Genomic DNA, 55,272 nt, shown 5'->3' with positions numbered 1-55,272 from the left:
CTCCTACTACTGGTACGCCCTGCTGGTGATCGCGCTGGTCGCCCTCGACGGCCGCTGGGAATGGCTCGCCGTCCCCCTCGCGGGCACCGTGCTCTACATCGGCAACGCCATGGGAGCCCACGGCAGTTGGCTCCAGTCCTGGTCCTACGGGACCGCAGCGGTGACGGTGCTGGCCGGGGCGGCGCTGCGGGCCCGCGCGGCGGGGCGGGGGAGCGGGCGTCGCGCCCCGTCCCTGCCGGGGCAGGCCGGGGCGGATGCGTTCGAGGCCGAGCCGGCCGAAGCCGGCGCCGGGGTCACTCCCCGGTGACGCCGTCCGTCAGTTCGCGCAGGAGGTCGGCGTGGCCGTTGTGCCGTGCGTACTCCTCGATCATGTGGACGTAGACCCACCGCAGATCGATCGGTTCACCGCGGCGCGGGTGGGCGAACGTCTCGTCGAGCGAACGGCCCGCGGCGGCCCGGTCCGCGAGTTCGCACTCGGTCGCGAACACCGCGAAGTCGGCCTCGGCGGCGGCGCCGTCGGCGCGGTCGAAGTCACCGTCCGGATCGTCGTCGGGACAGTAGAGGACGCCGAGGTCCGACCGGCCGTCGAAATTCGTCCGGAACCACCAGCGTTCCACTTCCGCCATGTGCCGGACGAGCCCGAGCAGCGACAGCGCCGACGGCTTCGCCGGGCGCAGCGCCAGCTGCTCGCCGGTGAGCCCGGCGCACTTCGTGAGGAGGGTCGCGCGGTGATAGGTGAGCCAGCTCTCCAGCGAGGCGCGCTCATCGGCGACCATGGGGGGATCGGTACGCGGTACTTCGGGTGCGGTCCAAGTCATCCGCACATGATGACGGCGGGAGGCGCCGTCCGCACCCCGTTATCGCTCCTTGACCTGCTCGGAGGGGGTCGGAGCCGGTTCTCGGCGCTATCCTCCGCGCGGAGGTAAAAGTGAACGATGAACTAAATCCGAGCCGTCCGCTGGCGGTCTTCGACCTGGACGGCACCCTCTGCGACACCCGGCACCGGCTGATCCACCTGGAGCGGCAGCCGAAGGACTGGGCCGCCTTCTTCGCGGCCGCGGTGGACGACCCCCCGCTCGCGGAGGGCGTGGCACTGGCGCTGGAAACCGCCGTCGCATGCGATATCGAGTACGTCACCGGCCGGCCGGAACGCTGCCGCCGTGACACGGCGGCCTGGCTCGAACGCCATGGGCTGCCGCCGGGCCGGGTGTGGATGCGGACCGACAACGACCGCCGGCCGGCCCGCGTCACCAAGCTGGAACTCCTGCGGCGGCTGGCGCGCAAGGGCGAGATCCGCCTGGTCGTCGACGACGACAAGCAGGTCTGCGACGCGTACAAGGGCGCCGGATTCACCGTACGGCGGGCCCGCTGGATGGAGTCCGCACCGTTGCTGGAGCAGGCCCAGGACGGCGAAGGGCGCACCTGACGGAGCCGGCCGCGGGGCCGGAGCGGCGCCTCCCCCCACCCCCGCGGCTCTGCCTGCTACTGGCAGGGACAGGCTCCGAACGCGCGGGCGGGGGAGACTGATCCGTATGGACACTCCCGCGGAACTCGGCGAATTCCTGCGCACCCGCCGCGCCCGGCTGCGGCCGGAGGACGTCGGACTGATCTCCTACGGCGCCCGGCGCCGGGTACCGGGCCTGCGCCGCGAAGAGCTGTCGCAGCTCGCCGGCGTGAGCGTCGCGTACTACACCCGGCTGGAACAGGGACAGAGCAACAACGCCTCGGAAGGGGTGCTCGACGCCCTCGCCGCCGCGCTGCGCCTCACCGAGGACGAGCACACGCACCTGCGCAATCTGGCCCGCCCCGGCCGCACCAAGCGCCGCCCGGCCGAGCGTCCCGACAGCGCCAGGCCGGGGACGCGGCAGCTGATCGCGGCGATGAGTGATGTGCCCGTCGTCGTCGTGGACCGGCGGTTCGAGGTGCTGGCGTGGAATCCGCTGGGACACGCGCTGACCGCGGGGCACCTGGACGCGCGGAGCCCCGAGCGCCCCGCCGACCGCCCCAACCTGCAGCGGCTGCTCTTCCTCGACCCGCACACCCGCGAGCTGTACCCGCGCTGGGACGAGGAGGCACGGCGCGCGGTCGCCTCGCTGCGGCTGGCAGCCGGGCAGTACTCCGAGGACCGGCGGCTGGCCGAGCTGATCGGCGAATTGTCGATGAAGAGCCCCGAGTTCGCCGCCCTGTGGTCACGCCACCCGGTGAACAGCTGCACCTACGGTGCGAAGGCGTTCCACCACCCGACGATCGGCCCGCTCGAGCTCTCCTTCGAGATGCTGCAGGTCCCGGACGACTCGGGGCACCGGATGCTGATGTACAGCGCCGAGCCGGGTTCCTCCTCCGAGGCGGCGCTGCGCCTGCTCGGCACCGTCACTCGAACGGAGCAGCCGACCGCCCCCCGGGACCCGAAGACCGCGATGCTGAACACAGGGGGTGACAGTCGACCGGAAAGCAGGTGACCCACGGTGAGTGCCGACAAGTCGACGTCCAGCAGGAAGTCCGGCCGGGAGTTGGTCACGCCGGGCCGGATCGTGGTCGCCGCACTGGCGGTGCTCGGCCTCGTGTTCATCTTCGAGAACACCCGGCAGGTCAAGATCCGGCTGATCGTTCCCGAGGTGACGATGCCGCTGTGGCTCGCCCTGCTCGCGATGGCCGTCATCGGCGGAATCTGCGGCGCCTACTTCTCCCGCCGCAAGAAGTGATCCGGGGGACGGGAGCGGCTCAGGACGACCGGGGACCGGCTCAGGCCCCGTCGGCCGACGTACGCCCCTGGAGCGTCTTGCCGAGGCACACGCTGAGCTCCTCGTACCGGTAGAGCCCGAACTTCGTGACCGGGGTGTATCCGCACGACTCGTACAGCGCGATGGCCTCCGGCTGCTTCGTACCGGTCTCCAGGACCATCCGGGACCGCCCGGCCGCCGCCGCGCTCGCCTCCAGCTCGGCGAGTATCCGCCGCGCCAGCCCCCGGCCCCGGGCCTCGTCCACCACGTACATCCGCTTGAGCTCGGCGTCGCCGTCCGAGTGCCCTTCCGGGGACTCGTCCTGCGCCCGCCAGCCGCCGCTGGCGACCGCCTCCCCGTCCACGTACCCCACCAGGTACAGGCCCCGGGGCGGGTCGAACTGGGCGGCGTCCATCGGGGTCAGATCGCCGTCGCCGTACCGCTCGACGTACTCCAGCTGCACCCGGTCGTTGAGCTTCACCGCGTCGGGGTGGTCGTAGCGCCTGATTCGAATCTCCACCACGGCATCGTACGTGCGTACGCCTGCGGGCCCGCCCCGTGCCCGCCGCCCCGTGCCCGATCCGCGCACGTCACGGTCGCGTAGGCTGCCCTGCGCCGATATCCGCAATACGGGAGCATGCTGTGCTGACTGTGACGACCGTGAATGTCAACGGGCTCCGCGCCGCCGCCAAGAAAGGGTTCCTGCCCTGGCTGGCGGCCACCACCGCCGACGTGGTCTGTCTGCAGGAAGTACGTGCCGAGGCCGACCAGCTCCCGGACGAGGTCCGCGAGCCGGACGGCTGGTCCGCCTTCCACGCCCCGGCCGCCGCCAAGGGCCGTGCCGGTGTCTCGATCTACAGCCGCAGCGAGCCCACCCGCGTCCAGATCGGCTTCGGCTCCGCCGAATTCGACAGCTCGGGCCGTTACCTCGAGATCGATCTCCCGGGGATCACCGTCGCCAGCCTCTATCTGCCCTCCGGTGAGGTCGGCACCGAGCGCCAGACGGAGAAGGAGCGGTTCATGGCCGAATTCTTCGTCCATCTCTCGGAGCTCCGGACCCGTGCCGCCGCCGAGGGCCGGGAAGTGCTCGTCTGCGGCGACTGGAACATCGCCCACCGCGAGGCCGACCTCAAGAACTGGAAGGCCAACCAGAAGAGCTCCGGCTTCCTCCCCGAGGAACGCGCCTGGCTCAGCAAGGTCTTCGAGCAGGGCGGCTACACCGACGTGGTCCGCCGGCTCCACCCCGAGGCCACCGGCCCCTACTCCTGGTGGTCCTACCGCGGCCGGGCCTTCGACAACGACGCGGGCTGGCGGATCGACTACCACGTCTCCACCGCGGGCCTCGCGGAAAAGGCCACGTCAGCCGTGGTGGAGCGGGCCGAGACGCACCCCGAGCGCTGGAGCGACCACGCGCCCGTGACGGTGGTCTTCGACCACTGAGCTTCGACCACCGAGCTCCGACCACCGAGCTCCGACCACTGAGCTCCGACCACTGAGCGGATCAGCCGGCCTGTCGGGTCAGCCGGACGCCAGGACGCTCGCGAGGTCGTAGCGGACCGGCTCGTCGAGCTGGGCGTACGTACAGCTGTCGGGATCCCGGTCCGGACGCCAGCGGCGGAACTGCGTCGTGTGCCGGAAGCGGTCGCCCTGCATGTGGTCGTAGGCGACCTCGCACACCCGCTCGGGCCGCAGCGGTGTCCACTCCAGGTTCTTGGCGCCGCTCCACCGGCTGGGAGCGCCCGGCATCCGGTCGGTCGCGTGCGCCTCCTGGTCCTTCCACGCCGCCCAGGGGTGCTCGTCCGGATCGGCCATCCGCAGCGGGGCCAGCTCCGCCATCAGCTCCTCGCGGCGGCGCATGGGGAAGGACGCGCACGCGCCCACGTGCTGCAGCCGGCCGTCCGTGTCGTAGAGCCCGAGCAGGAGCGAGCCGATGACGGGCCCGCTCTTGTGCTCGCGGTAACCGGCCAGGACGCAGTCGGCGGTGCGCTCGTGCTTGACCTTCACCATCAGCCGCTGGTCCGGGCGGTAGAGCAGCTCCGGCGACTTGGCCACGATGCCGTCGAGGCCGGCGCCCTCGAAGCGGCTGAACCACTCCTCGGCCACCGCCAGGTCCATCGTCACCGGGGCGACGTGCACAGGCGCGGTCACCCCCGCCAGGGCCTCCTCCAGGGCGGTACGGCGCTCCCGCAGCGGGGTGTCCAGCAGTGCGCTGTCGCCGAGGGCGAGCAGGTCGAAGGCGACGAAGGAGGCGGGGGTGCGTTCGGCGAGCAGCCGGATCCGTGACTCGGCGGGATGGATGCGCTCCTGCAGGGCGTCGAAGTCCAGCCGGTCGCCGGAGACGATGATGATCTCGCCGTCCACGACGCAGCGGTCCGGCAGCTGCTCCAGCAGCACGCTCGCCAGCTCGGGGAAGTACCGGGTGAGCGGTTTGCCGTTGCGGCTGCCGATCACGATCTCGGGACCGTCGCGGTGCACGATCGCGCGGAATCCGTCCCACTTGGCCTCGTACTGCATCCCGGCCGGAATGCGCGCTGCCGCCTTCGCCAGCATCGGCTTGACCGGCGGCATCACGGGAAGCTCCATGGTCCGAGTGTGCGGCCGCCCACGCCCCGGCGCCTCTCCGGCCACCGCGCGGGCGCCGTGCCGGCCCCGGAGGCGCGCGCCCGGAAGCGGTCCTAGCGTGGAGGCATGGCAGAAGCGCTGGAGCTGCGGATCGGCGAGCGGACGGTGCGGCTGACGCACCCGGACAAGGTGTACTTCCCCGAGCGGAACCTCACCAAGCTGGACCTCGCCAACTACTACCTGGCCGTCGGCGAGGGCGCCCTGCGGGCGCTGCGCGACCGCCCGACGACGCTGCAGCGCTTCCCCGAGGGCATCGCCGGGGAGTCGTTCTTCCAGAAGCGCGCCCCGAAGGACCTCCCCGACTGGACCCCGACCGCCCGTATCGCCTTCCCCAGCGGACGCTTCGCCGACGAGACCTGCCCGACGGAGGTCGGCGCACTGCTCTGGGCCGCCAACCGCGGCTGTCTGACCTTCCACCCGTGGCCCGTGCGCCGCGCGGACACCGATCACCCCGACGAACTGCGCATCGACCTCGACCCGCAGCCGGGCACCGACTACGCCGACGCGGTGCGCGCCGCGCACGAGCTCCGCGATGTGCTGGAGGGGATGGGCCTGCGCGGCTGGCCCAAGACCTCCGGCGGGCGCGGCATGCACGTCTTCATCCCGATCGCCCCTCGGTGGACCTTCGTCGAGGTCCGCCGGGCGACCATCGCCATCGCGCGCGAGCTGGAGCGCCGGATGCCGGAGCAGGTCACCACCGCGTGGTGGAAGGAGGAGCGCGGCGAGAAGATCTTCGTCGACTACAACCAGATGGCCCGCGACCGCACGATCGCCTCCGCCTACTCCGTCCGCCCCTTCCCGCACGCGCCGGTCTCCGCGCCACTGCTCTGGGACGAACTGGACACCGCCGTGCCGCGGGACTTCGACCTCGTCTCGATGCCGGCCCGCTACGCGGAGGTCGGTGACCTCCACGCGGACATGGACGACCACGCCTTCGACATCACCCCCGCCCTGGACCTCGCCGCCCGAGACGAACGGGACCACGGCGCGGGCGACCTCCCCTACCCGCCCGAGCACCCGAAAATGGCCGGCGAACCGAAACGGGTACAGCCGAGCCGCGCCAAACACTGAGCCGCGGGCGCCGAGCTCCCGATACGGCGCTCAGTGCTCCCGATACGGCGCTCAGTCGTGGTCGTACACCGTCACCGCGACCCCGCGGTCCGCGAGCCGCGCCTGGACCAGCGGTTCCACCCGCTCCCAACGCCCGCCCGCCAGCCCGCAGCCGATCCGCGGCATATGAACCGAGGCCCCGAGCCCGGCCGCCTCGCCGGCGAGTTTCTCCAGCGCCGCGTCGATGGCCTCATAGCGCACCGGAACACCCTTGCTGCCGGTGCGCATCCCGCGCTGGCCCACCATGTTGGCGACCCACACCAGCCGGTCGACCTGCACCAGCTGCACGGCTCCGAGCCCGAAGTCGTTGGCCGCGCGCTCCCGGTGCCAGCGCCGGTACTGGCGCTCCGGCTCCGGCCAGCGCCGTGAGACGGCCAGCACGAAACCCTTGCCCCAACCGCCCAGGTCGTTGCAGATATGCGCGATCACCTTGGGCCCCTTGCCCAGCGGCGTTGTCGCGTCTCCCCGTACGTACTCGATCCCCGTCCCCATACCGATCACCGTAGGCGATGCCTCCGACAACGGGCCGTGGTGCTCAGTTGTGGTGCTCCTTCGTGCGGGTCGGGGGTCAGCGGTGGAGGTTGAGGCGGTGGACGCCGCCGTCGGTGGTGCCGACGTAGAGCGTGCGGCCGTCGGGGGTCGCGGCCAGATGCGTGGTGTCGGTGTTCTGCAGGCCGGTGGAGATGTTGTGCCAGCTCAGACCGTGGTCGGTGCTGCGCAGTACGCCGCGGCCGCCCTGCAGGAGGCCACTGGCCCCGGAGCGGTTGGTGGCCGCGTAGAGCGTGTCGCCGACCCGCAGCAGGTCGGAGACGTGGATCGCGAGGGCGCCGGTGTCCGCGGTGCGGAAGGTGCGGCCGCCGTCGGTGCTGACGCGGACGTTCTCGCCGCCGATGACGAGCCGCTTCCCGTCGAGGTCGATCGCGGTCACCGGGCCGTCGGCGACCTTGGTGACGGTGACCCCGCCGTCGTCCGACCGGTACAGCCCGGCGGAGTTGCCGAGCCACAGCCGCAGCGGATTGGCGGGATCGCCCACGATGGTGTCGAAGGAACGCTCGTGGAAGAGGTTCTTCCACGTCGCGCCGCCGTCAGTGGTGGCGAACAGCCCCTGGCCCAGCAGGCTCCGGAAGCTGACCATCACCCGCTTCGGGTCGGCGGGGTCGACCAGGAGCGCGGTCGGCACCTCCGACGACGTGCCGCGCACCTCCCAGGTGGCGCCCGCGTCGGCGCTGCGCTCGACGACGAACGTTCCGACCGCGGTGCGCCGGACCTTCCAGATCACGTTCGGCTCCTTGGCCGAGAGCGCGAGCTGCGAGACCCTGACGCCGACCCTGCCCTCGCCGCCGGACTGGCCCCATTCGGGGCTCGCGACGGGAAGAGCGGTGCGGTAGATCGCGCTGTCGGTGGCGGCGAGCAGATGGCCGCCGGTGATCGCGAGATCGTTGACGGTCAGTCCCTGGACGCCGATCCGCCGGTATCCGGTGCCGTTCGCGGCACCCCGGTAGAGGCCGTCCTGCTCCATGGAGACGGTGACGGATCCGTCACTCCAGCGGTCGTAGTCCATCGGTACCGCCGCGCGCGCCGGCGCCGCGACCGTGGTCCACGTCCGTCCCTGGTCGTGGCTGAGCCGGCCGCTGCCGGTCAGCGTGCTCAGGTACAGGTCGCCGCCCGAGACGGTCAGGCCGAGACCGCCGAGCGGCATGGGCAGCAGGGTGGACCAGGTCTTCCCGCCGTCGTGGGAACCGACGACTCCGGTGCCCAGGACGTACACCGCCACGACCGAGGAGTCGGCGGCCAGCCCGCCGACGTTCTTGTTGACCGCGTCGAACAGCCGGCGTGCCGCGCCGGGGTTGCCCGAGCCGATGCCGGAACGGGTCCAGACGCCGCGGGGCGTCGTCATGTAGAGGGTGTCACCGGTGACGGTGGCGCCGGTGATGTCGCCGGTGACGCCGGTCGGGTACGTGGTCCAGTGCTCGCCCGCGTCGGTGCTGACCAGCAGTGAGCCGGAGGCGACCGCGACCAGCGTGCGGGTCTGCTCATCGGCGGTGAACGCCGTGATGCGGGCGTCAGGGACACCGAGCTTGCGCCAGGTCCGCCCGTTGTCATCGGTGCGCAGGATGGCGCCCTGGCGGCTGAAGTCGTGAACGCTGTTCACGGCGTACCACCAGCGGTCGGGATTCTTCGCGTCGACCAGGAGCGGTCCGGTGCCGTCCGCGACCGGCAGCCGGCTCAACTGGCGCCAGGTGGCGCCGTTGTCGGTGGTCAGCCAGGGAGCGGCCTTCTGGTACTGGGTGAGCACGGCCTGTCCCGGCCGGTTCGGCGAGAGGGCGACCCAGCCGGCCTCGCTGTTGGGACCGACCGGCTCCCAGCGGTTCTTGCGGGTGTCGACCGGGGTCACCTCGAAGGCGCTGGAGCCGATGAGGCGCTGCCCGGAGCCGGCGGTGCCGCGCACCGAGACCCGGTAGGCGCCGGCCACGCTGCCGGTCACCTCGGCCTGGTAGTAGCCGGTGGCGGGGTCGAGGTGGGAGGTGACGTCGAAGGCCTTGCCGCGCGGCGGAGTGACGGTGACGACCGGCGGTGCGGCCAGCCGGGTCGGCGGGGCGATGTGCACGGTCGAGTGACCGTCGCTCGGGTCGGGCGCGGCCTGGACGGCCAGGTACCGGACGGCGAGCAGATAGGGCACCCCGATCGCCGGTCCCCGGTCCGGGGTCGCCGTGAGGCGGCCGCTGATCTCGGTGTTGCCGGACGGGCGGTCGACGCGCAGCGAGACCGTGACGGTCGCGGTCCCCCTGGCCGGTACGGTGACCCGCTGCGGCGAGACCGTGGCCGGCCCGTCGGTCCTGAGCATGGTCGTGACCGGCCGGTTGCCGGAGTTCCGCAGCGTCACCTTCGCGGTGCCGCCGACGTCACGCCGGGACAGATCGGCGAGTCCGAAGGACACGGACGCCGGTGAGGCGCTGACCGTGGCCGAGGCGGCCGCGGCCACATCGAGCCGGCCCGAGCCCTGCGCCGTGGCTCCGCTGTCGCGCAGCGGCTTCGCGGTGCCGACCAGTGCGGCCTTCACCTCGGCGGGCGCCTGGCCCGGGTGCAGCTGGCGCAGCAGGGCCGCCGCGCCGGCGACGTGCGGGGTCGCCATCGACGTGCCCGACATGCGGTACTGGCCGGGCTTGTACAGCGACTTGGGGATGGTGGAACGGATCTCCACACCGGGCGCGACCAGATCGGGCTTGAGGCCGAAGCTCTGCGTGGGGCCGCGTGACGAGAACGAGGCGATCTGGTCGGTGGTGTCGGTGCCCTGCAGCGTCACCGAGACCTTCCCGGCGGCGAGCCGGGAGCTCAACTCCGTGTACTGGGTCGCGTCGATGCCCATGACCACCAGGTGGTCCATGCGCAACGAGTCACCGGAGGCGTCGATCCGCGCGGGCGAGGACGGCACCTGGACCACACCCGCTCCGGGCGTTCCGGCGGCGAACACCGGGCCGTCGTTGGTGGGCAGGCCGGCCAGCACGGCGAGCGCGCCGCGCTTCTCCGCTTCCTGCGCCCACTCCACGGCGCTGCCCGACAGGTCCTGGACGTCGGAGGCGACGAGGAACTGGGCCCGCACGATCTTCCCGCGGACGTCGCCGACCCGCTCCCAGTCCTCCGCGGTGCCCTCACCGACGTCGACGAGCTGCGCGGTGACGGGGCGCTGGGGCGGATTCGCGGACAGGATGCCGCGGTAGGTCTGGATCAACTCGGGCTTCTTGCCGGCCAGATACGCGCTGGGCAGCCGGAGATTGCTGGTCGACGCGCCGACCGAGATCACCCCGTCGGCCGTGCCGGGGCTGCTGACCGTACCCAGGCCCGGGCCGTCGTTGCCGGCCGCGGCCACCACGACCACACCGGCCCGTACGGCCGCGGTCGCGGCAAGGCCCAGCGGGTCGGTGCCGTCGCCGGGGCCGCCGAGGCTCATGTTGATGACATCGGCGCGGTGCGGGTTGGCCGGATCGGACGCCGCCTCGATACCGGCGATGATGTCCGACGTGTAGCCGGATCCTTCGGCGTCCATCACCTTGTAGGCCAGCAGGTTCGCGTCGGGCGCCACGCCGGTGATGCCGCCCTTCCCGGCGGCCTTCCCCGCGATGATGCCGGCGACGTGGGTGCCGTGGCCGTTGTCGTCCATCGGGTCCTCGTCACCGTTGACGAAGTCGTGCCCGCCGACGACCTTGTGGCCCTTGCCGAGTCCGCCGCCCAGATCGGGGTGGGTGTAGTCCACCCCGCTGTCCAGGATCGCGACGGTGGTCCCCTTGCCCGTGACGCGGCTGCCGGCGGCGTCCTTGCGCTGCCACACGTCAGGCGCGCCGATCAGCGGCACGCTCACGTCCGTCTTCGCCAGCACCCGGGTGTCGGGCAGGACGGCGGTGACGCCCGGCAGCTTCGCCAGCCGCGCCACCTCGGACCCCGGCACCGTCATCGCGACCGCGTCGATGAGCAGACCGAGCTTGCGGGTCGAGGAGGGGTGCAGCCCGGCGTTCTTCGCCGAGCCGAGGAAGGTCTCCTGCCGGGCGTCCAGCGCGCGGCGGGCGGCGCCGACGCCGGGGGCGGCCTCGGCGGACAGCAGCGAGCCACCGGGCGCGGCGGTGACCGCGGCGTTCCCGGACAGTTCGACGATCACTCGTTGCGACGGGTCGGGCGTGGACGCGGTGGCGGCACCCGGTATCGCCGCCAACGTGCCGGCGAGCACGACGGCGGCGAGACCGGCATGACGAGATCTTCGTGAGTTCATTGCCATACGTAAAGGTCCTAGTGGTATGGGCACTTGCCGCACAATGAATCTTCGTGGCCCATTGCTGCCGCTGGCACAACTGGGCCACCATCCGTTCATGACTCCCGAGACGCCGGAACTGACGGCGGCAGGCATCGATCCGTTCGACGAGAGCGTCTACCGCGCCGTCCTGACCCGGCGTACGGCGGCGCCGGCCGAACTCGCCGCTGACCTCGGCTGTTCGGCCGAGCGGGTCGCCAGAGCGCTGGACCGGCTCCGCGACCACGGGCTGGTCGGCCGGCTCGCCGGCGCCCGTCGCCGGTACGCCGCGATCGAGCCGGGGGCCGCGGTCGAGGCGCTGGTGCGGGCCAGGAGCAACGACCTGGAACGGGTCCGCTCGGCCGCCGCCGAGCTGTCCCGGCTCTTCGCCGCCGCGCGCACCGGCGCGACCGACGAGGACGAGGTGGAGATCACCACCGGCAGCGAGGCCCTCGGCCGCTGGTTCGTCCGCCTCCAACAGGAGGCCCGCGAGGACGTCATGACGCTGGACCGGCCGCCGTACGCCCTGACCACCTCCAACCCGGTGGAGGCCACGGCGCTCGGCCGCGGTGTCCGGTACCGCGCGGTCTACGCCCCCGAGGCGCTGGAGTGGCCGGGCGTCCTCGACGACATCCGCGAGCTGGTCCGGCACGGTGAACAGGCCCGGGTCCTGCCCGGCCTGCGCATCAAACTCGCCATCGCGGACCGCAGGCTCGCCCTGATGCCGCTCTCCCTCGACCTGAACGACGTCCGCGCCGCGGTGATCCGGCCGTCCACCCTGCTCGACGCCCTCACCGACTACTGGGAGATGTGCTGGAAGCAGGCCCTGCCCCTCAACGCCCCCGCCGACGACCCCCTCGACGAGGAGGACCGGCTGGTCCTGACCCTCCTGGTGAGCGGTCTCAAGGACGAGGCGATAGCCCGGCAGCTCGGCTGGTCCGTCCGCACCATGCGCCGCCGCATCAGCCGTCTCCACGACCTCCTGGGCGCCGCCAACCGCTTCCAGGCCGGCGCGATAGCCGCCCGCCGCGGCTGGCTGTGAGGGTGCGCCGTCCGTCCTAGGCTGTCGGGCCGGCGAGTTTGCCGGTGAACCAGGTCAGGGCGCGGGGGATGAGCTTCTTGAAGTCGGAGGTGTAGTGCCGGCCGCCGGGGAGCTCGTAGTACTCGATCTTGACGGGGGCGACGGCCTTCTTCACCCAGGTCTTGACCAGGTTGGTCTCGTACGCCTCGCCGCTGCCCGCCGTGGCGAGGATGCTGACGTCGGCCCTGCCCTGCTTGACGAGGGTGTTGGGGCTGTTGGCGAGGCGGTCCGCCTCGTGACCCCTCCAGAGCCGGGAGTCCGGGTCGAAGTAGGCGTCCATCGGGATGGCGGCCTTGAAGACGTCGGGGTGCTGCAGGGCGAGTTTCGCGCTGCAGAAGCCGCCCGTGGAGGCGCCCATGACGCCCCAGCCGTCACGGCTGCGCAGAGTGCGGAAGTTCGCCTTCACGAAGTCGGGGACGTCCTTGGCCATCCAGGTGCCCATCCTGGGCTGGCCGGGGATGTCGCTGCAGTCCAGAGCGGCGTTCTCGTGGGAATTGAAGTTCTGGACCGGCATGATCATGATGAACGGATGGGCCTTGCCCTGCTTGCTCAGCTTGGCGTCGGCCTCCTGGATCGGGAGCTGGGGATCGGTCCAGGTGTTGTAGCCGTTGCTCTGGCCGCCCGCGTACATCATCACGACGGGGAAGCCGTAGGTCGCGTACTGGGGGTCGCTGTACTCCGGGGGCAGCCAGACCCAGACCTTCCCGGTGACGCCGGACTTCGCCCCGCGCACCGAGGTGACCATGATCGGGCCGGCCTTCGTCGACCGCGCCAGCTTCAGCTCCGCCTTCGGTCCGGTCGGCAGCAGCACCTTCGACGGCGTCGGCGCGGGGCCCGGCGTCCGCGGGCCGCCCTTGCCGTCGCCTTTCCCCGCGCCGGTCGAGAGGTGGTCGTTCGCCGGGGCGGATCCCCCGTCGCCGGAGGAGCCGCAGCCCGCGAGAGCGGCGAGCGCGAGCAGCACGGCGGCTACGGGCAGGACCAGGGGGCGGTGACGCCGGGGACGCGCATCCATCGTGGAAATGCTCCGAACGCGAGATCGAGGACGAAAGGCACCTTCTAGGAGAGCAGCTCGCACGCTTTGGTTCCCGCGCGACGCGCGCGCTGCGCGCGCGGTCTACGCGCGAGGCTTCCCGCGCCACTCCGAGGGACACCGTGGAAGCCCCCATACGGGCAGCAGCCGTGCTACCTTGATCCCAGTTGCAGTTTTGGTACCCATGAACTTTGTGTGCGCCTGACGGGATGTAACCCTCAGGCGCACTCTTGTTTTTACCGGTCATCTCCGGATGGGCACAATGCGGCGACGAGGAATCTGCGCAGTGCAGATTTCCGGCTCTGCACCTATTGAGGAGATTGACATGGCTTCTGGCACCGTGAAGTGGTTCAACGCGGAAAAGGGTTTCGGCTTCATCGAGCAGGACGGTGGCGGCGCTGACGTCTTCGCCCACTACTCGAACATCGCCACCCAGGGCTTCCGTGAGCTCCAGGAAGGCCAGAAGGTGACCTTCGACGTCACGCAGGGCCAGAAGGGCCCGCAGGCCGAGAACATCGTTCCCGCCTGACGTTTGACGCGCACCACGTAGTTGGGGCCCGCACCTGAGGGTGCGGGCCCCAATTCGTTTTTTCCGGTATTGCTTTGGCTCGTTTTTGCGATTCTTCGCCCGGTTTTCATTTTGCGGAGTCTTCCCGGACACGTGCCGTTCCGAGGAAGGCTTTCTTTTGTACCGCTCCTCAGGCTCCGTTCCCGCGCGCAATCGCCCGTCGTATTCCCGCAGCCAGTCCGCGCCGCGCCGCCGCCCCATGGCGACACCGGGTGAGTTCGCCCTCCCCGTCAGCACCACGCCGTCCCTTCCCCCGGTCGAGTCGTTCGCAGATCTGGACATGCCGTCCGAGCTGCTTGACACGCTCACCCACGAAGGGGTGACGGTCCCGTTCCCCATCCAGGGCGCGACGCTGCCGAACTCGCTGGCCGGCCGGGACCTGCTGGGCCGTGGACGCACCGGCTCCGGCAAGACCCTCGCCTTCGGCCTGGCGCTGCTCGCCCGTACCGCGGGGAAGCGCGCGGAGCCGCGGCAGCCGCTCGCCCTGGTGCTGGTGCCGACCCGTGAGCTGGCCCAGCAGGTCACCGACGCGCTCACCCCGTACGCCCGCTCGCTGCGGCTGCGGATGGCCACCGTCGTCGGCGGCATGTCGATCGGCCGCCAGGCCGGCGTGCTGCGCGGCGGCGCCGAGGTCGTCGTCGCGACACCCGGCCGGCTCAAGGACCTGATCGAACGCCGCGACTGCCGGCTCGACCACGTGGCCATCACGGTGCTCGACGAGGCCGACCAGATGGCGGACATGGGCTTCATGCCGCAGGTCACCGCCCTGCTGGCGCAGGTGCGCCCGGACGGTCAGCGGATGCTCTTCTCCGCCACGCTGGACCGCAACGTCGACCGGCTGGTGCGCCAGTTCCTGACCGATCCCGTCGTCCATTCGGTGGATCCCTCGGCCAACACGGTCACCACGATGGAGCACCACGTCCTGCACGTGGCCGGCGCGGACAAGCAGGCCACGACGCGGCGCATCGCGGCCCGCGAGGGCAGGGTGCTGATGTTTCTGGACACCAAGCACGCCGTCGACCTGCTGACCCGGGACCTGCTCGCCAGCGGTGTCCGGGCCGCCGCGCTGCACGGCGGCAAGTCGCAGCCGCAGCGCAACCGCACCCTGGACCAGTTCAAGAGCGGACATGTGACGGTCCTGGTCGCGACCAACGTCGCCGCCCGCGGCATCCACGTCGACAACCTGGACCTCGTCGTCAACGTGGACCCGCCCACCGACCACAAGGACTACCTGCACCGCGGCGGCCGTACCGCCCGTGCGGGTGAGTCCGGCAGCGTCGTCACACTGGTGCTGCCCAACCAGCGCCGCGAGATGGCGCGCCTGATGTCGCACGCCGGCATCACCCCGCAGACGACCCAGGTCAGCGCGGATGACGACGAGCTCGCCCGGATCACCGGCGCGCAGGAGCCCTCCGGGGTGCCGGTCGTCATCGCGGCGCCCCCGGCGGCCGAACGCGTGCGGCGCACCTCGTACGGCAGCCGCGGCCGCGGTGGCCGCCCCGCGCCGCGCCGGCGGCCCGCCGCCGCGTAGGTCCGCGTCCTGGTGGAGGCATCCGGCTGTTTAGGCTGCCTTCATGAAGGACTGGGATTTGAGGAAACTGCAGATCCTCCGGGCTCTGCAGGAGACCGGGACGGTCACGGCGGCGGCCGCCGCACTGCGGATGACGCCGTCGGCCGTCTCGCAGCAGCTGTCCGCGCTCTCCAAGCAGGCCGGCACCCCGGTGATCGAGGCACAGGGCCGGGGCGTCCGGCTGACCGGTGCCGCCCACGTCCTGCTGCGCCACGCCGACGTGGTCTTCGCCCAGCTGGAGCGCGCCGGAGCCGAGCTGGAGGGCTACACGCAGGGCGAGGCCGGCGAGGTCCGGGTCGGCGCCATCGCCACGGCCATCACCCGGCTGGTCGTCCCCGCGTCCCGGCTGCTGCGCCAGGACTTCCCGCGGATCACCCTGTCGGTCCGGCAGGCCGAGGCCGCCGAGGTCTACGAGCAGCTGGCGGGCGGCGACGTGGATCTCGCCGTGACGCTGGCGGTGCACGCGCCCTCGGCGCGGGACCCGCGCTTCCACCGGATCGTGCTGCTCACCGATCCGCTCGACGTGGCACTGCCCGCCGGCCACTCCTGGGCGGCGCGGCCGGGCCTGCGGCTGGCGAACCTGGCCCAGGAACCGTGGATCTTCGGCAGCAGCGGCCCCTGGCGGGAGATCACCCTCGCGGCCTGCGCCGACGCGGGATTCGTCCCGGAACAGGCGCACGCGGCGACCGACTGGTCGGCGATCCTCGCCATGGTCGCCGCGGACCTCGGGGTCGCCCTGGTACCCCGGATGGCGACGGTGGGGGAGCGGCAGCACGTCGCGATCCGCCCGCTCGACGCCGACCGGCCACGCCGCCACGTGGTGGGCGTGGTGCGCAGCGGATCCGAGGACGGGCCGCTGCTGCGGCGGGTGATCCGGGTGCTGCGGCAGGTGGCGGAGGAGCCCGCGGTGCCCGTGGACGCCGGCTAGAAACGTTCAGTTGAACTGAAAGTATGGTTCAGAAACTTTCGATGGACGTGAACGGTGTCGTCGGCTCACAGTAGAGGTATGACGACATCAAAGACGCCTTCCGGCACCTCTTCCTCCGCCCTGTCCTCGACTTCGTTCACCGGTGATGCGCGGCCGTTCGGTGGGGGTGATCCGTATGGGGATTACCGTCGTGCGGAGTTGCCGTTCACGGATCTGGTGGATCTGGCGGATCGGCGGTTGGGTGCGGGGGTGATCGCGGCGAATGACGAGTTCTTCGCGGAGCGGGAGAATCTGCTGATCCCGGAGCCGGCGCATTTCGATCCGGAGCACTTCGGGCACAAGGGCAAGATCATGGACGGCTGGGAGACCCGCCGCCGCCGGGGCACCGGTACGGATGCCCCGCATCCGGTCGACGCGGACCACGACTGGGCGCTGATCCGGCTCGGCGCGCCGGGTGTGATCCGCGGGATCGTCGTGGACACCGCGCACTTCCGCGGCAATTACCCGCAGTCGGTGTCGGTCGAGGCGACGGCGCACTCACTGTCGGCGTCGCCGCAGGATCTGCTGGCGGAGGGCGTGGAGTGGACCACGATCGTGCCGCGGACCCCGGTGGGTGGTCATGCGGCGAACGGGTTCACGGTGGAGGTGGATCGCCGGTTCACGCATCTGCGGCTCAACCAGCACCCGGACGGTGGTGTGGCCCGGTTGCGGGTGTACGGGGAGGTGGCGCCGGATCCGGGGTGGTTGGCGGAGCTGGGCACGTTCGACCTGGTGGCGTTGGAGAACGGCGGCACGGTCGAGGACGCGTCGGACCGTTTCTACTCCTCGCCGGTCAACACGATCCTGCCGGGGCGTTCGCGGAAGATGGATGACGGGTGGGAGACGCGTCGTCGTCGGGACAAGGGCAATGACTGGGTGCAGTACCGGTTGGTGGCGCAGGGTGTGATTCGTGCGGTGGAGATCGACACCGCGTATTTGAAGGGGAACTCGGCGGGCTGGGCGGCGTTGTTCGTGCAGGACGACGGTTCGGATGAGTGGACGCAGTTGCTGCCGCGGACCAAGCTGCAGCCCGACACGGTGCACCGTTTCCTGGTGAACCCGGTTCCGGCCACCCGGGTGCGGATCGACATCTTCCCCGACGGCGGCATCTCCCGCCTGCGCCTGCACGGCTCCCTGACCACCCGCGGAGCCGAACAACTCACCACCCGCACCGAAGAAATCAGCTGACTGATGTGAGTGAAGCGGTGGCCGTCACGCACAGGGCGGCCACCGCCTCGTCAGGTCGGAATCCCCGTGGGGATCACTGCGCGCCGAAGAGCTTCAGCAGCTCGTCCTTGCCGAACATACGGGCCGTGTCGATGGCGTTGGGCGTGCCGGCGGACGGATCGGCGCCACCCGCCACCAGCGCGTGGACGACCGCGTCCTCGCCCTTGAAGACCGCTCCGGCCAGCGGGGTCTGGCCCTTGTCGTTGGGCCGGTTCGGGTCGGCGCCGCGCTGCAGCAGGGCGGCGACGGCGTCGGCGTGCCCGTGGTAGGCGGCGAGCATGAGCAGCGTGTCGCCCCGGTCATTGGTGAGATTCGCGGGGACGCCAGCGTCCACATACGCGGCGAGGGTCGCCGTTCCGCCCTCACGGGCGAGGTCGAAGACCTGGCCGGCCAACTGCAGCACCTCGGGGTCGTGCGCGGGCTCGGTGTCGGGATTCGCTTCCGTCATGCGACCACCCTACGTGGCGATCACCGTGCACGGCCTGTCGTGGAACGCGACGGTTTCCGGACGGTCCGGGACGTCTCCCGGACCGTCCGGGAAGCTCGCCGGGACGGTCGGGGACGGTCCCGGGCAGTCGATCTTCTGACCGATTGCGTGGGCTTTGCCCAACCCTGACCGAGGCAGGGCCTGTTCAGCGGCGCCGTAACCCTGTTCCATGGTCATCAGACGGCCGCCTGTTCCCCGGCGGCCCCGCGTGACTGGATGAGGTGGCCTTGGCTACGACCGTGCGACGTATCGCTGTGACCATCCCGGCTGCCCCGATCGGCCCCGAGAACCCGCTGCCCGCGCTGCGCGCCCTCGACGAGGTGCACCAGCTCGATCCGCGCGAACGCGCCGGACTCCCGGCCGACATGGCACGCCAGGTCGGTTACGCGCCGCTGCACTCCGTCCTGCCGGTACGGCTCCTCGACGGGTACGGCCGCGAGCGCGCCCCCGCCGAGTTCGAGGCCGTCGTCATCGAGAACGACCGGGTACGTGCCACCGTCCTGCCCGGTCTCGGCGGCCGGCTGCACTCGCTCGTGCAGAAGGCCACCGGCCGTGAGCTGCTCTACCGGAACCCCGTCGTCCAGCCGGCCGACTTCGGGCTGGCCGGGGCCTGGTTCTCCGGCGGCGTGGAATGGAACCTCGGGGCGACCGGACACACCACCCTCACCTGCGCGCCCCTGCACGCCGCCCGCGTACCCGCCCCCGACGGCGGCGAGATGCTGCGGCTGTGGGAGTGGGAGCGGCTGCGGGACCTGCCGTTCCAGATCGACATGTGGCTGCCGGAGGACTCCGACTTCCTGTACGTGGGCGTCCGGATCCGCAACCCGCACCACCGCACGGTGCCGGTCTACTGGTGGTCCAACATCGCCGTCCCGGAGACCGACGGCACGCGCGTGCTCGCCCCCGCCGACGAGGCGTGGCACTTCGGCTACGCCCGCTCGCTGCGGCGCGTACCGGTGCCCGAAGGGGACGGTACGGACGTCACGTACCCGACCCGGTCCGAGCACCCCGCCGACTACTTCTACGAAGTAGCGGACGGCAACCGCCGCTGGGTCACCGCCCTGGACGACGCCGGCCAGGGCCTCGTCCAGACCTCGACCGACCGGCTGCGCGGCCGCAAGCTCTTCCTCTGGGGCAACGGGCGCGGCGGCCGCCGCTGGCAGCAGTGGCTCACCGAGCCGGGCACCGGCGGCTACCTGGAGATCCAGGCGGGCCTGGCCCGTACCCAGCTGGAGCACATACCGATGGAGGCGGGCGCCGAGTTCTCCTGGCTGGAGGCCTACGGTCCGCTCGCCGCCGACCCGGCCGCCGTCCACGGCGACGACTGGACCGCGGCCCGCGCCGCAGTCGAGGACCGGCTGGAGAGCGTCCTGCCGCGCGCGGACGTCGACGCCGCCTACGCCGCCTGGCTGCCGCACGCGGACACCGAGCCGACGGACGTCATCGCCACCGGCTCGGGCTGGGGAGCGCTCGAGGTCGAGCGGGCCCGGTTCGCGCTGCCGGGTACACCGTTCGACCCCGCGACGCTGGGCGCGCAGCAGAAGCCCTGGCTGGAGCTGCTGGTCGCCGGCATGTTCCCGAGGCCGGCGGCGGACGCGCCGCCCGGCCCCGCGCTCGTGGCGCCGGAGTGGCGCGAGCTGCTGGAGGCCGCGGACACCTACGACGGGAACGAGTGGTACCGGGACTACTTCCTCGGCGTCGCCCAGTGGCACGCGGGCGACCGCGCCCAGGCCATCAGGAGCTGGGAACGCTCCGCCGCGCAGCACGAGACCTGGCCGGTGCTGCGCTGTCTCGCCGTCGCCGACCAGGAGGACGGCCACCTCGAACGGGCCGCCGACCGCTTCCTGGCCGCCTCCGACATCGCGCACCACGAGGTGCTCGACGACGACGCCTGGTGGGCGGCCTCGGCCGGGCTCGCCCGGGAGGCGGTCACCGCGCTGCTCGCGGTCGGCCGCGCCGACGACGCGGCGTTCGTCCTGGACGAGCACGTACCGGGTCACGCCGGGCGTGGCCGGTTCCGGCTGCTGGAGGCACAGGTGCTGCTCGCGCAGGGCGATGTGCCGGCCGCGCGGGCGATCTTCGACGCGGGTTTCGTCGTCGACGACCTCCGCGAGGGCGAGGAGTCGCTCAGCGACACCTGGTACACCATCGCGGAGCGGCTGATCGCCGGCGACGGCCCGGTGACCGCAGACATCAAGCAGCGGGCGCGCGCCGAGCACCCGCTGCCGGAGGCGTACGACTACCGGATGCGTCCGGCGGCGGAGCTCTGACGGTGCGAGGACACCATCAGTCCCGTTGGGTCCGCTCGTAGGAGTCGATGAGGGCCGTCAGTTCGGGGATCGTGAGCTCCCCGGGCCGGCGGCCCTCGCGGGCGAACGCGTTGGCGATCCGCTGGAGCGCCGCGTTGACCGGAGTGTCGATGCCGGCCATCCGGCCGAGCAGCACGATCTCCCCGTTGAGGTAGTCCGCCTCGATGGAGCCCGAGCCCCGCGTGAGGCTCTGCCACGACGAACCGCCGCCGCGGGTCACTCCGTTGAGGGGCTGGAGCTGGATGCGGTCGCCCCGGGCCGCCGTCTGCTCGGCGTCGCTCGCCCGGTCGATACCGGCCGCGTCCAGCACCGCTTCGCACTCCGCGACAGCACGCCGCAACACGTCGTGGGCGTCGTCGCCGTCGAGCGGGCCGCAGGTGGCTTCCAGCGCGTTGGCGAGGTTCTTGAGCAGCTTGCCGTACTTCCAGCGCATCACATCGGGCGGTGTGGGCGCGTCGAAGCCCGACTCCTTGAGATCCGTGGCGATGCGCTCCGCCAACGGGTCGGCCCCCGATGTGCCCGTCGCTCCCGCCGGGAAGCGGCCGATGTGCAGAATGCCGGTCAGCGGCGCGCACGACGCCTCGATCGACCCGGGCTCCAGATAGCTGGCCGGCAACCAGACACACATCCCGTACACCCGCCGGAACCGCCGCAGCGCGAGCCGCTCACCCGCGACCCCGTTCTGCGCACACACCACCGGCAGCCGATCGCTCGCCGTACCCCCGCCCACGACCGGCCGCCCGGCCCACGCGTCCAGCGCCGCGACGCTGTCCTGTGTCTTCACGGCGAGCACCAGGACGTCGTCCGCGCGTAGTTCGAGGGCCTTCGGCCCGTCGACGACCGGGATCGGCAGCTTGAGCGACCCGCTGGGCAACGTCAGCCGCAGCCCGCCGTCCCGCAGCGCCTCGTAATGCGCACCCCGCGCAACGAGGACGACCTCCCGGCCGCTGTCGAAGAGCCTGCCGCCAATGGTTCCGCCGATCGCGCCGGCACCGATGATGATGTATCGCACCGTCCGAGACTCGCACACACGTCAAGTCTTCTCGCAGGGTGGGCGCCGGCCGTCGCGCCGGTCCAAGAAATCGCTGGCCGAGGCGGCGTTCCGGCAGCCAGAGTGGTGCCAGGAGCCCGCGTTCGCCGGCTCCTTGACGAACGGCGGGGGAGGGTTGCCGCATGTCCACGCTGCGTGTGAGCGCCGAGCGGCTGACGATCCACGAGCACCCGAACGCGGACGCGCTGGAGCTGGCGCAGGTCGGGCTCTATCGGGCGGTCGTGGCGAAGGGGGCCTACCGGACGGGTGAGTTCGCGGTGTACATACCCGAGCAGGCCGTGCTGCCGGACGCGCTCATCGGGGAGCTGGGGCTGACCGGCAGGCTTGCGGGGTCGGCTGCGAACCGGGTGCGGGCGGTGCGGCTGCGCGGTGAGCTCTCGCAGGGCATCGTGTGCCGGCCGGAGGCTCTCGCGGGCACGGATCTGGAGCAGGCCGCCGCTGACGGGGAGGACTTCGCGGAGCGGCTGGGCATCGTCAAATGGGTGCCGCCGATCCCGGTGTCGATGAGCGGCGACGTCGAGGCCGCGCCGGATCTGCTGCCGTGGACCGACATCGAGAACCTCAAGCGCTATCCGGACATCTTCGCGCCCGGCGACCAGGTGGTGATCACGGAGAAGCTGCACGGCACCGCCTGCTGCTTCAGCTACTTCGCGGACACCGGCCGGATCCAGGTCACGTCCAAGGGCCTGGGCTCGCAGCGGCTGGCGCTCCAGGAGGCCGACGGCAACCTGTACTGGCGCGCCGTGCGCGGCCACGGCCTGCCCGCCGTCGCCGCCCGGCTCGCGGCGCGGCTCGACGCGTCCCGGGTCGGCATCTTCGGTGAGGTCTACGGGGCCGGCGTGCAGGACCTCGGGTACGGGGAGGACGGCCGGCGCGACGTCCCCGCCTTCGCGGCCTTCGACGTGTCGGCCGAGATCGACGGCCAGGTCCGCTGGCTCGATCCGCACGAACTGCTGGCGGGCGAGCTGCCGCTGGTGCCCGTCCTGTTCAGCGGCCCCTTCGATCTGGACACGGCGCTGAAGCTGGCCCAGGGCGCGGAGACGGTGTCGGGGCGCGGACTGCATGTGCGCGAGGGCGTCGTGGTGCGGACCGCCGACGACCGTTACAGCCCCGTGGTCGGCGGCCGGGCCATCGCCAAGGTCGTCAGTGACGCCTATCTGACCCGCAAGGGCGGCACCGAGTACGAGTGAGAGCGTGCGACGCGTGGGACCGCGCCCGTCAGCCGTCCAGGCGGGCGCGGAGCCGGCGCTTCGCGTCCGGCCATTCGTCCGCGAGGAGCGAGAAGAAGACGCTGTCACGCCAGGTGACACCGTCCGACCGCAGCCGGTGGCGGCGCCAGACCCCCTCGTGCTGCGCGCCCAGCCGCAGGATCGCCTCCTGGGAGCGGGTGTTGAGCAGATCGGTCTTCCACATGATGCGGCCCATGCCCAGGTCCTCGTAGGCGTAGGTCATCAGGAGCAGCTTCGTCTCGGTGTTGACCGGGCTGCGCCAGTAGGCGCGGCCGTACCAGGTCCAGCCGATCTCGAGCCGCTCGTCGACCGTGCTCACCTCGTGGAACGTCGTCCAGCCGACCGCCCGGCCGCTGCTGAGCTCGATCACGGCGTAGGCGACACCGCCCGCCTCCCGGCTCTGCGCGCAGACCGTGATCGCGAGATCACGCAGCTCGTCCTCCGTGCGAGGCGGTTCCGCGGGCAGCCAGCGCCACACCTCCTCGTCACCGCCTCCGGCGGCGAACAGATCCGGCACATGTTCCGGGCCGAGCGGTTCGAGCCGGACGAAGCGGCCGGTCAGGACGGTGGGTGAGGGCGACTTGGCAACCATGCACGCACCGTAACCACAGCCCGCTTGGTCCGGCCAGCCGGTTTTGGATCCTGGACGGCATGTTCCGTCCCTCGGTGGGGTACGCGGGAGGTTCAGTCGCCGAAAGGACTCGTAGCCATGACCGACATCCATTCCAATGGCGCCCTGCCCCCGGCGCAGCAAGCCCTCCACGAGATCGCCCAGGGCGGCGAGAACGTGATCGCCCTGAGCACCCTCGCCCTCAGTGACGTGCTGCTTCCCGTTCCCGGCGGGCCCGGCGACCCCGACCCCGACGCCCCGGAACAGCAGGACCCCGCGGCGCCGCAGGGGATCCAGCTGCCGGTGTACGAGCAGGAGGACGGGGTCAAGCTGGTGCCGGTGTTCACTTCCGAGGAGCGGATGGCGCAGGCACTGCCGGGTACGCACCGCTACCGGCTGGTGCCGCTGTCCGCCCTCAGCGGCAGCTGGCCGTCCGACGAACTCACGCTCTCCATCGACACCGGCTCCCCGGACGCCCTGAGCATCGCGGGCCCCGGGGTGCGGGCGCTGGCCGCCCTGTCGGGCTCGGGGCCGGGCTCGGGACCGGCTTCATGACCCGGATGCGGCGGGCCGGGGTCGCGACGGCCCCGGCCCTGCCTGTCATCCCGTCGCCCGCCGTCCCGTCGCCCGCCGTCCCGGCGGCTCACGGCCGGTAGACCACCAGGGCACTGGGCAGCTTGCCCAGCAGCAGTTCCGAGGGCGCGGGGACCACCTCGCCGTCGTAGGCGAGACGGCTGCCCGCGGCCAGGCCGCGGATCCGCAGCCGGCGCAGCTTGGCGGCGGAGTACACGGGGGAGCGGGTGAGGAAGCCGGTCACGGCGGCCCCGAGCAGCCGTGTGCGGGCGAACGGGCCGCCGTCCACGATGCGTACGTCCAGGATCCCGTCGTTCAGATCGCGGCGGCGCACCGGCGCGAGCCCCACGCTGGAGTACTCGCAGTTCCCGGCGAAGATCAGCCAGACCGACCGGCGGCGCCCGTTGATCTCGACGTCGACCGGCTCGGACGTGCGCAGCACGTGCACCGCCGCCAGCACGCTCGCCGGCCAGCTGCCCACCCGCCGCGACCAGCGCTCGCGGATGCGCACCAGCTCCGGGTACGAGCCGATGCTGAAGGTGTTCACGAAGGGGACGGCCTCGGCGCCGCCCGGGGTGTCGTACGAGGTGTACGTCGCCAGGTCGACGGCCGACGCGGTTCCCGCCACGACCGCCGCGGCGGCGTCCTCGACCGTTTCGATGCCGAGGTCGAGCGCGAAGTGGTTGCGCGTTCCGCCCGGGAAGACCACCAGCGGAAGGCCGTGCCGCAGGGCGATCGACGCGGCCAGCGTGACCGTTCCGTCGCCGCCGCACACCCCGAGCGAACCGTCGTGCTCGACTGCCTGCCGGGCGGCCTTCTCCAGCAGTTCCGCCAGGTCGTCGTCCTCCGAGCGCTCCGCTACCACGGCCTCCGGCAGCGCGGCGCGGATCCGGTCGGCGGGCGGGTTGAGGAACGCCGGCGGCCCCGATGCCTCGTTGACCACGACGAACAGCCCGCGCCCCGCCGGCAGCGAAGGGGCGTTGACGTCAGGGCCCACGTCGGCGGCCGGCCCGTTCGAGGTGGGGATCAGCGCCCGCACCGCGAGGGCGGCTCCCATGCCGAACGCCGCACCGGCGACCACGTCGCTCGGGTAGTGCACCCCCGTGTAGACCCGGGAGAACGCCACCGAGGCGGCGATCGGTGCCACCACCGTGCCCCAGCGGCCCGACTCCATGAGGACCCCGGTCGCGAAGGCGGCCGCCGAGGCCGCGTGCCCGGAGGGGAAGGAGGTCGTGAAGGGCTGGTGCCGCAGCCGGCGTATCACCGGGACGGATTCCAGTATCGGACGCGCCCGGCGGACGGCCCGTTTGCCCACGGTGTTCACCGTCGCGGAGGCCAGCGCCAGCGACCCCACACCGCGCAGGGCCGCGCGCCGGCCGGGCTTTCCGCCGACCGCGGCGATCCCGGCGGCCACCCCGAACCACAGCAGCCCGTGGTTGGCGCTGCGGCTCAGCCGGGGCAGCACGGGCTCGGCGCCCGGCCAGCGATGGCTGGCGACCTGATGGAACAGCTTGTGGTCCCACGTCTTCAAGGAGTGGGCCCTGGCGCGTTGCTTCATGCGCTAGCGGCTACCCGGGCAGCGGCCATCGATACCACCCCGCTCGCCTAGGATGCCCGGGTGGCTGATGATCGAATAGACCTGGTGATCTTCGACTGCGACGGCGTCCTGGTGGACAGCGAGCGCCTCGCCGTCCGCGTCGACGCGTTGATGCTGGCCGAACTCGGCTGGCCGCTGACCGAGGCCGAGATCGTCGAACGGTTCGTCGGCCGCTCGCACCGCGACATGACCGCCGCGATCGAGCAGCAGCTCGGCCGGCCGCTCCCCGAGGGCTGGTACGACCGCTACCGGCCCTGGTACCGGTCGGCGTTCGAGGCCGAACTGACCGCCGTGGACGGCATCACCGAAGCCCTCGGCCTGATCACCCTCCCCACTTGCGTCGCGTCCAGCAACACCCACCCGGGACTGCGGCACTCGCTCGGCCTCACCGGCCTCCACTCCCGCTTCGAGGGCCGGATCTTCAGCGCGTCCGAGGTCGAGCACGGCAAGCCCGCCCCCGACCTGTTCCTGCACGCGGCCCGCGCGCTGGGCGCGGACCCGGCCCGCTGCGTCGTGGTCGAGGACAGCCGCTACGGCGTCGAAGCGGCCCGCGCGGCGGGCATGCGCGCCTTCGGCTACTACGGCGGGCTCACGCCGCGGGCCTGGCTCGAAGGGCCGGGGACGGTCGTCTTCGACGAGATGCGCGACCTGCCGGAACTCCTGCTCGGCGGCTTCTGAGGGAGCCGCTCGCGAGCGGGAACCGTGCCGCACCCGAGTCGGACCCGAGGCGGCTCCGAGCCGCTCACGGTCGGATCGGGAGGAACCCGGCCCCGGCGCAAACGGGTGGGCGGCGTGGCGGGAGGGCATGGCACTCCTGTGGCGCGCGCGCCGACTGGGAAGGTGGCCGCAGCCACTGACCCACCGGAGGCACGGATGCAGGGGACGACCCCGTACGACCTCAGGCCCGATCCGGGGCTGCCCGTCCCCGCGTACTGGACCGCGCACCTCGTGGGCGGCGGCGGGCCGGAACCGGCCGGCGGCAGCCCGGCGGTGCGGCAGGCGGCGGCCGGGTACTGGGGGCGCCGCGGGCTGTGGACCGATCCGGGGCGCATCGTGGCCGCGGCCGGCGCCGAGCCGCTGCTCCTCGCGATCCTGGCCGCCACCGGCGGCGGCCTGGTGCTCGCCCGGCCCTCCGCCGCCGGGCAGGCGCCCGTCGCCCGGCTGCTCGGCCGCGAGGTGTTCGCCGTACCGACGCCGGCGGAGGGCGGCGGCGCGCCGGACCCGTTCGCCCTGCTGGAGACCGTCCGCCGGGCGCGGACGGAGGGCGCCGACCCGCGGGTGCTCCTGCTGTCGCCGGCGGACGACCCGACCGGCACCGTCACCTCGCCCGAACTGCTGCACGAGAGCTGTGAGGCGGCCGCCGAGGCGGGGCTGATCGTGGTGTCCGACGAGACCTACAGCGACACCCGCCACGACCCCGGTACGGTCCTGCTCAGCCCCGCCGAGATGCTTCCCGAGCGGACGATCGTCCTCACCGACCTCGGTGGATCCCTCGCGCCCACCTGCTGTCCGGTCGCGCTGGCCAGGTTCCCGGACTCCGACGAGGGCACCGGACTGCGGGAGCGGGTGGCGCGGGTCTGCGCCGAGTTGCGGTCCGTCCTGCTGGCGCCGGTCGCCTCGGCGGCGGCGTACGCCCTGACCGAACCGGACGACGTACGCGCCCACACCGCCGCCGCGAACCGGCTGCACGCGGCCGTCGGGGCCGGCGCGTACCGCGCGGTCACCGCCGCCGGCGCGCTGTGCCGGCCGCCCCAGGCCGGCTTCCAGCTCTACGCCGAGCTGACCTCGCACGACACCCACGACCTCCCCGACGCGCCCGCCCTCGAACGCCATCTCTCCCTGCGGCTGGGCCGGCGGGTCCTCGGCGGCCACCGGTTCGGCGACGACCCGGCCGCGCTCCGGGTCAGGATCGACACCGGCCCGCTGCACGGCGGCACCGACCAGGAGCGGCGTGCGGCTCTCGACGCGATCGATCCGCTGGAAGTCCCACACGTATCCCAAGCGTTGACAGAACTCGAGGCGGCCTTCACCGAACTGACGGCCGGCTGAACTACGGTCGGTGACCGGGGGCGCGTCCCACCGCGCCCGTCCGAGCCCGCGCCGCCAACGGATGGGAGACTCGATGACCGATCAGACCGAGCGCGCCCTCGCCGAGCCACGTCCGCTCGGTGAACGCCGCGTATGGCCCAGATCCTTCGCGGACCGCCTCACCGCCCCGCTCCCCGGGTTCCGCGAGATGGCCAGAACCCTGCGCGAGGGGGGCCTGCGCCCCACCGCCGAATCGCTCGCCACCGTCCCCGGACTGCCCGTGGAACCCGGCCCGCTGCCGGACGTCGACGCCGACACCGTGGCCGTCACCTGGGCCGGGCACGCCAGTTGGGTGCTGCGGATCGGCGGGCTCACCGTCCTCTCCGACCCCGTCTGGTCGGAGAAGATCCTCGGCACCCCGGCCCGCGTCACCCCCGTGGGTGTCGCCTGGGACGAGCTGCCACACATCGACGCGGTCGTCATCAGCCACAACCACTACGACCACCTCGACGCGCCTACCCTCAAACGGCTGCCGCGCGACACCCCGCTCTTCGTCCCCGCCGGACTCGCCCGCTGGTGCCGCCGCCGCGGCTTCACCCACGTCACGGAACTCGACTGGTGGGAGGCGGCGGAACTGCGCGGTGTGCGCTTCGACTTCGTGCCCGCGCACCACTGGAGCAAGCGGACCCTCACCGACACCTGCCGTTCGCTGTGGGGCGGCTGGGTGCTGTCCGACCGGAACGGGCAGCGCGTCTACTTCGCGGGCGACACCGGCTACGGCCACTGGTTCACCGAGATCGGCCGCGCCCACCCGGGCATCGACCTGGCACTGCTGCCGATCGGCGCGTACGACCCCCGGGCGATGCTCAGCCCGGTCCACACCGACCCGGAGGAGGCCGTCCAGGCCTGCCTCGACCTCGGCGCCGCCGCCATGGCGCCCATGCACTGGGCCACGTTCCTGCTCTCCGCCGAGCCGCCGCTCGAACCGCTGGCGCGGGTGCGGGCGGCCTGGGCCGCCACCGGACGTCCCCGCGAGGGGCTCTGGGACCTGCCGGTCGGGGCCTCGCGGGTCCTGAGCCGCGAGCCGTAGCTGACTGCCTGTATTCGCTACTCGCCGGGCGGGCCGGCCTTCCGTCCCGTCCGGCGCCACACCTGCGGCACCAGCGCGACGAGGAAGGCGATGCCCACCGCGAGCGCCACGCCCTGCCACGGCTCGGGGAAGAGCGAACCACCGACGATCCCGATCAGCTGGTACGCGGCGGCCCACGCCAGACAGGCCGCGATGTCACCGCGCACGAAACGGCGCAGCGGCAGCTCGCCGAGCAGACAGGCCACCATCACCGGGATCCGGCCGGCCGGGATCAGCCGGGACAGCACCAGGACCGCTACACCGTGCTCGTCGAGCTGCCGCTGCGCCTTGGCCAGATGGTCCGGATCCGCCCGGCTCTGCAGGCGGCGCAGCCAGCGCGAGCCGTTCCTGGAGCGGATTCCGCGCTGCCCGAGCCAGTACAGGCCGACGTCGCCGATGAACGCGGCGAGCGCCGCCACCCCGAAGACCAGCACGAGCGCGAACGGAGACTTCTGGTGGAAGGCGACCACGGCCGCGCCGCTGACCAGCGCTCCGGTCGGGATCACCGGCACCAGCGAGCCGAGCACCACCAGCAGGAAGAGCGTGGGATAGCCGACCGCCTGCCGGGTGGTCTGCGAGGTGGTGGACGACGCCGTCTCCGCGAGAAAGCGGATCACCGCGCGGCCGCCAGCCGTACGCTCTCGCCGTGCTCCAGCCGGTGCACGGCCACCTCCGGCGCGAGCACCGCGGCATGCCGGACGAACTCGGTGCCCGGGGAGTGGAATTCATGCGGCCGGACCGCGTCCATGCCCACCGGCCAGTACGTTCCGTAGTGGATCGGCACCGCCGCTCCGGGCGCGAGCCGCGCCAGGGCCTGCGCTGCCCGTCCGGCGTCCAGGTGCCCCGCGCCCAGGAACGGGCCCCAGCCGCCGACCGGCAGCAGCGCCGCGTCGCAGGGTCCGACCTCGTCGGCCATCTCGTCGAACAGCCCGGTGTCACCGGCGAAGTACGTGCGGGCCTCGCCGCGCACCACGTACCCGAGCGCCGCGACGCGGTGCGGCCCGTACGGCAGCCGCCGTCCGTCGTGTGCCGCGGGCACCGCGCGGATCGTCAGCGGGCCGACCCGTACCTCGTCGCCCGCCACCACCTCGACCAGGTCGAGGTCCCGCAGCCGCCGCAGCCCCGGCACGGCCTGCGGAGCGCCGCGCGGCACCAGTACCCGCGTGCCGGGCGCGAGGCGGGCCAGCGAGGCGGGATGCAGATGGTCGGCGTGCAGATGGGAGACGACGGCGACGTCCGCGACCGCCGCCTCCGGCGGTGGTACGGCTCCGCGCCGCCGCCGCAGATGCGCGAGCCGGCTCACGAACAGCGGATCCGTCAGCACCCGGACGCCCGAGTCGCGCACGGTCACCGTGGCATGCCCCCACCACGTGATCTCCACCGCCACCGGAACCGTCCTTCCGCCGTGCCCTCGTCCGCCCCTGCCCGCTGTCCCCGACCCTATGCCGATCACCGGGCGGGTGCGGGGGCGCCTACCGGGGTGCCCTCCGCGGTGCCCGCCGAGGTGCCTGCCGGGGTGCCCTCCGCGGTGCCCGCCGAGGTGCCTGCCGGGGTGCCCGCCGGGGGTGGCCTGAGCGGCGGCCGGTGGGCGTTGTGACAGGGTGGACGGCGTGGAGCAGTTTCCCGGAACCGGCGGTACCGGTGACCGGGCCGCGGAACGGACGTGAGGTGAGCTGGGCGTGCTGCGGCGGTGGCGGTGGCGGTCCATGGGGCGGGCCGTCGCGCGGGTGGTGATCGTCTGGGCGGTGTCGGCGGCGACGCTGGCCGTCCTGGCGGGGATCCTGCCCGATTTCAGCATCCAGTCGCCGAAGGGCGACGACCCCCCGCAGATGGCGGTCACGGCCGGGATCGGCGCGGGCGCCTTCGGTGTGCTCAGCGCCCTGGTCTGGCCGGTGCTGGTGCGCGCCCTGCTGATGGTCCCGGCGCTGGTGCTGGGCATGCTGGTCTTCTTCCTCAACGGGTCGCTGCTGCTGATCGCACTGCGGCTCACCCCGCACGGCGAGGTCACCCCCGCGACCGCCGTCGTCATCGCCGCCGTGATGTCGGCGACCTCGTCGGCGACCAGCACCGCGCTCGCGGTGCGCGACGACGAGGCGTACGGACGACGGCTCGCGCGGCTCGCGGGCCGCCGCAGGCCCGAGCGCGGCGCGGCGCGGCGGCCGGCGCCCCCCGGCACGCTCTTCCTCCAGCTCGACGGCGTCGGCCACGACGTACTGCGCGAGGCCGTCCGCCCCTCGCAGCGCGGCGGACGGACCAGACCCCCGGCGATGGAGACCGTCGCCGGGTGGCTGGACAGCAGCCACCGGCTGGTGCCGTGGCGCACCGACTGGAGCAGCCAGACCGGCGCCAGCCAACTCGGCATCCTGCACGGCTCCAACCACGACGTGCCCGCCTTCCGCTGGTTCGAGAAGGACACCGGGCAGCTGATGGTCTGCAACCGGCCCTCCAGCGCAGCGGAACTGGAACGCCGGGCGGTCGGGCGCACCGGCTCGCGCGGCCTGCTCGCCGAGGACGGCGCGAGCCGCGGCAACCTCTTCAGCGGCGGCGCGGACCAGATGGCGCTGGTGATGTCGGCGGCGGCCCGGCGCGGCACCTTCCGCCGCTCCCGGTCCGGCTATTTCGCGTACTTCTCCGACCCCGCCAACGCCGTGCGCACCGCCTGGTCCTTCGTCGCCGAAGTCGCCCGCGAGATCGTCGAGTCGACGGCCTCCCGGCTGCGCCGCGACCGGCCGCGCATCAAACGCGGCGGCCTGTACCCGCTGCTGCGCGCCTTCGCGACCGTCATCGAACGCGACGTCGCCGTCGCCGCGGTGATCGGCGACATGCTCGCCGGCCGCACCGCGGTCTACGCGGACCTCGTCGCCTACGACGAGGTGGCCCACCACTCCGGGCCCCGCAGCCGCGACGCCTTCAAGGTGCTCAACCGGCTGGACCGTTCGATCCGGCTCATCGCCGACGCCGCCCGCTACGCCCCGCGCCCGTACCGGATCGTGCTGCTCTCGGACCACGGCCAGAGCCACGGCGAGACCTTCGCCGACGCGTACGGCCTGACGCTGAAGGAACTCGTCCGCGCCGGCTGCGACCTCCCCGTACCGCGCCGCGCCGGGCGCAGCGTGAGCGGCGCGGAGGCCAGGACCGCGGCTCGCACCGCCCTCCACCGGGACGAACGCGGCCGGCACCCCGAGGAGGAGAAGGAGTGCGCGGGCCCGCCCTCCGACCCGGTGGTCCTGGCCTCGGGCAACCTCGGCCTCGTCACCTTCCCCGACCTCCCCGGCCGCGTCACCCGCGAGGAGATCGACGAGCGCTACCCCACCCTGCTGAAGACCCTGGTGGACCACCCGGGCATCGGCTTCGTCCTGGTCCGCAGCGCCGCCCGGGGCCCGCTCGCGCTGGGCGCGGGCGGCGCGGAACACGAACTCGACACCGGCCGCATCCACATCGCCGACCCCCTCGCCCCGTTCGGCAAGGGCGCCGCCGAAACGGTCCGCCGCACCGACGGCTTCCCGCACGTCGCCGACCTGATGGTCAACTCCTCGTACGACCCCGCCACCGGCGCCGTCCACGCCTTCGAGCAGCAAGCCGGCTCCCACGGCGGCCTCGGCGGCGACCAGAGCCGCCCCTTCCTCCTCTTCCCCGGCACCCTGACCGAACCCGAACACCCCCTGGCAGGCGCCGAAACCCTGCACGACGTCCTGCGCGACTGGCTCGCCGAGCGCCCGGACCAGCCCCTCCCCGAAAACCCGTTTGCACCGGACCTGCCGGAACCGGGAGAGTTGCCTCAACACCAGGGGGCGTAGCTCAGATGGCCAGAGCGCTGGTCTCCAAAACCAGATGTCGCAGGTTCAATTCCTGCCGCCCTTGCCAGTCACTCACTTCCGCGCGAAGATCCCGGAGCCGCGCCAGCGGCTTCCCCGCACCGTCGGCGCATGCGCCGTGTGCTCGCGGAATCGAATGCCACCGTCGGTGTCCGATGGATGGTCGGCGAGCGGCAGCACCCGAGCCCCGCACGCGCCACCCAGGCGCAGGCGAATCTGCTCGGCATCTCGGTCGGTGACATGGTGTTGGAGATCGAGCGCACCTATTACGACACCGAGGGCCGGCCCGTCGAGACGGCGGACATCGTCATCCCGGACGTCCGCTGGGAGATCGCCTATGAGATCGCGATCGAACAGCCGTGGACGAGGTCCGAACAGAGCTCTCGGAGTCGAACGAAGGCGCCCCCTTCCGCCGGAGCGGGAGGGGGCGCCTGTTCGCGTAGGTGTCCAGAGATCTGGTTTGGCGACGGTGACACAACGCGCTCTGCCGTTGAGCTACCGGCGGCTGGGCCGCCGACCGGGAGTCGAACCCGGAACCTCGTCCTCCTGAAGGAAGTAACCGTTGCTTGCGCACCTGGACGACGTCAGTTTAGGCGGAGGGCCGGGGGGCGTCGCAAGGAATTTGTGGCTGGACGGCGGAGGCGATCGCGTGGGCGACCCGGTCCGGCGGGAGGTTCGTGGTGTCGATGGTCTCGGCCGTCCTGCTGAGCCAGGGGCGGGCCGACTCGTAGGCGGTGAGGTGGTCGAGGCGCCATTGGCGGGCGCCGGTCTCCACGGTGTCGGATTCGATCCGGCGGGTGAGGGTGTCCTGGTCCGTGTGGAGGACGAAGTGGCGCACGGGAATTCCCGCGGCGGCGAACCCGGCGCTGAGCTCCGTCCAGTACTGCTCCACCAGGACCGACTGGGGGACGACGAGTACGCCGCCGACGTAGCCGAGGATCTGGGTCGCCGTCTCCACGACCAGGGCGCGCCATGGCCGCCAGTCCTGGAAGTCCTTGACGGGCACGGATTCCAGGACGTGGCGGAGCATGTAGCCGACCTGCTCGGAGTCGAAGATCCGGGCGTTCGGGACCATCGCGGCGAGCTCCTTGGACGTGGTGGTCTTGCCCGCGCCGAAGGTCCCGTTCAACCAGATAATCATGGCGTCGAGCCTAACCGCGTGGTCAGGCGGTGATGCCGCCGTCCAGGACCAGGTCAGCCCCGACGGTGAACCCGGCCTCAGCGGAGGCGAGATGGAGCACCGCGGCGGCGATCTCGTCGAGGGAGCCGGCCCGGCCGGCGGGGACGTCGCGCCGCATGCGGGCCGCCTTGTCGGCGGGGGTCTCGCCGGGGCGGGTGGACATGGGGGTGTCGACGGGGCCGGGGCTGACCGCGTTGATGCGGACGCCGTCGGCGATGTGGTCGAGGGCGGCGTTGCGGGTCAGGGCGCTGACGGCGGCCTTGGCGGCGACGTACGCGGCCAGGTTCGGCACGCGGCCGTGGGCGCCGAGGTTGGAGGAGACGTTGACGATCGCGCCGCCGCCGTGGGCGCGCATGTGGGCGATCTCGTACTTCATGGAGAGCCAAGTGCCGGTGAGGTTGGTGTCGAGGCTCGACCGCCAGTCGTCCTCGGAGATGTCGGCGACCGGGGCGGGAGTCGTCAGGATGCCGACGTTGTTGACGGCGATGTCGAGTCCGCCGAAGCGCGCCACCGTGTCCTCGACCAGGCGCCGTACGTCCTGCGAGCGGGTGATGTCGGCGGTGACGACGGCGGCTTCGCCGCCCTCGGCCTCGATGAGGGCGGCGGTCTCCTTGAGCGGTTCCGCCGTACGTCCGGCGACGGCGACCCTGGCCCCCTCCCGGGCGAAGGCGAGGGCGATGCCCCGGCCGATACCGGATCCGGCACCGGTGACGAGGACGGTCCTGCCGGTGAAGCGTGCGGTCATGACGACAACTCCTTGGTGGTGAGCGGTGCGAGGGGTGTGGCGGGTGGGTTCGGTACGGGGTGTGGGCGCAGGAGCAGCGCTGCGGCGACCGCGGTGAGCGCGTAGCCGATACCGGCGGCGCCGAAAGCGGCCGCGTATCCGGCGACGGGCGTGGAACGGGTGGCGGCCACCGACATCAGTGCGGCGAGGCCGATGGTCGGGCCCAGTTCCATGGCGGTGTTCATGACGCCGGCCGCCAGCCCCGTCCGCCGGTGCGGCACCCCGGCGGTGGCGAGCACGGTGGCGCCCGCGAACGCCGGTCCGGCTCCGGCCGGCAGCAGGAGAAGACCGGGGAGCAGGCCCGGGGCGTACGGCGACCGCGCGTCGAGGCCGGCGAGCAGCAGGAGCCCGGCCGCGCCGAGCGCCAGTCCGCCGGCGGTGACCGCGCGTGCTCCGTACCGCCTGATGAGCGGGCCGGCGGCGCGGCCGGAGCCGACGAGGGCGGCGGCGTACGGGATGAAGGCGGCGGAGGTCCGCAGCGGGGTCCAGCCGCGTACCTGCTGGAGGTAGAGGGAGAGCAGGAAGAAGGTGAGCGCCGTGCCCGCGGCGGTCATCATGATGGCGGCCAGGGCGGTGACGCGCCGGGTGTCGCGGAGGAAGCCGGGCGGCAGCAGCGGTTCGCGGGCCCGGCGTTCGACGAGCACGAAGGCGATGAGGAGGAGCAGGCCGGAGGCCAGCGGAACGAGTACGGCAGCCGACGACCAGGACCGCTCCCCGGTGGCGACCAGCCCGTAGCCGGCCGCTGTGACACCGGCGGTCGCCGTGACGGCGCCGCGTACGTCGAGCGGTGGTGGCGCGGCGGCGCGGGGCGGGTCGGCGGGCAGCAGCCGCGGGGCGAGGGCCAGCCCGGCCAGCGCGACGAGCACCGGGACGAGGAACGTCAGCCGCCAGGAGACCCAGGCCGTCACGGCACCGGAGAACAGGCTCCCGGCGGTCGCGCCGAGGACGGAGAGGCCGCCCCACGTCGCCATGGCCCGGTCGTAGCCGGCGGCGGCCGGGAACAGGGCGCGTACCAGGGCCATCGCGGCTGGAGCGGTCAGTGCCGCGCCGAGCCCCTGCGCGAACCGGACGGCCGTCAGCACGGTGAAACCGGGCGCCAGGGCGCCCGCCGCCGAGGCGGCGGCGAAGACCGACAGACCGACCACCAGCATCCGTCGCCCGCCGTGCCGGTCCACCAGCCGGCCGCCGAGGAGCAGCAGTCCGCTGAAGGAGAGTCCGTACGCGGCGCTGAGCAGCAGGAGTTGTGACGGGTCGAGGCCGAACTCCCGGGCTATCCGGGGGAGCGGCACCATGAGGATCATGATGGTGAAGATGAGTGCGGCCTGGATGGTTCCGAGCAGCGCGAAGCCGTGCTTCGACGACATGTCCCCCTGCGCCTTTCTGGCGTGATACTGGATCGATCATTCTCGAATGGGGGCAGGCAGGAGCCCACTCCGGGCCCGGTCCAGGCCCGGTCGGTCGGACGGTCGGTTGGTCGGTTGGTCGAAGTTTCAGTCGAGGAGGGAGAGAGCCTGTGCCGCCGCGTCCCTGACGCGGGCCGGGTCCTGGCCGGCCTTGCCGACCACCCGCATGCCCTGCATGAGCACCAGCAACAGCCGCGCCAGCGCCTGCGGATCGCGCCCTTCGGGCAGCTCCCCCTGGGCTCCGGCGCGGGTGAGGGCCGAGGCGAGCGCCGTCTCCAGCCAGTCCCAACTGGCCTCGACGCGCCGGGCCGCGACCCGGTCGTGCGGAGCCAGTTCGACCGCGGTGTTGGTGATGAAACAGCCGCGCCGCAGGTCGTCGCAGGCGGACTCCTCCGCGAAGCGCGTCACCACGGAACGGACCGCGGGGAGCGCGGGCCCCGGCTGGGACAGCTCTTCCATCAGGGCCGGGTCGCAGAGCTCGCCGTACCGCTCCAGCGCCCTGACGTACAGCCCGTGCTTGCTGCCGAACGTCCCGTAGATGCTGGCGCGGGCGATACCGAGATGCTCGACGAGGTCGGCCATCGACGTCGCCTCGTAGCCGCGCCGCCAGAACAGCTCCAGGGCCGACTGCAGCGCGGCGTCCGGATCGAATTCCTTGGTCCTGGCCACGGGAACGACGCTACCCGTATCGAGAACGATCGGTCAAGAACGTTCGGTCCCGAACCCTGGGGGTCAGACCTCGAGGCGCAGTCGCAGACGCCGCAGGCCGTCCCCGTTCGTCTCCACCGTTCCGTCCGGCCGCCACCCGAGCCGGGCGTAGAACGCCCGCGCCCGGTCGTTGTGCTCCCACACCCCGGCGAGCCCGGTGAGCACGCCCGTCTCCTGCAGGGACTGGACGTACGCCGCGTGCAGCCGGCCGCCGATGCCGCGCCGCCACTGGCCGGGCCGCACATGGATCTGCGACAGCTCCAGCGCCGTGCCGGGCGCGTCCGACTCCATGGAGAGCACGCCCACCACCTCGCCGTCGGCCTCGGCGATCAGCGTCGTCTTCCCGGGCAACTGGATGGCCCGCGCCCACCCGTTGAACCGCGCGAGCAGCCCGCCCACCGCGTCGGGCTCCGCTCCGGCCGCGGCGCACGCCGCCGTGTGGATGCTCACGACCGCGTCCAGGTCGTCCATCTCGGCAGGGCGTATGCGTACAGGAAGATCATTCATGCTGAATATGACGCAGAACGACGACCATTGGTTCCCCGAATCGAGACCTGGCCGTTACCGGACCGAAGCCTACGCCTCGGCCGGTGCCACCAACCCGCGTCAACCGGGCACCACGAAGCCGCATTCGTACGCGGCGATGACGGCCTGGGTGCGGTCGCGGGCGCCGAGTTTGGCGAGGACTCGGGCGACGTGGGTCTTGACGGTTTCAGGGCCGAGGCCGAGTCGTTCGGCGATCTCCGCGTTCGACAGGCCCGACGCCATCAGGCGCAGCACCTCGGCCTCGCGCTCGGTGAGGCGGTCGCGGAGGGCCTGCGAGGGGTCGACGGGGGCGTAGCGGGCGGCGAGTGCGCGTACGGCTGCCGGGAAGAGCAGGGAGTCGCCGCGGGTCACCAGTCGTACGGCCTGGACGAGTTGGTCCGCTCCGGCGCGCTTCAGCAGGAAGCCGGCGGCGCCCGCGCGCAGCGCCTCGTAGACGTAGGCGTCGTTCTCGAAGGTGGTCACGACGACGATGCGCGGCGGATCCGTCATGGTGCGCACCAGCTGTTCGGTGGCGCGGATGCCGTCGATCTCCGGCATGCGGACGTCCATCAGGACGACGTCCGGGCGCAGTTCGCGCACCAGGGGGATGGCCTCGGCGCCGGTAGCGGCTTCGCCGACGACCTCCATGTCCGGTTCGCTCTCCAGGATCGCGCGCAGCGCCGTGCGCACCATCCGCTCGTCGTCGGCGAGGATGATCCGCAGCTTCATCGGGTCCCCGCCCCCAGCGGGAGGGTGACGTGCAGCCGCCACCGCGATCCGTCGGTTCCCGCCTCGAAGCGGCCGCGCAGTACGGACGTGCGTTCCTCAACGCCCGTCAGGCCGCGGCCGCCGCCCGTTCTGCGGGAGGGAGCTGCCACCACCGGGTTCACCATCTCGATCTCCAACTCGTCGTCCGCCAGCGCGATCCGCAGCCCGACCGGTACCTGTCCCGCGTGCCGCAGCGCGTTGCTGAGGCCTTCCTGCACGATCCGGTACGCCTCGCGCGAGACCATCGGCGGCACCTCGTCGAGGTCGCCCTCGACGGACGCGTCCAGCGGGACGCCCGCGGCCCGCGTCTGCCCGAGCAGGGCGTCGAGGCCGTCGAGGGTGGGGCCCGGGGGAGCGGTCGAGCCGTCGACGTCCTCGCGCAACAGGCCGAGTACGTCGTCGAGTTCGGCGACCGCGCGCCGGGTGGTCTCCTCGATGGCGGCCAGGGCCTGCCGGGCGAACTCCGGATCGCGGTCCAGCACTTTGCGCGCGGCGCCGGCCTGCAGTGTCACCGCGCTCAGCGCGTGCCCCACCGAGTCGTGCAGTTCGCGGGCCAGCCGGTTGCGCAGGGCCAGCCGTAGGGTGCGCTGTTCGGCGGCGGCCAGCCGGTCGACGGGCGTCGGGCCGAGCAGCTCGGGGGAGCAGCGCGCCAGGAGCGCGGCCGCACCCTTGGCGGTGAGTGCGAGCGCGGTCAGCAGGAGCACGGCGGCGAACGGCGCCAGTACGTGGTGGCTGAGGGTGAGCGGGCGGGACCAGGGGAGTTCGTTCTCGCGCAGCCGCGCGGAGAACGGCAGCGCCAGCAGCACCACGGCGGCCGGCGGGACGGCCAGGGTCATTCCGCTGACGATGCCGCCGAGCCCCACGTGCAGCACGAACCAGCAGGACGTCCGGACCCGCGCCGCCCACGTCCGGTCCTCCGAGGGCGCGGGCCCGCCCTCGGGGCCGGCGCCGAGCGCCCGCGCCGCCGACCCCTCCAGATCGCGTACGAGGGGGAAGACCGCGGCGGCGGCCGCCGCGATCGGCAGGGCGAGGGCGAAGGCGCCGAACTGCTGCGCGACCCAGACGCCGCTGCCCTCTTCGGCGTGCGCGGCGACGTTCAGCGCGGTGTTCATCAGCAGGTAGAACGGCATCAACAGCGCGCCGCCGAGGATGAGATGGACCCACCGGAGCCGGGCCCGACGGCCGAACAGCGCGCCGGCCGCCCGGAAGAGCGCGCCGCGCGTCCGGGACGGCACCGGCGTCGGACCGGGCCACCGCTCCCCTGTGGGATCCGGCGCCGTCCGGTCCGTTGCGTCAGCCACGTCGCGGGGTGGCGGTCGCGCCGCGCGCCGCCGCGCGTTCCGCGAGCAGATAGGCGCCGGCGACGAGAACGAGCATCCCGAGGAGCATCTGCACAGCGTAGGTCAGGTCCATGAGCGGGGACGTCCCCGGTTCGCCGGAGTCGTCCGGCGCGACGATCCCGGCCAGCAGCATCCAGCCGCCCCACGCCGCCGAGGCCGCGCCGCCGGTCCAGCCGAGCGCCAGCGGGACCACCAGCCGGGTCCTGCCCGGACGGAAGGCGGCGAGCAGGATCCCGACGGCCCCGAGCACCGCGAACGCGGCGCTGTCGGCCTCGACGATCGCGGTGGTCGTGGTGTGTTCCGCGATCCGGGAGGCGGTGAGGCCGACGGTTCCGCCGCAGGCCCAGACGGTGTGCAGGACGGCGGGCGGCAGCGTGGCGGCCGCGGCGGCCGCCGCCGCGATCCGCAGGACGGGCCGGGTGGGGCTCGCCATGAGGTCCGCGGTCCGGCCGCGCAGCAGCGGGCCCCAGCGGTCCTTCGCGTAGAGCACGAACAGGGTGCCCAGGGCCATCCCCTGGATGCCGAACCCGGTGTAGACGACGCCGAACACCCACTCGTCCAGCCAGGGATCCCCCGGGGGAGTGCTCCGGCTGCCGGTGATGAGGGAGAGAGCGGTCTGCAGTGGGAAGGCGACGACGATCGGGGCGATCAGCCCCGTCGCGATCCAGCCGGGCAGAACGAGCAGCCAGGCCGGCAGGCAGCGGCCCCAGGGGCGGGTCAGCGCGAGGGCGAGCGCGACGACGGCGAGGTCCATCGCGACGGTCAGGACGTTGACGGCGTAGAAGGAGCTGTCCTCCAGGCTGCCGCGCAGCGAGCTGCCGGCCGGGATGCCGACGGTGCTGCCGGAGAGCCAGGCGATCTTGAGCGTGAGATACGGGAGGCAGGCGGCGATGGCCACGGCCCGCAGGACGCGGCGGGCCGGCGCGGTCCGCCGCTGCTCAGCGAGGGGCGGGGACGGGTGGTCGAGCGCGGTGGATTCCATACCGTCCACGCTCCCGGCCGGGCGTGGCCGCCACGTCCGGCCGGAAGACGATCCGCATCCCCAGAACGGGGGACCCGCCTGCCCGCGGCAATCGTCAACCAAGGGTTGACGCCTCGCAATCGTCAACCTAGAGTTGACGCATGACGGGACACCCAGTACGACTCGACGACCTCATCACCCACGTCAAGGAACGGCACCCGGACGGCGACCCGCTGCAGAACCTCTCCGACGCGGTGACCCTGGCGGAGCACGTCGGCGAAGTCGCCGACCATCTGATCGGCCACTTCGTGGACCAGGCCCGCAGGGCCGGCGCCTCCTGGACCGACATCGGCCAGAACATGGGCGTCAGCAAGCAGGCCGTACAGAAACGCTTCGTACCGAGAACCCCCGACGACCTCGACCTGCCGCTCGACTCCCTCTTCGGCCGCTTCACCAACCGCGCCCGCAACACGGTCAAGAGCGCCCAGGAGGAGGCGCGCACCGCGCTGCACGCGAGCCTGGGCACCGAACACCTCGTCCTCGGCCTGCTCCATGAGCCGGAAGGGCTGGCCTGCCGCGCCATGGTCGAACTGGGCGCGCCGCCCGAGGCGGTCCGCGCCGCCGTCAGCACCCCCGGCGGGGAGACCGAGCCGGTGAAGGGCCATATGCCGATCACCGCCGGCGGCAAGAAGGCGCTGCACCTCGTCCTGCGCGAGGCGCTGCGCCTCGGGCACAACTACATCGGCACGGAACACATCCTGCTGGGCGTCCTCAGCGACGAGCAGGACCCCGCCGCCCAGGCCCTGGTGGGCCTGGGGGTCACCAAGGGCCTGACGGAGGAGTGGGTCGTCGCGACGCTCCACGAACTCTCGAAGTAGCCCGCCGGCGGGCGGACTTCGGAGCCCGCCCGCCCAGGATTCGCCGCCACAGGACCCGCCGGACCGGCCCCGCCCCGGGCCCCGCCGGACCGGCCCCGCTCCAGGACCCGACGGACCGCCCGCGCGGAAGAGGTCGTCAGGCCTCCTTGCCCAGGGTGAGCAGCCGGTAGACGGGGTCGGGGCGCGGGGTGTGCTGGCCCGGCAGTGCGCCCAGGCCCTCGATGACGCCCTGGGCCTGGCGCGGGCTGAACTCCAGGGCGGAGGCGAAGTATCCGGCGCGGATCTTCTCGACCGTCAGCGCCGGGGACCGGCCCTGGCCGTGGCCGGTGAAGGAGGTCTCCGCGCCGGGGCGCAGCCCGTGGCCGGCCGCCCAGCCGACGACGGCCGCGGCCTCGTCGTAGGCGTCCGGGATGAGGTGCGGGGCGAGCAGCGCGTCGATGTCGCTGTCCACCCCGTGTGCCAGGTCCTTGTCGACGGTGGTGAGGAACACCCCGCCGGGCCGCAGCACCCGCGCGCACTCGGCGACGACCTCCGCCGCGTCCGGCAGCAGATGCAGCAGCCAGATGGCGCACACCGCGTCCACGGACCCGGTGGCGAACGGCAGCCGCCGGCTGTCGCCGAGCACCACGGCGGGGCCGACCCGGCCGGCGGCCACCGACGCCATACCGGCCGACGCGTCGACGCCCAGGACCCGCAGCCCCGGTCGGGCGAGCCGCTCGGTCACCAGGCCGGTCCCGCACCCCACATCGAGCAGGGTGCGGGCCCGGTCCGGCACCAGTTGGAGCACGGCACGGGCCGCGGCTTCCGCCCGGGGGACGCCTCCGCGGGTCGCGTCGTACCGTTCGGCTTCTACGTCGTAGTTCAGCACACGGGCAGCCTACGGGGAGTCATCAGCCGGCGAGGAAATCGCGTACTCCCTGCGATACCCCGTCGTCCCCGAGCAGGTCATTGTGCTTCAGGCACCCGGCGTCCGTGTTGACGGCGCCACTGAGCGCGACGCTGCTGTCCGGGTTGATGACCTCGTCGCACTCCGACCAGAACGTCGCGTACTTGACGGCACCCGGCGTCTCGTCGCCCGCCGCCAGCTGGTTCTGCACGTACGAGCCGGGCGACATGTCGCGGCACGCCTGGTCCCAGATCACACAGGCCCACGAGGTGTAGGTGCCGTGGTTCGGGCCGCCGAGGGAGACCCAGTGGTCGACGGTGGCCGTGCCGCCGCGGAACTTGACGTACCAGCGGGTGGTCAGGCTGCCGAAGGAGTGCGCGACCAGGTCGACCTTCGACGCGCCGGTGCTGCTCAGCACGCTGTTGACGTAGTCGGTGAAGCGGCCCGCCAGTACCTCGTTGACCGACTGGTGGGTGTCGTAGCCCCAGCTGAACAGCTCGTTGTCGGAGTACCCGGCGGCCTTGAAGTCGGCGATCATGCCGCCCCACACCCCGGGGTCGGCGTTGTAGCCGTGCACGAAGATCACCGGATGGTGCGCGGGCGGGCCGGCGGGCTGGGCGCCCATCGACGCGGGTGCCGCGCCGAACAGCAGGGCCAGGGCGCCGAGTACGGACAGGAGCACGGTCGATCTGCGACGCATGAGACGCATGAACTGCCTCCTACGAGGTGGGGGGATGAACAGGACCGTGGTGCCGGCCGCTCCTACGGGGTGGGGGAGTAGGAGTACACCGACGTGGAGACCATGCAGATGCCCGGCTGGACGACCTCCGCGCGCAGCGTGCCGGTGCGCGGGTCGAAGTCGATGCCCTCGGACTCGAAGGTGCCGGAGCAGATGCTGCGCTTCGGCAGCTGGAGCAGCGTCGTCACCTGGCCGGTGACCGCGGTGCCGTCCAGCGCGCGCGGGAGGTCGACCTGCACCAGGTCCTTGGCGTCGTCGTCGGAGACGCACACCAGGCGGGTGCCGGAGACGAAGTCGCAGCCCTGGATGTTGTCGACCGCGCGGCTCAGGGTGATCTGCCCGGCCTGCGGGAGCGCGCCGCCGGTGCGCGGGGTGGCCGGGTTGAGCAGCGGCGCGGGGAAGACCTGGAGGCGGTTCTGCGTGCCCCATTCGCCGGAGACCAGCCACTGCGCGTCGGGGGAGACGGCGGCGAACGAGTTGTTCAGCGCCTCTCCGGCGTCGAGTTGGTGCACGTACTCGTAGCGCTGCCCGCCGGGAGTGGTGACGGCGTACATCTTCGACGTCGCGCCGTCCCCGCCCTGGTAGGCGTCGAAGACATGGCCCTGGGCGATGTCCGGGTCGCCGACGTGGTTCCACCCCTTGATGCGCAGGGCGATCGGGATCGAGCCGAGACCCCGGTAGAGCAGCGAGCCGTCGGCGCGGCTGGCCACGCCCTCGCCGCCGGTCAGGGAACCGGTGTACGAGGTGCCGGTCTCGGTCCAGCCGCCGGGGGAGGCGGCCGACGCGGTGGATCCGACGACGGTGAGGGCGATGGCACCGGCCAGTACGGCGGCGGCATGGGGCGGCTTGGCGGTCACTGATCCTCCGTCAGATTGACATCTGGGGGCAGATCGTAGACCGGATGTCCGCACGTATCTACCCTTCGGTAACCATGTCCGCCTAGGCTTCCGCTGCTTCTCCACCCACGTTCACCGGGAGTGTTCCGTGAGACTTGCCCGAGCCGCCACCGCCTGTGCCTTCGTGCTCCTGCTCGGTTCCGCCGCCACCACGCCCGCCGTCGCGTCCCCCGCCGGCACGGCGGACGCGGCGCGCACGGCGCAGAGCCCGCAGGTCCCCCAGATCAAGCTCGTGACCAGCAATGTGATGATGCTGTCGCGCAACCTGTACCCGAACTGGGGGCAGTTGCAGCGCGCCGACCTGATCGCGAACGCGGGCTACACGCAGAACGCCGATGTCGTCATATTCCAGGAGGCGTTCGACAACGCCGCCTCCGACCGGCTGCTCGGCAACGTCAAGGGCCGCTACCCGTACCAGACGCCCGTGCTCGGCCGCTCCACCAGCGGCTGGGACCGCACCGAGGGCGCGTACAGCTCCTGGACGCCGGAGGACGGCGGCGTCGCCGTCGTCAGCAAGTGGCCGATCCTGGAGAAGGTGCAGCATGTCTACGCGGACGGCTGCGGCGCCGATTACTACTCCAACAAGGGCTTCGTGTACGTCGTCCTGAACGTGAACGGCACCCGCGTGCACATCGTCGGCACCCACACCCAGGCCGACGACTCCTCCTGCGGCTCCGGCGAGGCCGCGAGCATCCGGCACGGCCAGGACCAGGAGATCGACGCCTTCCTCGACGCCCGCAACATCCCCGCCGCCGAACCCGTCATCATCGCCGGCGACCTCAACATCGACGCGCACGGCAGCGACTACGCGGGCCTGCTCGCGGACCTCGACGCCGCCGCTCCCGACGCCAACCCGGGCCCCGCGAACAGCTTCGACCCCGTCACCAACTCCGTCGCCCGGGACCGCTACCCGAACGACCCGGCCCAGCGACTGGACCACGCGCTGCTGCGCAACGGCCACGCCCGGCCGGCCCACTGGAACAACCGCGTCGTCGACGAGCACTCGCCGAAGTGGTCGGTCTCCAGTTGGGGCACCACGTACTCGTACACCGACTACTCCGACCACTACCCGCTGGTCGCGGGCGACGTGTAGCCGGCGGCGCCCCTCCGAAGGAGGAGTGGGTGCGGCGGCGGGAAAACCAGTTGTGCGGACCCTCGTTCACCGTCACGCTGGGTAACCAATCACCCCGCCGCTCCACTCACCTCCCCGGAGAGCCCGCACCGTGCAGTCCGCCATCACCGTCACGCCCACCCGTATACCCGAGCTGCTGCTCGGGCTGGCCACCGTGCGTCCGGTGTTCCTCTGGGGTGCGCCCGGGATCGGCAAGTCCTCGCTGGTCAGGGCCTTCGCCGAATCGCTCGGCCTGGAGTGTGTCTCGCTGCTGGGCACCCAGCTGGCCCCGGAGGACCTGATCGGCGTGCCGCAGATCCACGACGGGCGGACGCGCTTCTGCCCGCCCGAGGCCATCGCGCGCGACGAGCCGTACTGCCTGTTCCTGGACGAGCTCAACGCCGCGACGCCCGACGTCCAGAAGGCGTTCTACTCGCTGATCCTGGACCGCCGGATCGGCTCCTACGAGCTGCCCGCGGGCTCCATCGTCATCGGCGCGGGCAACCGGTCCACCGACAACGCGCTCGCCCGCCCCATCGCGTCCGCGCTCATCAACCGCCTCACCCACGTCCACCTGCAGGCCTCCGCGAAGGACTGGCTGGTGTGGGCGGGCGAGAACGGCATCCACCCGTGGGTGACGGAGTACCTCACCGACCGGCCCGACCACCTCTGGTCGAAGGCGCCGAAGACCGAGGAGGCGTTCTCCACCCCGCGCTCGTGGCACATGCTCTCCGATGCGCTGCACTCGTTCGGCCCGACGCTCGACGAGGACACCCTCAAGGTCATCACGCACGGGACGCTCACCCCCGCGCACGCCGTCTCCTTCTGCGGCTACGCGAAGATCGTCCGCAACGCCTACGGCATCGACGCGATCATCAAGGGCGACGCCCCCTGGCCGCGCCGTCTCGAGGACCGCGATCTGCTCTACTACCTCGCCGACGCGTTCCGCGGCCGGCTCGCCAAGGAGCTGCCGGACCGCAAGGAGCACGCCTCCGAGGCCGTCCGGCAGACCGCCTACCGCTCCAAGGCGCTGCTCGTGCAGCTCGCGGAGATCTCCGTCGAGGTCGCCCAGACCGTCATCGCCGACGACATGGACGGCAATCCCGTGCTGCCCGCCTGGTTCCTCGTCGAGGCCGCCCGCGACATGCCGCGGCTGGTCGAGGCGCGCCGGTGAAGGCCCGTGCCAAGCGCCCCGACAAGCAGCGGGAACTGGCCGACGCGGCGTACCTGAAGGGGTGCGCGATCGTCTCCGCGCATCCCGCGCTGTCCGCCCTCGACGTGTCGTTCTGCCGGCTGCCCGCCTGCGAGCACCGTCCGGAGCGCGGCCTGGCCGTGGTCAGCTCCAACGGCACGGTCCACGCCCACCCGTACCGCCGTGCCGAGCCGGGCGCCTGGGCCTGGGCGCTCGCGCACTGCCTGCTGCACCTCGGCTTCGGCCATGTGCCCGCCGCGGCCGGGCCGCGCGAGCAGCCCGACGCCTTCGACCTCGCCGCGCGCTGTGTCGTCGTCAACCGCTTCCTGGCCGCGATGCCCGTCGGGGAAGCGCCGGAACACCTGCCGCGCAGCTGGCCGGACGGCGACGAGGACAAGCTTGCCGAGCGCTTCCGCCGGGACGGCATTCCGCCCGCCTACGCCGACTGCGGCACCGCGGGCCCCGGCGAGCCCGACCAGCTGCTCACCGAGTGGATCTCCTGGCGCGGCTCCCCGCCGGACTGGAGCAACGCCCTCGCCCACGCCCTGACCCGTACGGTGTCGGCCGCGATGGACATGGCGGGCGGCCGTCGCGACACCCTCACCGGGGCCCGGGTGGAGCAGCGGCCCTGGGAGCGCGCGCTCAACTGGTTCGTCTCCTCGTACCCGCTGCTGGGCGGGATCGCCGCGGGCATGACGCTGGTCGCGGACGCCGAACTCGCCCGTGCGCACGGCATCTCCATCGCCGCGGTCAGCCCGGAAGCGGCCGAGATCTACATCAACCCGCTGCTCCGCCACACGGACGAGGAATGGCGCTTCATCCTCGGCCACGAGATGCTGCACGCCGCCCTGCGGCACGGCGAGCGCTGCGGCGGCCGTGACCCGTACCTGTTCAACGTCGCCGCCGACTACGTCATCAACGCCTGGCTGATCGAGATGGACGTCGGCGAGATGCCCGCCGGGCTGCTGCACGATCCCGAACTCCAGGGCCTGTCCGCCGAGGAGGTCTACGACCGGATCGCCACCGACCTGCGCCGGATGCGGCGGCTGGCGACGCTGCGCGGCAAGGGCAAGGGCGACATCCTCGGTGAGCCGCTGCCCCGGCCCGCCCGGCCGGCGGAGTGGGTCGACCTCGACGAGTTCTACCGCCGCGGGCTGATGACCGGCTTCGACCTGCACTCGACGCGCGAACGCGGGCTGCTCCCGGCCGGGCTCGTGGAGGAGATCAACGCGCTCAGCCACCCGCCGCTGGCCTGGGACGCCCAACTCGCCCGCTGGTTCGACGAGTACGTCCCCCGTCCCGAACCGGTCCGCTCCTACGCCCGCCCCTCCCGCCGCCAGTCCTCCACCCCCGACATCCCGCGCGCCGGGCGGTACTTCCCGCCCGAGGAGGTGGCCCGCTGCACCTTCGGAGTCGTCCTCGACACCTCGGGATCGATGAGCAGCACGCTGATCGGCAAGGCGCTGGGCGCCATCGCCTCGTACGCCGCGGCCCGCGACGTGCCCGCCGCCCGCGTCATCATGTGCGACGCGGCGGCGCACGACGCGGGGTACGTCCCGGTCGCGGACATCGCCGGCCGGGTCCGGATCCACGGGCGCGGCGGCACCGTGCTCCAGCCCGCCCTGGACCTCCTGCACCGCGCGGACGACTTCCCGCCGACCGCGCCCGTCCTGATCATCACCGACGCCGAGTGCGACGTGCTGCGCCCGCGCCGCGAACACGCGTACCTGGTACCGCGCGGTGCGGTGCTCCCGTTCACCCCGAAGGGCCCGGTCTTCCGGATGGTGTGAAGCCCACCGCCGGGCCACGCCGGCCGTCCCGGCCGTGAAATGTGGTGCGGTACGGCGGCCGGGGCGGCAGACTCGGCCGGATGGAGACGTATCTGATCGGCGGCGGCTGGGACGAAGCGGCCGCGCCCCTGGTGTACGGGCCCTTCCTCGCCGCGGCGGGCCCCGACCCGGTGGTGGCCTGTCTGCTGATCGACGAGGGCGTCGGGGCGGCCGACTTCGGCCGGTACGAGGCGGTGCTGCGGGACGTGGCGCCCTGCCGGCCCTACCCCGTCCTCGTGCCGCCCGGCGGCGAGCTGGACCCCGCCGCGCTGGACGGGGCGGCCGCGGTGCTGGTCTGCGGCGGCCTGACCCCCGCCTACGGCGACGTCGTCGCCGCGCACGCCGGCCTGCTGGGCTCGGTCCCGTACGCGGGATTCTCGGCGGGCGCGGCCGTCGCCGCGGACCTGGCGCTGGTCGGCGGCTGGCTCTCGGACGGGATCCCGGTCTGCCCGGAGGAGACCGCCGAGGACCTCGACGAGATCACCCTGCGGCCCGGGCTCGGCCTCGTGCGGTGCACCGTCGAGGCCCACGCGGCCCAGTGGGGAACGCTGGCCCGCCTCGTCGAGACGGTGGCCCGCGGCGATGTCGCGGTGGGCGTCGCCATCGACGAGAACACGCTGCTCACGGTGGACGGCGCGCGCTGCGCGGTCTCCGGCCTCGGGCGCGTCCACCTGGTGCGCGCGGGTGAGGCGACGACCGTCCGGTCCTATCGGGCGGGAGAGACGTTCACGCTGTAGCCCCCGCTCCTGCACCTGAACCGGACATGACGATGGCGGCACCCGAACGGGTGCGGCCATCGGAGCATGCGGTCAGTTGACCGTCTCGGGGTCCGGGCCGATGCGGTTGCCCGCGTCGAGACCGGCGAGGGCCGCCATGTCGGCGTCGGTCAGCTCGAAGTCGAACACGTCGATGTTCTCCTTGATCCGGGACGGCGTCACGGACTTGGGGATCACGACATTGCCGATCTGCAGGTGCCAGCGCAGCACGACCTGGGCCGGGGTGCGGCCGAGCCGCTGCGCGATCGTGCCGATCACCGGTTCGTCCAGCAGACCCTTGCCCTGGCCGAGCGGCGACCACGCCTCGGTGGCGATGCCGTGCTCGGCATGGACGGCGCGCAGCGGGGCCTGGGCGAAGTCCGGGTGCAGCTCGACCTGGTTGACGGCCGGGACGATCGAACCCTCGTCCAGGACGCGGCGCAGCTGCGCGGGGCCGAAGTTGGAGACGCCAATGGTCCTGGCGCGACCGTCCGCCTGGATCTTCTCCAGGGCGCGCCACGTGTCGGCGTACAGATCGCGGGCCGGCGTCGGCCAGTGGATCAGGTAGAGGTCGACGTAGTCGAGGCCCAGCTTGGCCAGCGAGTCGTCGAAGGCCGCCAGGGCCTGGTCGAATCCGTGCGCGTTGTTCCACAGCTTCGTCGTGATGAAGAGTTCTTCGCGCGGCACACCGGAGGTGGCGATCGCCCTACCGGTGCCCTCCTCGTTGCCGTAGATCGCGGCGGTGTCGATGCTGCGGTACCCGGCCTCCAGCGCGGTGGTGACAGCGGCCGTGGCCTCGTCGTCCGGCACCTGCCAGACACCGAAACCGAGCTGCGGCATCCGGACGCCGTTGTTGAGGGTGATGAAGGGGACCTTGCTGCTCACGAGCGGCGATCCTAACGTTGACGTTCATGGGGGTTCCTGGTCCAACCATGTCCTCCGGACCTCCATTCCCGTTCTCCGTAAACGTTGCCGGGATCGCCGGAGCCACCTGCGGACCCGCCGGTCAGGCGGTCGTCCCCAGATAGGCGTCCCGTACCGCCGGATCGGCCCTCACCTGAGCGGGGCTGCCCTGCGCGAGCACCGTGCCGAGATCCAGGACGACGACCCGGGCGCACAGCTCCATCACGAAGGCCACATTGTGCTCGACGAGCAGCACCGCGCACCCCTCCTGCCCGGCGAGCCGCCGTACGACATCGGCCAGCTGCTCGCGCTCCGCGCCCGACATCCCCGAGGCGGGCTCGTCCAGCAGCAGGACCCGGGGCGGGTCCGCCAGCGCGCGGGCGACCTCGACCATCCGGGCCTGGCCCACCGGGAGCGTTCCCGCGTACACCGACCGCAGGTCGTACAGACCGCACTGGCGCAGCACCTGCTCGGCCCGGGACCGGCGGGTCCGTTCCCGCGACCGCCGGGACGGCGCCGACACCAGATCGGCCGCGAGACCCCCTCCGCCGCCGTCCCACTCCTGGGCGACGACGAGATTGTCGGTGACCGTGAGCTGCCCGAACAGCTGCTGGCGCTGGAACGTGCGGCGCAGCCCGTGCCGGGCGCGCCAGACCGGGGAGCGGCCGGTGATGTCCCGGCCGTCCAGCAGCACCCGGCCCTCGTCGGGGCGGCGGATGCCGGACACGGCGTCGAAGAACGTGGTCTTCCCCGCGCCGTTCGGGCCGATCAGCCCGCACACCTCGCCCGCGCGAACGCCGAGGCCGACCCCGTCCAGGGCGCGGACGCCGCCGAACCGCACGCCGATGCCGTCCGCCCGCAGCACCTCACCGGTCACGGCCGGCCACCTCCCCGTCGACGTCCACATCGGTCCTTCCGCCCGGCCCGGTGCCCGCCGGGGCCGCGATGCCGAGGTACGCCTCGGTCAGCCGGTCCGTCTCCACCTCCGCGCGCGGGCCGCACCACGACACCCGGCCGGACGACAGATACGCGACGGTGTCGGCGAGACCCAGCACCTCCGCCGCCTTCTCCTCGACGAGCAGCAGCGCGGTGCCCGCAGCGCGCAGTTCGGTGAGTACGGCGAAGACCTCGTCGACGACGCGCGGGGCGAGCCCCAGCGAGGGTTCGTCGGCGATCAGGACCTTCGGCGGCCGCTGCAGCAGCGGGGCCAGCGCCAGCATCTGCTGCTCGCCGCCCGACAGCGACCCGGCGAGGACCCCGCGCCGCGCCGCGAGCTGCGGGAAGCGTTCGTAGACCTGCCCGCGCGCGGTCCGGCCGGGCAGATACAGCGTCAGGTTCTCCTCGATGGTCAGCGCGGGGAAGATCCCGCGGCCCTCGGGCGCGAGCAGGACTCCGTCGCGGGAGCGCCGCACCGGACCCTCGCGGGTGCCGTCCCTGCCGTGCGTCAGTACGGTGCCGTGCGCGGGTTGGAGGATCCCGGCGGCGACCCGGCAGACGGTGCTCTTGCCCGCCCCGTTGGGACCCAGCAGCGCCAGGATCTCACCGGGCCGGACGGTCAGGTCCACCCCGTGCAGGACGGAGGCCCCGTCGTATCCCGCGTGCACGCCGCGCAGTTCGAGCGCGGGCGGCCGGGAGGTGGCGGGGGCCGCTGCGAGCGGACGGCGCGGTGTGGGCGAGGGAAGGTCTGCCGTGGTCCGCTCGATCCGTGCCGCTCCCTCCGCCCGCCGTCTGCGCAGCCGCACGGAGACCGCCGCGCAGTAGCCGTCGGGGTCGTTGGCGAGGGCGAGTCCGGCCAGGCCGAAGAGGATGACCGGCAGGTGCGCGGAGTCGGTGACGTAGGTCTGGAAGAGATGCGGGACGATCGCGAAGACCAGCCCGGCGACCACCGCGAACTGCGGTCTCCGCAACCCGGCGGCGACGACCACCGCCAGCCAGACCAGACCGGTCAGCGCGGTGAAGTCCGTCGCGGTGATGCGGGTGTTGTAGGAGGCGTACATGACGCCGCCGAAGCCGGCGAGCCCCGCGGACAGGGCGAAGAGCACCAGCTTCGTGCGGACCACCGAGATCCCGGACGCCATGGCGGCGGCGGGCGCCGACCGTACCGCGAGGATCGCGCGGCCGGTCGCCGAGCCGCGCAGCGCGCTGAGCGCCGCGACGACCGCCGACAGCAGCACGATCAGGGCGACGCCCATCGCCCGGTCGTCGGCGAGGTCGACCGGGCCCAGGACGGGGCGCGGGACCGACCAGCCCGCGTCGCCGTTGCGCAGCCGGCCCAGCTGGAACAGCACCTGGTCGGCGAGGAAGGCCAGCGCGAGGGTGGCGAGCGCGAGGCTCCGGCCGCCCAGCCGCAGCGCGGGCAGCGCCACCAGCGCGCCGAGCACCGCCGCGACACAGGTCCCGACGGCCGCCGCCGCGACGAACGGCCAGCCGTGGCTCATCAGCAGCCCGGCCACCAGCGCGGCGCCGGTCACGAACGTCGCCTGCGCGAGACTCACCATCGCGCCGAGCCCGGTGACCAGCGTGAACGAGACGAACACCAGGGAGATCGCCAGCCCTTGGGTCAGCAGACCGCTCCAGAACGGGGTGGTGACGGTGTAGAAGGCGAGGGCGAGCAGCGCGGCGGCCGCCGCCCAGGGCCCCCAGCGCCGCGCCCAGGACGCCCCCGCCAGATAGTCGGGGGTGGTGACGTCCGCCGCGGCCGTGCCCGCCGCGCGCTGCCGGCGGGCCATCAGCAGCAGTCCCGCGAAGAGCAGGAAGAACGGAACGGCGGTGCGGAATCCGGTGATCCGGTCCGCGAAGGAGGCGTATCCGGCGGCAAGGTTCTGCAGGACGCCGAGCGCGAGGCCGCCGGCGAAGGCGAGCGGGACCGACGCGAAGCGGCCGAGGACGGCGGCCGTCGCGGACACGAAGAGGAAGAGCGTGTAGTCGTGCGCGGACAGGCCGAGCAGCGGGGTGGCGAGCACCCCGGCGAGTCCGGCCAGCGCCGACGACAGCATCCAGGCGATCGACGACAGCCGGTCCGCGCTGATCCCGCGCAGCTCGGTCAGCGACCGGTTGTCGACGGCCGCGCGCAGCCGCAGGCCGAGCGTGGTGTGCCGGAGCAGCACCCACAGACCGAGCGCGACGACCGCTGTGGTGATCCAGGTGATCAGCTGGTCGGAGTCGACGCCTACCCCGTCCATGAGCTGCCAGGACCTCGCCGGACTGGGCCCGACGCCCGGCAGTCCGAACTGGTTCTCGGCGGGCTGTACCGAGACCCCCGCGTCCCGCAGGAGTTCCACGGCCCACAGCCCGGCCGCCGGCAGCGCGACGAGCAGCCCGATGGTCGCCACGATCTGCGCGGTCTCTCCGGCCTTCGCCAGCTTCCGGAACATCGCCCGGTCCAGCGCCCAGCCGGTGGCCGGCGCGACGACCACGACCAGCAGCAGCGCCGCGGGGACGGCCGGCCAGCCGAAACCGGAGTGCAGTTCGTAGTAGCCCAGCGCGCACAGGTACGCGGTCGCGCCGTGCGCGAAGTTGAACAGGCCCGAGGCGGAGTACGACAGGACGAGTCCCGTCGCCAGCAGCGCGTAGAGCGCCCCCGACACCAGGCCGCTCAGTACGAAACCCAGCAGGTCTCCCATGGCCACTGCCTTCCGCGGTCGTTCATCACTACGTGACTACCTGAGGAGGGGGTGCAGGGCAGGCCCAGCACCTGTCCCCTACGTGAACGGGATGGCGGGGTAGCACTTGAACGGCACGGCGACCTCGTACGTCCCGCCCTTGAGCCGCACCAGGCTGCCGCAGCCGAAGCCCTGGGTGTGTCCCTTGGGGAAGCTCCGCTCGCCCGCCGGGCTGCCGGTGTCCGAGAAGCTGTCGGCCGCCTTCTGGAAGGTGGCGGTGGTCAGGTCCCGGCCCGTCTTCTTCGCGATGGCCAGGAAGAGGTCGGCCGACAGATAGCCGGTCATCATATGGAGGTTGGGGCGGACATCCGCGCCGCCGACCTTCCGGACGTCCTTGAGGAACTGCGCGATGGCCGGGCTCGTCGACTCGAAGGGCTCGAACTGCACCAGGACGTAGACGCCGTCGAGCGCCTGCGCGGTGGTGGCCTTGGCGAGCAGCCCGGGGTCGTAGTCGGTCGGGTCGGAGAGCGCGCCGTGGAACCCGGCCCGCTTGAGGGCGGTGAACAGGCCGATGTTCTGCGGGGTCTGCATCACGGAGACGACCGCGTTCGGCGCCTTGCCGCCGTTGCTCTTCAGGATCTCCCCGGTGTACGCGGACCAGTCGCTCGGCGCGGCGGCGGCCGGGACCGAGGCCTTGGCGTACGTGACCTTGAAGCCGGCGGCCGTGAAGCCCTGGGTGTACGTCCTGATGCCGAACTTGCCCGCGTCGCTGTCGGCGGCGATCAGCGCCACGCTCCGGTCCTTGGCGCCGCCGAGCGCCTGGGCCAGGCTCTCGGGCCAGGACTGGGTGATGGTGCCGCCGGGGCTCGGGACCAGGCAGCCGTTGAAGCCGTAGGTGGTGGCGGGGCCGCAGAAGGCGGGCAGCGTGCCCCAGCCGAAGACCGGCACCTTCTGCTGCTGCAGGAAGTCGGCGCCGGAGAAGGTGACCGAGCTCATCGGCACGACCGAGAAGACCTTGTCCTGCTGGACGAGCTTGCGGGCGGCGGCCAGGTTGCGGCTGGGGTCCTGCCCGTCGTCCTCCGCGCCCAGGTAGTCGATCTTCCGCCCGTTGACGCCGCCCTCGTCGTTGGCGCGCTGGAAGCGGGCCTTGGCCCCGAGATCGGTGTCGGCCTTGCTGTACCCGCTCGACGAGGTCTTGGAGACGATGCCGCCGACGGTGATCGAGTCAGCGGTGACACCCCGGGCGGACGCGCCGGCCTTGTCCTGCGGGGAGGCGGAGTTGCAGGCGGTGGCGAGCAGCAGCGAGGCCGCGGCTGCGGCGAGGAAGCGGATCGGTCGCGACACGTCAGGATCCCTCCGGGGCCGGATGAGTTCCTGCATTCTGCGGTCGACCTGACGGTCCGTCAATGAATAATCCAACATCATGTGACGATCCATCAGATGTGGATCCGCTCTCCGACCGGCTCCCGGTCGGTTCCCGGTCCGGGTGGCGTCAGCCCCGGTAGAGCGCCTCGATCTCCTCCGGGAACGCCTTCTCGATCGCCTTGCGCTTCAGCTTTAGCGACGGCGTCAGCAGCCCGCGCTCCTCGGAGAACTGGGCGGCCAGGATCCGGAACGTACGGATCGACTCGGCCTGTGAGACCAGGGTGTTGGCGGCGACCACCGCCCGCCGGATCTCGGTCTCCAGATCCGGGTCGTGGACCAGTTCCTCGTCCGGCAGCCGCGGCTTGCCGCGCATCGTCAGCCAGTGTCCGACGGCGTCCGGGTCGAGTGTCACCAGCGCGGCGATGAACGGCCGGTTGTTGCCGACCGCCACGCACTGCGCGATCAGCGGATGGGACCGAACCCGGTCCTCCAGACCGCTCGGCGAGACGCTCTTGCCGCCGCTGGTGACCAGGATCTCCTTCTTGCGGCCGGTGATGGTCAGATAGCCCTCCTCGTCGAGTGCGCCGATGTCGCCGGTCGCCAGCCAGCCGTCGCCGAGCACCTCGGAGGTGGCCCGCGGGTTGTTCAGATACCCCTGGAAGATCTGGCCGCCGCTCAGCCAGATCTCGCCGTCCTCCGCGATGTGCACGGTAGTGCCCGGCACCGGCTGGCCCACCGTGCCGAAGCGGGTCTGCTCGGGCGGGTTGGCGGTGGCGGCGGCGGTGGTCTCGGTGAGGCCGTAGCCCTCGTAGATCGTCACTCCCGCGCCGCTGAAGAACAGCCCGAGCCGGCGCTCCATCGCCGAGCCGCCGGAGATCGCGTGCCGCACCCGGCCGCCGAGCGCGTCTCGCACCTTGCTGAAGACGAGCTTGTCGTAGATCTGG

Annotated in this window: 51 protein-coding genes, 1 tRNA gene and 2 pseudogenes; 26 read left to right on the top strand and 28 right to left on the bottom strand. The window is 72.5% G+C overall.

All coding sequences use genetic code 11. The annotated features are described in order from the left end of the window. A pseudogene (locus O3W51_RS30385) lies at positions 1–307 on the top strand (hypothetical protein); the annotation flags it as partial. Here O3W51_RS30385 and O3W51_RS30380 read toward each other — a convergent pair. Next, positions 294–818, bottom strand: coding sequence for a DinB family protein (locus tag O3W51_RS30380; protein ID WP_138358956.1), 525 nt, complete (start codon positions 816–818; stop codon positions 294–296). The pseudogene O3W51_RS30385 and the gene O3W51_RS30380 sit on opposite strands and share 14 nt — an antisense overlap. A gap of 110 nt (positions 819–928) precedes the next feature. Between O3W51_RS30380 and O3W51_RS30375 the strand changes: the two genes are divergently transcribed. The 3 genes from O3W51_RS30375 to O3W51_RS30365 all read left to right on the top strand — a co-directional run bounded on the left by O3W51_RS30375 (position 929) and on the right by O3W51_RS30365 (position 2,702). Further along, a complete protein-coding gene (locus O3W51_RS30375; protein WP_138358958.1) occupies positions 929–1,426 on the top strand; it encodes a phosphatase domain-containing protein in 498 nt (165 codons plus the stop codon). Positions 1,427–1,532: 106 nt separating this feature from the next. After that, positions 1,533–2,459: a helix-turn-helix domain-containing protein gene (locus O3W51_RS30370; RefSeq protein ID WP_269287792.1), complete on the top strand. Its 927-nt coding sequence runs from the start codon at positions 1,533–1,535 to the stop codon at positions 2,457–2,459. A 6-nt stretch (positions 2,460–2,465) separates the two neighbouring features. Next, the gene (locus tag O3W51_RS30365; RefSeq protein ID WP_138358962.1) at positions 2,466–2,702 is read left to right on the top strand and encodes a DUF1049 domain-containing protein; all 237 of its coding nucleotides are present in this window, start codon (positions 2,466–2,468) and stop codon (positions 2,700–2,702) included. A gap of 40 nt (positions 2,703–2,742) precedes the next feature. Here O3W51_RS30365 and O3W51_RS30360 read toward each other — a convergent pair whose 3' ends face one another. After that, positions 2,743–3,240, bottom strand: coding sequence for a GNAT family N-acetyltransferase (locus tag O3W51_RS30360; RefSeq protein WP_138358964.1), 498 nt, complete (start codon positions 3,238–3,240; stop codon positions 2,743–2,745). Between the two features lie 122 nt (positions 3,241–3,362). Here O3W51_RS30360 and O3W51_RS30355 point away from each other — a divergent pair, with 122 nt between their 5' ends. Continuing rightward, positions 3,363–4,160, top strand: coding sequence for an exodeoxyribonuclease III (locus tag O3W51_RS30355; protein ID WP_138358966.1), 798 nt, complete (start codon positions 3,363–3,365; stop codon positions 4,158–4,160). Between the two features lie 78 nt (positions 4,161–4,238). Here the strand turns inward: O3W51_RS30355 and O3W51_RS30350 are convergent, their stop codons facing one another. Continuing rightward, a complete protein-coding gene (locus O3W51_RS30350; protein WP_138358968.1) occupies positions 4,239–5,303 on the bottom strand; it encodes an ATP-dependent DNA ligase in 1,065 nt (354 codons plus the stop codon). Positions 5,304–5,408: 105 nt separating this feature from the next. Here O3W51_RS30350 and ligD point away from each other — a divergent pair, with 105 nt between their 5' ends. After that, positions 5,409–6,413 carry a non-homologous end-joining DNA ligase gene (gene ligD, locus O3W51_RS30345; RefSeq protein WP_138358970.1) on the top strand — a complete coding sequence of 335 codons (1,005 nt, stop codon included), beginning with the start codon at positions 5,409–5,411 and terminating at the stop codon, positions 6,411–6,413. A gap of 51 nt (positions 6,414–6,464) precedes the next feature. On the opposite strand, the gene O3W51_RS30340 is transcribed toward ligD, so the two are convergent. After that, positions 6,465–6,944, bottom strand: a complete 480-nt coding sequence (locus O3W51_RS30340; protein ID WP_138358972.1) for a macro domain-containing protein — start codon at positions 6,942–6,944, stop codon at positions 6,465–6,467. Positions 6,945–7,020: 76 nt separating this feature from the next. Then, positions 7,021–11,220, bottom strand: coding sequence for a S8 family serine peptidase (locus tag O3W51_RS30335; protein WP_269287791.1), 4,200 nt, complete (start codon positions 11,218–11,220; stop codon positions 7,021–7,023). A gap of 91 nt (positions 11,221–11,311) precedes the next feature. On the opposite strand from O3W51_RS30335, the gene O3W51_RS30330 reads away from it, so the two are divergent. Then, positions 11,312–12,274, top strand: a complete 963-nt coding sequence (locus O3W51_RS30330) for a helix-turn-helix domain-containing protein (RefSeq protein ID WP_198359525.1) — start codon at positions 11,312–11,314, stop codon at positions 12,272–12,274. A gap of 16 nt (positions 12,275–12,290) precedes the next feature. Here O3W51_RS30330 and O3W51_RS30325 read toward each other — a convergent pair whose 3' ends face one another. Then, a complete protein-coding gene (locus tag O3W51_RS30325) occupies positions 12,291–13,325 on the bottom strand; it encodes an alpha/beta hydrolase (RefSeq protein ID WP_138358978.1) in 1,035 nt (344 codons plus the stop codon). Positions 13,326–13,668: 343 nt separating this feature from the next. Between O3W51_RS30325 and O3W51_RS30320 the strand changes: the two genes are divergently transcribed. The 4 genes from O3W51_RS30320 (at position 13,669) to alc (ending at position 17,636) form a co-directional block, all read left to right on the top strand. After that, on the top strand, positions 13,669–13,872 hold the full coding sequence (locus O3W51_RS30320; protein WP_069779708.1) for a cold-shock protein: 204 nt from the start codon (positions 13,669–13,671) through the stop codon (positions 13,870–13,872). Between the two features lie 157 nt (positions 13,873–14,029). Then, positions 14,030–15,442 carry a DEAD/DEAH box helicase gene (locus tag O3W51_RS30315; RefSeq protein WP_232486282.1) on the top strand — a complete coding sequence of 471 codons (1,413 nt, stop codon included), beginning with the start codon at positions 14,030–14,032 and terminating at the stop codon, positions 15,440–15,442. 43 nt (positions 15,443–15,485) lie between these two features. Further along, positions 15,486–16,409, top strand: coding sequence for a LysR family transcriptional regulator (locus O3W51_RS30310; RefSeq protein ID WP_269287789.1), 924 nt, complete (start codon positions 15,486–15,488; stop codon positions 16,407–16,409). 78 nt (positions 16,410–16,487) lie between these two features. Further along, positions 16,488–17,636 (top strand): allantoicase, encoded by a 1,149-nt coding sequence (gene alc, locus O3W51_RS30305; RefSeq protein ID WP_187145066.1) that lies wholly within the window; start codon positions 16,488–16,490, stop codon positions 17,634–17,636. A gap of 73 nt (positions 17,637–17,709) precedes the next feature. Here alc and O3W51_RS30300 read toward each other — a convergent pair whose 3' ends face one another. Next, positions 17,710–18,123: an ankyrin repeat domain-containing protein gene (locus O3W51_RS30300; protein WP_138355691.1), complete on the bottom strand. Its 414-nt coding sequence runs from the start codon at positions 18,121–18,123 to the stop codon at positions 17,710–17,712. Here O3W51_RS30300 and O3W51_RS30295 point away from each other — a divergent pair. Next, positions 18,122–18,262 carry a hypothetical protein gene (locus O3W51_RS30295; protein ID WP_164295626.1) on the top strand — a complete coding sequence of 47 codons (141 nt, stop codon included), beginning with the start codon at positions 18,122–18,124 and terminating at the stop codon, positions 18,260–18,262. The genes O3W51_RS30300 and O3W51_RS30295 overlap by 2 nt on opposite strands. A 127-nt stretch (positions 18,263–18,389) precedes the next feature. After that, a complete protein-coding gene (locus tag O3W51_RS30290; protein ID WP_269287788.1) occupies positions 18,390–20,432 on the top strand; it encodes a DUF5107 domain-containing protein in 2,043 nt (680 codons plus the stop codon). A 16-nt stretch (positions 20,433–20,448) separates the two neighbouring features. Here O3W51_RS30290 and O3W51_RS30285 read toward each other — a convergent pair whose 3' ends face one another. Beyond that, positions 20,449–21,483: a ketopantoate reductase family protein gene (locus O3W51_RS30285; RefSeq protein WP_269287787.1), complete on the bottom strand. Its 1,035-nt coding sequence runs from the start codon at positions 21,481–21,483 to the stop codon at positions 20,449–20,451. A gap of 161 nt (positions 21,484–21,644) precedes the next feature. Here O3W51_RS30285 and O3W51_RS30280 point away from each other — a divergent pair, with 161 nt between their 5' ends. Next, positions 21,645–22,712: an RNA ligase (ATP) gene (locus O3W51_RS30280; RefSeq protein WP_138355694.1), complete on the top strand. Its 1,068-nt coding sequence runs from the start codon at positions 21,645–21,647 to the stop codon at positions 22,710–22,712. Between the two features lie 28 nt (positions 22,713–22,740). Here O3W51_RS30280 and O3W51_RS30275 read toward each other — a convergent pair whose 3' ends face one another. After that, positions 22,741–23,343 carry a GNAT family N-acetyltransferase gene (locus O3W51_RS30275; protein WP_138355695.1) on the bottom strand — a complete coding sequence of 201 codons (603 nt, stop codon included), beginning with the start codon at positions 23,341–23,343 and terminating at the stop codon, positions 22,741–22,743. A gap of 117 nt (positions 23,344–23,460) precedes the next feature. Here O3W51_RS30275 and O3W51_RS30270 point away from each other — a divergent pair, with 117 nt between their 5' ends. After that, the gene (locus tag O3W51_RS30270; protein WP_138355696.1) at positions 23,461–23,916 is read left to right on the top strand and encodes an SseB family protein; all 456 of its coding nucleotides are present in this window, start codon (positions 23,461–23,463) and stop codon (positions 23,914–23,916) included. Positions 23,917–24,004: 88 nt separating this feature from the next. Here O3W51_RS30270 and O3W51_RS30265 read toward each other — a convergent pair whose 3' ends face one another. After that, positions 24,005–25,492 (bottom strand): bifunctional phosphatase PAP2/diacylglycerol kinase family protein, encoded by a 1,488-nt coding sequence (locus O3W51_RS30265; RefSeq protein WP_138355697.1) that lies wholly within the window; start codon positions 25,490–25,492, stop codon positions 24,005–24,007. Between the two features lie 60 nt (positions 25,493–25,552). Between O3W51_RS30265 and O3W51_RS30260 the strand changes: the two genes are divergently transcribed. The 3 genes from O3W51_RS30260 to O3W51_RS30250 all read left to right on the top strand — a co-directional run bounded on the left by O3W51_RS30260 (position 25,553) and on the right by O3W51_RS30250 (position 28,649). Then, a complete protein-coding gene (locus tag O3W51_RS30260) occupies positions 25,553–26,209 on the top strand; it encodes an HAD family hydrolase (RefSeq protein ID WP_244809504.1) in 657 nt (218 codons plus the stop codon). Between the two features lie 195 nt (positions 26,210–26,404). Next, positions 26,405–27,580 (top strand): aminotransferase class I/II-fold pyridoxal phosphate-dependent enzyme, encoded by a 1,176-nt coding sequence (locus tag O3W51_RS30255; RefSeq protein ID WP_269287786.1) that lies wholly within the window; start codon positions 26,405–26,407, stop codon positions 27,578–27,580. 73 nt (positions 27,581–27,653) lie between these two features. Then, positions 27,654–28,649 carry an MBL fold metallo-hydrolase gene (locus O3W51_RS30250; RefSeq protein WP_381588468.1) on the top strand — a complete coding sequence of 332 codons (996 nt, stop codon included), beginning with the start codon at positions 27,654–27,656 and terminating at the stop codon, positions 28,647–28,649. A gap of 17 nt (positions 28,650–28,666) precedes the next feature. Here O3W51_RS30250 and O3W51_RS30245 read toward each other — a convergent pair whose 3' ends face one another. Together O3W51_RS30245 and O3W51_RS30240 are read right to left on the bottom strand one after the other, a co-directional pair. After that, entirely contained in the window at positions 28,667–29,305 is a 639-nt protein-coding gene (locus O3W51_RS30245) for a DedA family protein (protein ID WP_138355700.1), read from the bottom strand. Next, positions 29,302–30,075 (bottom strand): MBL fold metallo-hydrolase, encoded by a 774-nt coding sequence (locus O3W51_RS30240; protein ID WP_187145067.1) that lies wholly within the window; start codon positions 30,073–30,075, stop codon positions 29,302–29,304. The genes O3W51_RS30245 and O3W51_RS30240 overlap by 4 nt, the downstream gene beginning before the upstream one ends. 319 nt (positions 30,076–30,394) lie before the next feature. On the opposite strand from O3W51_RS30240, the gene O3W51_RS30235 reads away from it, so the two are divergent. The 3 genes and pseudogenes from O3W51_RS30235 to O3W51_RS30225 all read left to right on the top strand — a co-directional run. Further along, the gene (locus tag O3W51_RS30235) at positions 30,395–32,485 is read left to right on the top strand and encodes a phage holin family protein (RefSeq protein WP_138355701.1); all 2,091 of its coding nucleotides are present in this window, start codon (positions 30,395–30,397) and stop codon (positions 32,483–32,485) included. Further along, positions 32,476–32,552: transfer RNA gene (locus tag O3W51_RS30230), tRNA-Trp, on the top strand. Before O3W51_RS30235 ends, O3W51_RS30230 begins: the two co-directional genes overlap by 10 nt. Before the next feature lie 131 nt (positions 32,553–32,683). Continuing rightward, positions 32,684–32,857, top strand: a pseudogene (locus O3W51_RS30225) (UTRA domain-containing protein); the annotation flags it as partial. 235 nt (positions 32,858–33,092) lie between these two features. Here O3W51_RS30225 and O3W51_RS30220 read toward each other — a convergent pair. The 8 genes from O3W51_RS30220 to O3W51_RS30185 form a co-directional block, all read right to left on the bottom strand. Further along, complete coding sequence (locus O3W51_RS30220) at positions 33,093–33,644, bottom strand: AAA family ATPase (RefSeq protein ID WP_138355703.1); 552 nt, start codon at positions 33,642–33,644, stop codon at positions 33,093–33,095. Positions 33,645–33,666: 22 nt separating this feature from the next. Continuing rightward, on the bottom strand, positions 33,667–34,428 hold the full coding sequence (locus O3W51_RS30215) for an SDR family NAD(P)-dependent oxidoreductase (RefSeq protein ID WP_138355704.1): 762 nt from the start codon (positions 34,426–34,428) through the stop codon (positions 33,667–33,669). Further along, complete coding sequence (locus O3W51_RS30210) at positions 34,425–35,831, bottom strand: MFS transporter (protein ID WP_269287784.1); 1,407 nt, start codon at positions 35,829–35,831, stop codon at positions 34,425–34,427. The genes O3W51_RS30215 and O3W51_RS30210 overlap by 4 nt, the downstream gene beginning before the upstream one ends. Positions 35,832–35,957: 126 nt before the next feature. Next, complete coding sequence (locus O3W51_RS30205) at positions 35,958–36,539, bottom strand: TetR/AcrR family transcriptional regulator (RefSeq protein WP_138355707.1); 582 nt, start codon at positions 36,537–36,539, stop codon at positions 35,958–35,960. Between the two features lie 63 nt (positions 36,540–36,602). Next, on the bottom strand, positions 36,603–37,085 hold the full coding sequence (locus O3W51_RS30200) for a GNAT family N-acetyltransferase (protein ID WP_138355708.1): 483 nt from the start codon (positions 37,083–37,085) through the stop codon (positions 36,603–36,605). Positions 37,086–37,184: 99 nt separating this feature from the next. After that, positions 37,185–37,832, bottom strand: coding sequence for a response regulator transcription factor (locus O3W51_RS30195; RefSeq protein ID WP_138355709.1), 648 nt, complete (start codon positions 37,830–37,832; stop codon positions 37,185–37,187). Further along, on the bottom strand, positions 37,829–39,172 hold the full coding sequence (locus tag O3W51_RS30190; RefSeq protein ID WP_269287783.1) for a sensor histidine kinase: 1,344 nt from the start codon (positions 39,170–39,172) through the stop codon (positions 37,829–37,831). Before O3W51_RS30190 ends, O3W51_RS30195 begins: the two co-directional genes overlap by 4 nt. Continuing rightward, entirely contained in the window at positions 39,165–40,193 is a 1,029-nt protein-coding gene (locus O3W51_RS30185) for a hypothetical protein (protein ID WP_232485551.1), read from the bottom strand. Before O3W51_RS30185 ends, O3W51_RS30190 begins: the two co-directional genes overlap by 8 nt. 140 nt (positions 40,194–40,333) lie before the next feature. Here O3W51_RS30185 and O3W51_RS30180 point away from each other — a divergent pair, with 140 nt between their 5' ends. Beyond that, positions 40,334–41,050 (top strand): ATP-dependent Clp protease ATP-binding subunit, encoded by a 717-nt coding sequence (locus O3W51_RS30180; RefSeq protein WP_164295610.1) that lies wholly within the window; start codon positions 40,334–40,336, stop codon positions 41,048–41,050. Between the two features lie 136 nt (positions 41,051–41,186). Here the strand turns inward: O3W51_RS30180 and O3W51_RS30175 are convergent, their stop codons facing one another. Genes O3W51_RS30175 through O3W51_RS30165 form a run of 3 tightly spaced genes read right to left on the bottom strand, consistent with a single transcriptional unit; the run spans position 41,187 to position 43,532 of the window. Then, complete coding sequence (locus O3W51_RS30175) at positions 41,187–41,918, bottom strand: class I SAM-dependent methyltransferase (RefSeq protein WP_164295609.1); 732 nt, start codon at positions 41,916–41,918, stop codon at positions 41,187–41,189. A gap of 22 nt (positions 41,919–41,940) precedes the next feature. After that, positions 41,941–42,645 carry an esterase/lipase family protein gene (locus O3W51_RS30170; RefSeq protein ID WP_187145068.1) on the bottom strand — a complete coding sequence of 235 codons (705 nt, stop codon included), beginning with the start codon at positions 42,643–42,645 and terminating at the stop codon, positions 41,941–41,943. Positions 42,646–42,698: 53 nt separating this feature from the next. After that, positions 42,699–43,532: a hypothetical protein gene (locus O3W51_RS30165; RefSeq protein ID WP_244809507.1), complete on the bottom strand. Its 834-nt coding sequence runs from the start codon at positions 43,530–43,532 to the stop codon at positions 42,699–42,701. Between the two features lie 127 nt (positions 43,533–43,659). Here O3W51_RS30165 and sph point away from each other — a divergent pair, with 127 nt between their 5' ends. The 4 genes from sph (at position 43,660) to O3W51_RS30145 (ending at position 48,440) form a co-directional block, all read left to right on the top strand. Next, positions 43,660–44,664 carry a sphingomyelin phosphodiesterase gene (sph, locus tag O3W51_RS30160; protein WP_138355712.1) on the top strand — a complete coding sequence of 335 codons (1,005 nt, stop codon included), beginning with the start codon at positions 43,660–43,662 and terminating at the stop codon, positions 44,662–44,664. 130 nt (positions 44,665–44,794) lie between these two features. Continuing rightward, positions 44,795–45,856 carry an ATP-binding protein gene (locus O3W51_RS30155; RefSeq protein WP_138355713.1) on the top strand — a complete coding sequence of 354 codons (1,062 nt, stop codon included), beginning with the start codon at positions 44,795–44,797 and terminating at the stop codon, positions 45,854–45,856. Further along, positions 45,853–47,664: a vWA domain-containing protein gene (locus tag O3W51_RS30150; protein WP_198358126.1), complete on the top strand. Its 1,812-nt coding sequence runs from the start codon at positions 45,853–45,855 to the stop codon at positions 47,662–47,664. The genes O3W51_RS30155 and O3W51_RS30150 overlap by 4 nt, the downstream gene beginning before the upstream one ends. A gap of 80 nt (positions 47,665–47,744) precedes the next feature. Continuing rightward, a complete protein-coding gene (locus tag O3W51_RS30145; RefSeq protein ID WP_138355715.1) occupies positions 47,745–48,440 on the top strand; it encodes a hypothetical protein in 696 nt (231 codons plus the stop codon). 72 nt (positions 48,441–48,512) lie between these two features. Here the strand turns inward: O3W51_RS30145 and O3W51_RS30140 are convergent, their stop codons facing one another. The 5 genes from O3W51_RS30140 to O3W51_RS30120 all read right to left on the bottom strand — a co-directional run. Further along, positions 48,513–49,298: an aldo/keto reductase gene (locus O3W51_RS30140; protein WP_138355769.1), complete on the bottom strand. Its 786-nt coding sequence runs from the start codon at positions 49,296–49,298 to the stop codon at positions 48,513–48,515. Between the two features lie 166 nt (positions 49,299–49,464). Beyond that, on the bottom strand, positions 49,465–50,238 hold the full coding sequence (locus O3W51_RS30135) for an ABC transporter ATP-binding protein (protein WP_244809509.1): 774 nt from the start codon (positions 50,236–50,238) through the stop codon (positions 49,465–49,467). After that, entirely contained in the window at positions 50,228–52,984 is a 2,757-nt protein-coding gene (locus O3W51_RS30130; RefSeq protein ID WP_138355717.1) for an ABC transporter permease subunit, read from the bottom strand. Before O3W51_RS30130 ends, O3W51_RS30135 begins: the two co-directional genes overlap by 11 nt. A 78-nt stretch (positions 52,985–53,062) precedes the next feature. Further along, entirely contained in the window at positions 53,063–54,307 is a 1,245-nt protein-coding gene (locus O3W51_RS30125; protein WP_138355718.1) for an ABC transporter substrate-binding protein, read from the bottom strand. A gap of 148 nt (positions 54,308–54,455) precedes the next feature. Then, positions 54,456–55,272 (bottom strand): AMP-dependent synthetase/ligase (locus O3W51_RS30120; protein WP_269287781.1); only part of this gene is annotated, 817 nt, incomplete at its 5' end.

This window comes from Streptomyces sp. H39-C1, from assembly GCF_027158125.1.
Lineage (GTDB): Bacteria > Actinomycetota > Actinomycetes > Streptomycetales > Streptomycetaceae > Actinacidiphila > Actinacidiphila fildesensis.
The sequence above is the reverse complement of the archived record's forward strand: the minus strand, read 5'-3'. Positions and strand labels throughout refer to the sequence as shown.

Excerpts from the sequence above, each read along its gene's own strand:
- O3W51_RS30280 (WP_138355694.1), top strand. The coding sequence starts at position 21,645 with ATGTCCACGCTGCGTGTGAGCGCCGAGCGGCTGACGATCCACGAGCAC.
- O3W51_RS30275 (WP_138355695.1), bottom strand. The coding sequence starts at position 23,343 with ATGGTTGCCAAGTCGCCCTCACCCACCGTCCTGACCGGCCGCTTCGTC.
- O3W51_RS30325 (WP_138358978.1), bottom strand. The coding sequence starts at position 13,325 with ATGGATGCGCGTCCCCGGCGTCACCGCCCCCTGGTCCTGCCCGTAGCC.
- ligD (WP_138358970.1), top strand. The coding sequence starts at position 5,409 with ATGGCAGAAGCGCTGGAGCTGCGGATCGGCGAGCGGACGGTGCGGCTG.
- alc (WP_187145066.1), top strand. The coding sequence starts at position 16,488 with ATGACGACATCAAAGACGCCTTCCGGCACCTCTTCCTCCGCCCTGTCC.
- O3W51_RS30330 (WP_198359525.1), top strand. The coding sequence starts at position 11,312 with ATGACTCCCGAGACGCCGGAACTGACGGCGGCAGGCATCGATCCGTTC.
- O3W51_RS30180 (WP_164295610.1), top strand. The coding sequence starts at position 40,334 with ATGACGGGACACCCAGTACGACTCGACGACCTCATCACCCACGTCAAG.
- O3W51_RS30200 (WP_138355708.1), bottom strand. The coding sequence starts at position 37,085 with ATGAATGATCTTCCTGTACGCATACGCCCTGCCGAGATGGACGACCTG.
- O3W51_RS30310 (WP_269287789.1), top strand. The coding sequence starts at position 15,486 with ATGAAGGACTGGGATTTGAGGAAACTGCAGATCCTCCGGGCTCTGCAG.
- O3W51_RS30145 (WP_138355715.1), top strand. The coding sequence starts at position 47,745 with ATGGAGACGTATCTGATCGGCGGCGGCTGGGACGAAGCGGCCGCGCCC.
- O3W51_RS30250 (WP_381588468.1), top strand. The coding sequence starts at position 27,654 with ATGACCGATCAGACCGAGCGCGCCCTCGCCGAGCCACGTCCGCTCGGT.
- O3W51_RS30340 (WP_138358972.1), bottom strand. The coding sequence starts at position 6,944 with ATGGGGACGGGGATCGAGTACGTACGGGGAGACGCGACAACGCCGCTG.
- O3W51_RS30255 (WP_269287786.1), top strand. The coding sequence starts at position 26,405 with ATGCAGGGGACGACCCCGTACGACCTCAGGCCCGATCCGGGGCTGCCC.
- O3W51_RS30140 (WP_138355769.1), bottom strand. The coding sequence starts at position 49,298 with ATGCCGCAGCTCGGTTTCGGTGTCTGGCAGGTGCCGGACGACGAGGCC.
- O3W51_RS30380 (WP_138358956.1), bottom strand. The coding sequence starts at position 818 with ATGACTTGGACCGCACCCGAAGTACCGCGTACCGATCCCCCCATGGTC.
- O3W51_RS30235 (WP_138355701.1), top strand. The coding sequence starts at position 30,395 with ATGGGGCGGGCCGTCGCGCGGGTGGTGATCGTCTGGGCGGTGTCGGCG.
- O3W51_RS30300 (WP_138355691.1), bottom strand. The coding sequence starts at position 18,123 with ATGACGGAAGCGAATCCCGACACCGAGCCCGCGCACGACCCCGAGGTG.
- O3W51_RS30220 (WP_138355703.1), bottom strand. The coding sequence starts at position 33,644 with ATGATTATCTGGTTGAACGGGACCTTCGGCGCGGGCAAGACCACCACG.
- O3W51_RS30265 (WP_138355697.1), bottom strand. The coding sequence starts at position 25,492 with ATGAAGCAACGCGCCAGGGCCCACTCCTTGAAGACGTGGGACCACAAG.
- O3W51_RS30270 (WP_138355696.1), top strand. The coding sequence starts at position 23,461 with ATGACCGACATCCATTCCAATGGCGCCCTGCCCCCGGCGCAGCAAGCC.
- O3W51_RS30335 (WP_269287791.1), bottom strand. The coding sequence starts at position 11,220 with ATGGCAATGAACTCACGAAGATCTCGTCATGCCGGTCTCGCCGCCGTC.
- O3W51_RS30185 (WP_232485551.1), bottom strand. The coding sequence starts at position 40,193 with ATGGAATCCACCGCGCTCGACCACCCGTCCCCGCCCCTCGCTGAGCAG.
- O3W51_RS30350 (WP_138358968.1), bottom strand. The coding sequence starts at position 5,303 with ATGGAGCTTCCCGTGATGCCGCCGGTCAAGCCGATGCTGGCGAAGGCG.
- O3W51_RS30130 (WP_138355717.1), bottom strand. The coding sequence starts at position 52,984 with ATGGGAGACCTGCTGGGTTTCGTACTGAGCGGCCTGGTGTCGGGGGCG.
- O3W51_RS30170 (WP_187145068.1), bottom strand. The coding sequence starts at position 42,645 with ATGCGTCTCATGCGTCGCAGATCGACCGTGCTCCTGTCCGTACTCGGC.
- O3W51_RS30215 (WP_138355704.1), bottom strand. The coding sequence starts at position 34,428 with ATGACCGCACGCTTCACCGGCAGGACCGTCCTCGTCACCGGTGCCGGA.
- O3W51_RS30320 (WP_069779708.1), top strand. The coding sequence starts at position 13,669 with ATGGCTTCTGGCACCGTGAAGTGGTTCAACGCGGAAAAGGGTTTCGGC.
- O3W51_RS30210 (WP_269287784.1), bottom strand. The coding sequence starts at position 35,831 with ATGTCGTCGAAGCACGGCTTCGCGCTGCTCGGAACCATCCAGGCCGCA.
- O3W51_RS30295 (WP_164295626.1), top strand. The coding sequence starts at position 18,122 with ATGCGACCACCCTACGTGGCGATCACCGTGCACGGCCTGTCGTGGAAC.
- O3W51_RS30370 (WP_269287792.1), top strand. The coding sequence starts at position 1,533 with ATGGACACTCCCGCGGAACTCGGCGAATTCCTGCGCACCCGCCGCGCC.
- O3W51_RS30195 (WP_138355709.1), bottom strand. The coding sequence starts at position 37,832 with ATGAAGCTGCGGATCATCCTCGCCGACGACGAGCGGATGGTGCGCACG.